Origin of the sequence: Scandinavium sp. NPDC088450, from assembly GCF_044900545.1 — a bacterium.
Classification (GTDB): Bacteria; Pseudomonadota; Gammaproteobacteria; order Enterobacterales; family Enterobacteriaceae; genus Scandinavium.
The window spans coordinates 56,338-114,008 of sequence record NZ_JBJDNI010000013.1 but is presented as its reverse complement, the minus strand read 5'-3'; the positions used below and the strand labels follow the sequence as shown (position 1 = coordinate 114,008).

Annotated in this window: 48 protein-coding genes, 3 tRNA genes and 1 pseudogene (2 of these 52 only partly in view); 30 read left to right on the top strand and 22 right to left on the bottom strand. The window is 53.7% G+C overall.

From position 1 onward, the window contains the following. Both recB and recD read left to right on the top strand, forming a co-directional pair. A protein-coding gene (gene recB / locus ACI2I2_RS13620; protein WP_404658384.1) for an exodeoxyribonuclease V subunit beta crosses the window boundary here: on the top strand, positions 1–2,809 show its 3' portion. The gene continues 734 nt to the left of window position 1, outside the view; the window shows 2,809 of its 3,543 coding nt (coding positions 735–3,543); its start codon lies off the left edge, out of view; the stop codon is at positions 2,807–2,809. Beyond that, complete coding sequence (gene recD / locus ACI2I2_RS13615; RefSeq protein WP_404658383.1) at positions 2,806–4,644, top strand: exodeoxyribonuclease V subunit alpha; 1,839 nt, start codon at positions 2,806–2,808, stop codon at positions 4,642–4,644. The genes recB and recD overlap by 4 nt, the downstream gene beginning before the upstream one ends. Before the next feature lie 85 nt (positions 4,645–4,729). Here recD and argA read toward each other — a convergent pair whose 3' ends face one another. Then, positions 4,730–6,061: an amino-acid N-acetyltransferase gene (gene argA / locus ACI2I2_RS13610; protein ID WP_404658382.1), complete on the bottom strand. Its 1,332-nt coding sequence runs from the start codon at positions 6,059–6,061 to the stop codon at positions 4,730–4,732. Positions 6,062–6,289: 228 nt separating this feature from the next. Here argA and amiC point away from each other — a divergent pair, with 228 nt between their 5' ends. Further along, complete coding sequence (amiC, locus tag ACI2I2_RS13605) at positions 6,290–7,543, top strand: N-acetylmuramoyl-L-alanine amidase AmiC (protein ID WP_404658381.1); 1,254 nt, start codon at positions 6,290–6,292, stop codon at positions 7,541–7,543. A 119-nt stretch (positions 7,544–7,662) separates the two neighbouring features. Here the strand turns inward: amiC and ACI2I2_RS13600 are convergent. The 3 genes from ACI2I2_RS13600 to ACI2I2_RS13590 form a co-directional block, all read right to left on the bottom strand. Beyond that, positions 7,663–7,739, bottom strand: a tRNA-Met gene (locus ACI2I2_RS13600). A 49-nt stretch (positions 7,740–7,788) separates the two neighbouring features. Then, positions 7,789–7,865: transfer RNA gene (locus ACI2I2_RS13595), tRNA-Met, on the bottom strand. Between the two features lie 50 nt (positions 7,866–7,915). Beyond that, positions 7,916–7,992 (bottom strand) — tRNA-Met (locus ACI2I2_RS13590). A 197-nt stretch (positions 7,993–8,189) separates the two neighbouring features. On the opposite strand from ACI2I2_RS13590, the gene mltA reads away from it, so the two are divergent. Together mltA and tcdA are read left to right on the top strand one after the other, a co-directional pair. Continuing rightward, a complete protein-coding gene (gene mltA / locus ACI2I2_RS13585) occupies positions 8,190–9,284 on the top strand; it encodes a murein transglycosylase A (protein WP_404658380.1) in 1,095 nt (364 codons plus the stop codon). Positions 9,285–9,303: 19 nt separating this feature from the next. Further along, a complete protein-coding gene (tcdA, locus tag ACI2I2_RS13580; protein ID WP_404658379.1) occupies positions 9,304–10,110 on the top strand; it encodes a tRNA cyclic N6-threonylcarbamoyladenosine(37) synthase TcdA in 807 nt (268 codons plus the stop codon). On the opposite strand, the gene csdE is transcribed toward tcdA, so the two are convergent. Next, positions 10,107–10,550, bottom strand: coding sequence for a cysteine desulfurase sulfur acceptor subunit CsdE (gene csdE, locus ACI2I2_RS13575; protein ID WP_404658378.1), 444 nt, complete (start codon positions 10,548–10,550; stop codon positions 10,107–10,109). The genes tcdA and csdE overlap by 4 nt on opposite strands. Beyond that, positions 10,551–11,756 (bottom strand): cysteine desulfurase CsdA, encoded by a 1,206-nt coding sequence (gene csdA, locus ACI2I2_RS13570; RefSeq protein ID WP_404658377.1) that lies wholly within the window; start codon positions 11,754–11,756, stop codon positions 10,551–10,553. A gap of 192 nt (positions 11,757–11,948) precedes the next feature. Between csdA and ACI2I2_RS13565 the strand changes: the two genes are divergently transcribed. The 4 genes from ACI2I2_RS13565 to rlmM all read left to right on the top strand — a co-directional run bounded on the left by ACI2I2_RS13565 (position 11,949) and on the right by rlmM (position 14,955). Further along, complete coding sequence (locus tag ACI2I2_RS13565; RefSeq protein ID WP_404658376.1) at positions 11,949–12,176, top strand: YgdI/YgdR family lipoprotein; 228 nt, start codon at positions 11,949–11,951, stop codon at positions 12,174–12,176. Between the two features lie 353 nt (positions 12,177–12,529). Beyond that, positions 12,530–13,447, top strand: a complete 918-nt coding sequence (gene gcvA / locus ACI2I2_RS13560; RefSeq protein ID WP_404658375.1) for a glycine cleavage system transcriptional regulator GcvA — start codon at positions 12,530–12,532, stop codon at positions 13,445–13,447. Positions 13,448–13,466: 19 nt separating this feature from the next. Further along, entirely contained in the window at positions 13,467–13,862 is a 396-nt protein-coding gene (locus tag ACI2I2_RS13555) for a DUF423 domain-containing protein (RefSeq protein WP_330982905.1), read from the top strand. Further along, positions 13,855–14,955 (top strand): 23S rRNA (cytidine(2498)-2'-O)-methyltransferase RlmM, encoded by a 1,101-nt coding sequence (gene rlmM / locus ACI2I2_RS13550; RefSeq protein ID WP_404658374.1) that lies wholly within the window; start codon positions 13,855–13,857, stop codon positions 14,953–14,955. The genes ACI2I2_RS13555 and rlmM overlap by 8 nt, the downstream gene beginning before the upstream one ends. 245 nt (positions 14,956–15,200) lie before the next feature. Here rlmM and xni read toward each other — a convergent pair whose 3' ends face one another. The 5 genes from xni to queF all read right to left on the bottom strand — a co-directional run bounded on the left by xni (position 15,201) and on the right by queF (position 21,571). Then, positions 15,201–15,956 carry a flap endonuclease Xni gene (gene xni / locus ACI2I2_RS13545; RefSeq protein WP_404658373.1) on the bottom strand — a complete coding sequence of 252 codons (756 nt, stop codon included), beginning with the start codon at positions 15,954–15,956 and terminating at the stop codon, positions 15,201–15,203. A 110-nt stretch (positions 15,957–16,066) separates the two neighbouring features. After that, entirely contained in the window at positions 16,067–17,434 is a 1,368-nt protein-coding gene (locus ACI2I2_RS13540; RefSeq protein ID WP_404658372.1) for an L-serine ammonia-lyase, read from the bottom strand. A gap of 51 nt (positions 17,435–17,485) precedes the next feature. Next, positions 17,486–18,775, bottom strand: coding sequence for an HAAAP family serine/threonine permease (locus ACI2I2_RS13535; RefSeq protein ID WP_404658371.1), 1,290 nt, complete (start codon positions 18,773–18,775; stop codon positions 17,486–17,488). A 469-nt stretch (positions 18,776–19,244) separates the two neighbouring features. After that, positions 19,245–20,609, bottom strand: coding sequence for a nucleotide 5'-monophosphate nucleosidase PpnN (gene ppnN / locus ACI2I2_RS13530; protein WP_404658370.1), 1,365 nt, complete (start codon positions 20,607–20,609; stop codon positions 19,245–19,247). 116 nt (positions 20,610–20,725) lie between these two features. Beyond that, positions 20,726–21,571, bottom strand: coding sequence for an NADPH-dependent 7-cyano-7-deazaguanine reductase QueF (gene queF, locus ACI2I2_RS13525; protein ID WP_404658369.1), 846 nt, complete (start codon positions 21,569–21,571; stop codon positions 20,726–20,728). A 69-nt stretch (positions 21,572–21,640) separates the two neighbouring features. On the opposite strand from queF, the gene syd reads away from it, so the two are divergent. From syd to ACI2I2_RS13505, 4 genes are all read left to right on the top strand, one after another. Beyond that, positions 21,641–22,186, top strand: coding sequence for a SecY-interacting protein (gene syd / locus ACI2I2_RS13520; RefSeq protein ID WP_404658404.1), 546 nt, complete (start codon positions 21,641–21,643; stop codon positions 22,184–22,186). A gap of 641 nt (positions 22,187–22,827) precedes the next feature. Beyond that, complete coding sequence (locus ACI2I2_RS13515) at positions 22,828–23,157, top strand: YqcC family protein (protein ID WP_404658368.1); 330 nt, start codon at positions 22,828–22,830, stop codon at positions 23,155–23,157. Continuing rightward, positions 23,157–23,939 (top strand): tRNA pseudouridine(65) synthase TruC, encoded by a 783-nt coding sequence (gene truC / locus ACI2I2_RS13510; protein ID WP_404658367.1) that lies wholly within the window; start codon positions 23,157–23,159, stop codon positions 23,937–23,939. The genes ACI2I2_RS13515 and truC overlap by 1 nt, the downstream gene beginning before the upstream one ends. Positions 23,940–23,955: 16 nt before the next feature. Further along, positions 23,956–24,399: a flavodoxin gene (locus ACI2I2_RS13505; RefSeq protein WP_404658366.1), complete on the top strand. Its 444-nt coding sequence runs from the start codon at positions 23,956–23,958 to the stop codon at positions 24,397–24,399. A gap of 32 nt (positions 24,400–24,431) precedes the next feature. On the opposite strand, the gene barA is transcribed toward ACI2I2_RS13505, so the two are convergent. Beyond that, positions 24,432–27,179, bottom strand: coding sequence for a two-component sensor histidine kinase BarA (gene barA, locus ACI2I2_RS13500; RefSeq protein ID WP_404658365.1), 2,748 nt, complete (start codon positions 27,177–27,179; stop codon positions 24,432–24,434). Positions 27,180–27,237: 58 nt separating this feature from the next. On the opposite strand from barA, the gene rlmD reads away from it, so the two are divergent. The 5 genes from rlmD to eno all read left to right on the top strand — a co-directional run bounded on the left by rlmD (position 27,238) and on the right by eno (position 34,954). Further along, on the top strand, positions 27,238–28,536 hold the full coding sequence (gene rlmD, locus ACI2I2_RS13495; RefSeq protein WP_404658364.1) for a 23S rRNA (uracil(1939)-C(5))-methyltransferase RlmD: 1,299 nt from the start codon (positions 27,238–27,240) through the stop codon (positions 28,534–28,536). 51 nt (positions 28,537–28,587) lie between these two features. Beyond that, positions 28,588–30,822, top strand: coding sequence for a GTP diphosphokinase (gene relA, locus ACI2I2_RS13490; RefSeq protein ID WP_404658363.1), 2,235 nt, complete (start codon positions 28,588–28,590; stop codon positions 30,820–30,822). 103 nt (positions 30,823–30,925) lie between these two features. Next, positions 30,926–31,717: a nucleoside triphosphate pyrophosphohydrolase gene (gene mazG / locus ACI2I2_RS13485; protein ID WP_404658362.1), complete on the top strand. Its 792-nt coding sequence runs from the start codon at positions 30,926–30,928 to the stop codon at positions 31,715–31,717. A gap of 224 nt (positions 31,718–31,941) precedes the next feature. Continuing rightward, complete coding sequence (pyrG, locus tag ACI2I2_RS13480; protein WP_404658361.1) at positions 31,942–33,579, top strand: glutamine hydrolyzing CTP synthase; 1,638 nt, start codon at positions 31,942–31,944, stop codon at positions 33,577–33,579. A gap of 79 nt (positions 33,580–33,658) precedes the next feature. Further along, positions 33,659–34,954, top strand: a complete 1,296-nt coding sequence (gene eno / locus ACI2I2_RS13475; RefSeq protein WP_312628731.1) for a phosphopyruvate hydratase — start codon at positions 33,659–33,661, stop codon at positions 34,952–34,954. Positions 34,955–35,122: 168 nt separating this feature from the next. Here the strand turns inward: eno and ACI2I2_RS13470 are convergent, their stop codons facing one another. Continuing rightward, positions 35,123–35,947: a MurR/RpiR family transcriptional regulator gene (locus ACI2I2_RS13470; RefSeq protein WP_404658360.1), complete on the bottom strand. Its 825-nt coding sequence runs from the start codon at positions 35,945–35,947 to the stop codon at positions 35,123–35,125. A 166-nt stretch (positions 35,948–36,113) separates the two neighbouring features. Here ACI2I2_RS13470 and ACI2I2_RS13465 point away from each other — a divergent pair, with 166 nt between their 5' ends. The 3 genes from ACI2I2_RS13465 to queE all read left to right on the top strand — a co-directional run bounded on the left by ACI2I2_RS13465 (position 36,114) and on the right by queE (position 39,103). After that, a complete protein-coding gene (locus ACI2I2_RS13465; protein ID WP_404658359.1) occupies positions 36,114–37,670 on the top strand; it encodes a maltose/glucose-specific PTS transporter subunit IIC in 1,557 nt (518 codons plus the stop codon). After that, the gene (locus ACI2I2_RS13460) at positions 37,670–38,359 is read left to right on the top strand and encodes an N-acetylmannosamine-6-phosphate 2-epimerase (protein ID WP_404658358.1); all 690 of its coding nucleotides are present in this window, start codon (positions 37,670–37,672) and stop codon (positions 38,357–38,359) included. The genes ACI2I2_RS13465 and ACI2I2_RS13460 overlap by 1 nt, the downstream gene beginning before the upstream one ends. Before the next feature lie 72 nt (positions 38,360–38,431). After that, on the top strand, positions 38,432–39,103 hold the full coding sequence (queE, locus tag ACI2I2_RS13455; protein WP_404658357.1) for a 7-carboxy-7-deazaguanine synthase QueE: 672 nt from the start codon (positions 38,432–38,434) through the stop codon (positions 39,101–39,103). A 106-nt stretch (positions 39,104–39,209) separates the two neighbouring features. Here queE and ACI2I2_RS13450 read toward each other — a convergent pair whose 3' ends face one another. Together ACI2I2_RS13450 and ACI2I2_RS13445 are read right to left on the bottom strand one after the other, a co-directional pair. Beyond that, a complete protein-coding gene (locus ACI2I2_RS13450; protein ID WP_404658356.1) occupies positions 39,210–40,688 on the bottom strand; it encodes an FGGY-family carbohydrate kinase in 1,479 nt (492 codons plus the stop codon). A 26-nt stretch (positions 40,689–40,714) separates the two neighbouring features. Then, complete coding sequence (locus ACI2I2_RS13445; RefSeq protein WP_404658355.1) at positions 40,715–42,013, bottom strand: nitrate/nitrite transporter; 1,299 nt, start codon at positions 42,011–42,013, stop codon at positions 40,715–40,717. Positions 42,014–42,349: 336 nt separating this feature from the next. Here ACI2I2_RS13445 and ACI2I2_RS13440 point away from each other — a divergent pair, with 336 nt between their 5' ends. The 5 genes and pseudogenes from ACI2I2_RS13440 to ACI2I2_RS13420 all read left to right on the top strand — a co-directional run bounded on the left by ACI2I2_RS13440 (position 42,350) and on the right by ACI2I2_RS13420 (position 47,682). Beyond that, positions 42,350–43,135, top strand: a complete 786-nt coding sequence (locus tag ACI2I2_RS13440) for an SDR family oxidoreductase (protein WP_330982858.1) — start codon at positions 42,350–42,352, stop codon at positions 43,133–43,135. Positions 43,136–43,215: 80 nt separating this feature from the next. Next, a complete protein-coding gene (locus ACI2I2_RS13435; RefSeq protein ID WP_404658354.1) occupies positions 43,216–44,670 on the top strand; it encodes an FAD-binding oxidoreductase in 1,455 nt (484 codons plus the stop codon). Between the two features lie 45 nt (positions 44,671–44,715). Next, positions 44,716–46,080, top strand: a pseudogene (locus ACI2I2_RS13430) (MFS transporter); the annotation flags it as partial. Continuing rightward, a complete protein-coding gene (locus tag ACI2I2_RS13425; protein WP_404658353.1) occupies positions 46,058–46,840 on the top strand; it encodes an electron transfer flavoprotein subunit beta/FixA family protein in 783 nt (260 codons plus the stop codon). The pseudogene ACI2I2_RS13430 and the gene ACI2I2_RS13425, both read left to right, overlap by 23 nt. Next, positions 46,837–47,682 (top strand): electron transfer flavoprotein subunit alpha/FixB family protein, encoded by an 846-nt coding sequence (locus tag ACI2I2_RS13420; RefSeq protein ID WP_404658352.1) that lies wholly within the window; start codon positions 46,837–46,839, stop codon positions 47,680–47,682. Before ACI2I2_RS13425 ends, ACI2I2_RS13420 begins: the two co-directional genes overlap by 4 nt. On the opposite strand, the gene ACI2I2_RS13415 is transcribed toward ACI2I2_RS13420, so the two are convergent. The 4 genes from ACI2I2_RS13415 to queD all read right to left on the bottom strand — a co-directional run bounded on the left by ACI2I2_RS13415 (position 47,679) and on the right by queD (position 50,251). After that, positions 47,679–48,254: a glycerol-3-phosphate responsive antiterminator gene (locus ACI2I2_RS13415; protein ID WP_330982863.1), complete on the bottom strand. Its 576-nt coding sequence runs from the start codon at positions 48,252–48,254 to the stop codon at positions 47,679–47,681. The two genes, ACI2I2_RS13420 and ACI2I2_RS13415, sit on opposite strands and share 4 nt — an antisense overlap. A gap of 19 nt (positions 48,255–48,273) precedes the next feature. Next, positions 48,274–48,546 (bottom strand): ferredoxin family protein, encoded by a 273-nt coding sequence (locus tag ACI2I2_RS13410; RefSeq protein WP_404658351.1) that lies wholly within the window; start codon positions 48,544–48,546, stop codon positions 48,274–48,276. Beyond that, positions 48,537–49,805, bottom strand: coding sequence for an FAD-dependent oxidoreductase (locus ACI2I2_RS13405; protein WP_404658350.1), 1,269 nt, complete (start codon positions 49,803–49,805; stop codon positions 48,537–48,539). The genes ACI2I2_RS13410 and ACI2I2_RS13405 overlap by 10 nt, the downstream gene beginning before the upstream one ends. An 80-nt stretch (positions 49,806–49,885) precedes the next feature. Continuing rightward, on the bottom strand, positions 49,886–50,251 hold the full coding sequence (queD, locus tag ACI2I2_RS13400; protein ID WP_404658349.1) for a 6-carboxytetrahydropterin synthase QueD: 366 nt from the start codon (positions 50,249–50,251) through the stop codon (positions 49,886–49,888). Between the two features lie 304 nt (positions 50,252–50,555). On the opposite strand from queD, the gene cysJ reads away from it, so the two are divergent. From cysJ to ACI2I2_RS13380, 4 genes are all read left to right on the top strand, one after another. Further along, complete coding sequence (cysJ, locus tag ACI2I2_RS13395) at positions 50,556–52,361, top strand: NADPH-dependent assimilatory sulfite reductase flavoprotein subunit (protein WP_404658348.1); 1,806 nt, start codon at positions 50,556–50,558, stop codon at positions 52,359–52,361. Beyond that, the gene (gene cysI, locus ACI2I2_RS13390) at positions 52,361–54,073 is read left to right on the top strand and encodes an assimilatory sulfite reductase (NADPH) hemoprotein subunit (protein ID WP_404658347.1); all 1,713 of its coding nucleotides are present in this window, start codon (positions 52,361–52,363) and stop codon (positions 54,071–54,073) included. Before cysJ ends, cysI begins: the two co-directional genes overlap by 1 nt. 100 nt (positions 54,074–54,173) lie before the next feature. Further along, positions 54,174–54,908: a phosphoadenosine phosphosulfate reductase gene (gene cysH, locus ACI2I2_RS13385; protein WP_404658346.1), complete on the top strand. Its 735-nt coding sequence runs from the start codon at positions 54,174–54,176 to the stop codon at positions 54,906–54,908. Positions 54,909–55,177: 269 nt separating this feature from the next. Beyond that, a complete protein-coding gene (locus ACI2I2_RS13380) occupies positions 55,178–55,330 on the top strand; it encodes a Hok/Gef family protein (RefSeq protein ID WP_404658345.1) in 153 nt (50 codons plus the stop codon). Positions 55,331–55,411: 81 nt separating this feature from the next. On the opposite strand, the gene ACI2I2_RS13375 is transcribed toward ACI2I2_RS13380, so the two are convergent. The 3 genes from ACI2I2_RS13375 to ACI2I2_RS13365 all read right to left on the bottom strand — a co-directional run. Further along, on the bottom strand, positions 55,412–56,245 hold the full coding sequence (locus ACI2I2_RS13375; RefSeq protein WP_404658344.1) for a helix-turn-helix domain-containing protein: 834 nt from the start codon (positions 56,243–56,245) through the stop codon (positions 55,412–55,414). A gap of 123 nt (positions 56,246–56,368) precedes the next feature. After that, positions 56,369–56,635, bottom strand: coding sequence for an HPr family phosphocarrier protein (locus tag ACI2I2_RS13370; protein WP_404658343.1), 267 nt, complete (start codon positions 56,633–56,635; stop codon positions 56,369–56,371). Positions 56,636–56,680: 45 nt separating this feature from the next. Then, positions 56,681–57,671, bottom strand: the 3' portion of a protein-coding gene (locus ACI2I2_RS13365) for a 2-hydroxyacid dehydrogenase (protein ID WP_404658342.1). It continues 65 nt past the right edge of the window; the window shows 991 of its 1,056 coding nt (coding positions 66–1,056); its start codon lies off the right edge, out of view; the stop codon is at positions 56,681–56,683.

Genomic DNA, 57,671 nt, shown 5'->3' with positions numbered 1-57,671 from the left:
GCTGGAGAATTCCGATCTCGATCGTCGCAAGTTCAATCGCGGCAATCAGGGAAAATGGATCGACAAAATTAGCGCGTGGGCCAGTGAAGAACAGACCGGCTACCAGCTGCCGGATTCGCTGGAGAAATTTGCGCAATCGTTCCTGTATTCGCGCACTAAAGAAGGCGGAACGCCGCCGGTACATCCGCTCTTTTCAACTATTGAAGATCTTCTGGCTGCACCTCCCTCGCTCAATGACTTGGTTATCTCCCGCGCGATGGTTGAAATTCGTGAGGCTGTGGCGAGAGAGAAACGCCGACGCGGCGAACTCGGTTTTGACGACATGCTGAGCCGACTGGATGAAGCGCTGCAAAGCGAGAGCGGAGAAGCATTAGCTGCCGCTATTCGGCAACGTTTTCCGGTGGCGATGATCGACGAATTTCAGGACACCGACCCACAGCAGTATCGCATTTTCCGCCGTATCTGGCGGCAACAGGCAGATACGGCATTACTGTTGATTGGCGACCCGAAACAGGCCATCTACGCCTTTCGTGGCGCGGATATTTTTACCTACATGCGTGCCCGTGGTGATGTTTCCGCGCACTACACGCTGGATACCAACTGGCGCTCAGCGCCGGGCGTTGTCGAGAGCGTTAACCAATTATTCAGCACGACTGACAATCCTTTCATGTTCCGGGATATCCCCTTTTTGCCGGTAAAATCCGCCCCGAAAAATCAGGGACTGCGGTTCGAGCTAAAAGACGAAAACCAACCGGCCATGAGCTTCTGGCTGATGCCTGGCGCCAATGTTGGCGCGGGGGAGTATCAAAGTTTTATGGCGCAACTTTGCGCCGGGCAAATTCGGGACTGGCTCAGCGCCGGGCAGCGTGGTGAAGCCTTGCTGTGGCGGGGGGATAAGTCGCGTCCGGTTCAGGCATCAGACATTACCGTGCTGGTGCGTAACCGCCAGGAAGCGGCTCAGGTGCGTGATGCACTGAACGTACTTGGCATTCCTTCCGTGTATTTATCCAACCGCGACAGCGTGTTCGAAACGCCAGAAGCACAGGAATTACTGTGGCTGCTGCAGGCCGTGCTAACTCCAGAGCGTGAGACCAGTTTGCGCTGTGCGCTGGCCAGTTCGCTGTTTGGTCTGAATGCCCAGGACATTGAAAAACTCAATCTGGATGAAGTGGCGTGGGATGAACTGGTGGAAGAGTTCAGCCGTTATCGTCAGCTCTGGCAACAGCGCGGCGTCATGGCGATGCTGCGTGCGTTGATGGCCGCCAGGCATATCGCCGAAAACCTGCTGGCGACGCAGGGGGGTGAACGTCGTCTGACCGACATTTTGCACCTCAGCGAACTCTTACAGGAAGCGGCGGGCCAGCTGGAAAGCGAACATGCGCTTATGCGCTGGCTGGCACAGCAAATCGGTGACCCTGACAGTGGGTCTTCCAGCCAGCAGATGCGTCTGGAAAGCGACAAGCATCTGGTGCAAATCGTCACCGTGCATAAATCGAAAGGGCTGGAATATTCGCTGGTCTGGCTGCCGTTTATTGCCCGTTATCGCAAACAGGATCAGGCGTTTTATCACGACAGGCAGTCCTTCGCCGCGGTGCTGGATTTGCATAACGCCGAAGAGAGCCTGGAACTGGCTGAGGCCGAACGCCTGGCGGAAGATTTACGCCTGCTGTACGTCGCCCTGACGCGCGCTATCTGGCATTGCAGTCTTGGCATTGCCCCGCTTAGCCCTCGACGCAGTGACAAAGCAACAGACACTGAACTGCATCACAGCGCGATTGGGCGTCTGGTGCAAAAAGGGGAAGCGAAAGATGCCGCCGGGCTTGAAGCCTGCCTGCGTGAGCTTTGCAATGAACATGTTTCGCTGGAGATCCCGGCGTTGCCTGTTGCTGAGCGCTGGCAGCCCATAGCGCCAGAGATGCCGGAATTGCAGGCCAAAGAGATGCAAAGGCGCATCGTGGATGACTGGCGCGTCACCAGTTATTCCGGCTTGCAGCAGCGCGGACACAGTGCCGCGCAGGATTTGCTCCCGCGTCTTGATATTGATGCCGCTGGTGTGACCGATGTGCCTGAAGAGCCTGAACTGACGCCGCATACCTTCCCGCGCGGAGCCTCGCCGGGAACGTTTTTGCACAGCCTGTTTGAAGAGATTGATTTTACGCAGCCGGTATCAGAAGCCTGGATGCAGGAGCAACTGGAGCGCAATGGTTTTGATGCTCACTGGACTCCTGTGCTAACGCAATGGCTGGCGACCGTGTTGCAGACACCGCTAGCGGGGCCGGGAATATCGCTCAGCCAGTTAACGGCACGCGACATGCAGGTCGAAATGGAATTCTATTTACCGATTGAACAATTGTTGGTGCCGCAGGCGCTGGACGCGCTGATTCGCCAGCATGACCCGCTTTCTGCACCCTGTCCGCCGCTAGAATTCCGCCAGGTGAGCGGCATGCTGAAGGGCTTCATCGACTTAGTCTTCCGCCATGACGGGCGCTATTACCTGCTCGATTACAAATCAAACTGGTTGGGTGAAAACAGCGAAGCCTACACCCAGGTCGCGATGGCTCAGGCAATGCAGTCTCACCGTTACGATCTGCAATACCAGCTTTATAGCCTCGCACTGCACCGTTATCTGCGCCATCGCCTTGGGGATTACGATTACGACAGCCATTTTGGCGGCGTTATCTATCTGTTTTTGCGTGGCGTTGACGGAGGGGATAGCGGGCAAGGCGTATTCTCGACTCGTCCAACACGAGAACTGATCGACGGTCTGGATTCGCTCTTTTCCGGCGTGTCACAGGAGGTGATGTCATGACGATGGAGACGTTGCTGCTGGAGGCCGCCCAGCAAAAACTACTGCGTCCGTTAGACGTGCAGTTTGCGCTGATGGTGGCGCAGAATGACCATCCTGCCGTTTTGCTGGCTGCCGCGCTGTTGAGTCGTGATGCCGGGGAAGGGCACGTCTGTTTGCCGCTTTCACGCTATCATGAAGATGAACAAGCGAGTGGACGTGCTCAGGCGTTATGGCGGCAGCTCTTTGCTCTGGCTGAACCTGTGAGCGAAATCGAATCGCGATTGCAGGCCTCGCCTGCGGTGAGTGATGGTTCTGATGCCACGCCGTTGGTGTTGAGTGAAGGGCGACTGTACCTCAATCGCATGTGGAACAATGAATTAACGATTGCCCGCTTCTTCACGCAGTCTGAATCCGGTTCTGCTGGCGATCACGTTCAGCTAAAGAATGCGCTGGCCGCGCTTTTCCCTGCTTCCGCAGAGACAGACTGGCAGAAAGTGGCTGCCGCAGTGGCGTTAACGCGAAGGATCTCGGTCATTTCTGGTGGCCCAGGCACCGGGAAAACCACCACGGTGGCAAAACTGTTGGGCGCATTGATTCAGACGAACAGCTTGCCAAAATGCCGTATTCGCCTTGCCGCACCAACAGGTAAGGCTGCAGCTCGGTTAACCGAGTCACTGGGCGCAGCGCTGCGTCAGTTGCCGCTCACCGATGAACAGAAAGCGCTTCTGCCGACCGAAGCAGGCACGTTGCATCGCTTGCTTGGAGCCCAACCCGGTAGCCAGCGCCTGCGTCATCACGCAGGCAATCCCTTGCATCTGGATGTATTGGTTGTGGATGAAGCCTCAATGATTGACTTGCCCATGATGGCGAGACTTATTGCGGCGTTGCCTGCTCATGCAAGAGTCATTTTCCTCGGTGACCGCGATCAGCTAGCTTCCGTAGAAGCTGGCGCGGTGCTGGGCGATATCTGCGCCTGGGTGAATGAAGGCTATACGCCAGAGCGCGCGCAAGAATTGAGCGAGCTGACAGGTTATTCGGTGCCTGCGGGGAGCGGAACACAAGCGGGAGCACTGCGAGACAGCCTGTGCCTGCTGCAAAAGAGTTACCGTTTTGGCAGCCATTCCGGCATCGGTCAGTTAGCCAGAGCCGTGAATCAAGGCGATGCGCAGGCGATGAAAAATGTGTTCGCCCAGGGGTTTTCTGACATCGCCCTAAAAGCGCTGCGCACGACGGCAGACTACGAAATCATGCTTGAAGAAGCCTTTCAGGGCTACACCGATTATCTGGAACGATTAAAAGCCAGAGCGGAATCGGCGGAAATTCTGGAAGCATTTAGTCATTATCAGTTGCTCTGCGCATTGCGCGAGGGGCCGTACGGTGTCGCAGGGTTGAATGAGCAGCTCGAACAATTATTGGCGCGTAAGCGTCGTATTCAGCCCTCACGCCACTCTCGCTGGTATGAAGGGCGTCCGGTGATGATTGCCCGTAACGACAGCGCGCTGGGGTTGTTTAACGGGGATATTGGCATCGCGCTCGACAGAGGAAACGGCCTGCGTGTCTGGTTCCCGATGCCGGATGGCAGCATCAAATCAGTACAGCCCAGTCGCCTGCCAGAGCATGACACCGCCTGGGTGATGACGGTGCACAAATCACAGGGCTCTGAATTCAAACATGCAGCGTTGATTTTGCCCTCTCAGCCTGTCCCGATAGTGACCCGAGAGCTGGTGTATACCGCGATCACCCGTGCCAAAGAGCAGTTGTCGATGTACGCCGATGAAACGCTTCTGGCGAAAGCCATTACGCTGAAAACAGAACGCCGAAGTGGGTTGGCGGCGCTATTTGCGAAGATGGGGTAGATGGCTCGCCCGGTGGCACTGCGTTTGCCGGGCCTACAAAATCGTAGGCCGGTGCAAGCGTAGCGCCGCCCGGCAAATTTCATGCTCAGCCCAAATCCGCCATCAGCACTTTTGAACGGCGCTGATAGTTGTACATCTCTTTCTTACTTTCAGGCAGTAAATCCACCTCGACTGGGGTGAAGCCGCGTTCCTGGAACCAGTGAATGCTGCGTGTGGTGAGCACGAACAGTTTGCTGAGTCCCATCTGTTTCGCCTGAGCGGCAATTCTTTCCAGTAAAACTTCGCCGCGCGATGAGCTGCGATAATCCGGGTGAACCGCTACGCAGGCCATTTCGCCGATGCGCTCTTCCGGGAACGGATAAAGTGCAGCACAGGCAATGGTGGTGTTGTCTCGCTGGATAACAGTGAATTTGTCGATTTCCATTTCCAGCTGTTCGCGTGAACGGCGCACCAGAATGCCTTGCTGCTCCAGCGGTTCAATCAGCTCCAGAATGCCGCCAATATCATTGATGGTCGCGCGGCGGATTTGCTCGGCGCTTTCCATAACGATTTGCGTCCCAATACCGTCGCGGGAGAACAGTTCCTGCAACAGGGCACCGTTTTCCTGATAGCTGATGAGATGGCAGCGACGCACGCCGCTGCGGCACGCTTTGACGGCTCCGCGTAAGAAACGCGCTGTACCGGAGTTATAGTCACCTTCTTCTTCAAGCGTTTCGACACGAGCCTGGGCTTCATTTGGGAATAATTCTGAGATGATATCGCCGTGCTGATCGTAGACACCCTGCGAGGAGCAGAAGCCAATCATTTTTTCTGCTTTCAGTTTAATGGCGAGCTGGGTAGCGATTTCTTCTGACGTCAGATTGAAGCTTTCACCGGTGACAGAAACGGCAACGGGGCCCATCAGCACTATGGCACCGCTGTCGAGCTGGCGATGAATCGCTTCTTCATCGATACGACGAATACGTCCACTGTGGCAATAATCGATGCCGTCATCCACGCCCAGCGGCTGCGCGATAATGAAATTACCGCTGACGACATTGATGTGCGCGCCCTGCAGTGGGGTGTTATTCAGGCTCATCGAAAGACGTGCAGTGATATCAAGTTGCAGCATACCGGCGGCCTGTTTCACCAGGTCGAGGGTTTTTGCATCCGTCACGCGAGTGTGCTTGTGGTAAATCGGCTCGTGGTGATGTTCCGCCAGATTGGCATCAATTTGCGGACGTGCGCCGTACACCAGCACCAGGCGAATACCCAGACTGTGAAGTAAGCCTATGTCGTTGACAATGCTTGAGAAATTCTCATGCTCTATCGCTTCGCCACCCAGCATGATGACAAAAGTCTTCCCGCGGTGGGCATTAATGTAGGGAACAGAATGACGAAATCCTTCGACCAACTCGGTTTTACGTTCCTTCACCACAGTACAACCCTCATTGCATGATTATTCGTAATAAGTGTATTTTTATTCTTTTTTAGCGGTGGGTGCAAGCAGCAATTTCAGTGAATGTGGCGGAGAAGTCAGCCGAAAAACGTCACAAATCAGGAATGTTTACCCTTTTATTGATGACAGTTTATGCGCCTTTGGTTAAAGTTTTCGGTCAAACTCAATGTTTAAAAAGTAAAGTTGAAATTTTTGCCTGGGAGCAGCATGTCTGGAAGTCAGTCAGGATTAAGTCGCCGTCGCTTATTAAAAGGGGCCGGGGCGATGTGGTTACTCAGCGTAAGCCAGGTGGGACTGGCCGCCGCGAGTCAGGTGGTTGCGGTCCGCGTGTGGCCGTCGTCGACCTACACCCGTGTGACGGTAGAATCCAGCCAGGTCTTGAAATACAAGCAGTTTGCGTTGAGCAATCCTGAAAGGCTGGTGGTCGACCTCGAAGGCGTCAACCTGAACTCGGTGCTGAAAGGCATGGGTGCGCAGATTCGTGGCGACGATCCCTACATTAAATCCGCGCGCGTTGGGCAGTTTGATCCGCAAACCGTCAGGATGGTGTTCGAGCTGAAGCAAAACGTGAAACCACAGCTGTTTGCGCTTGCGCCGGTGGCCGGTTTTAAAGAACGCCTGGTGATGGATCTTTACCCTTCAACAGCAACCGAAGTGCAGGATCCGCTGCTGGCACTGCTTGAAGATTACAACAAAGGCGATCTGGAAAAGCAGGTTCCGCCTGCGCAAAGTGGCCCACAGCCGGGGAAAGCCGGTCGCGACAGGCCGATTGTTATCATGCTTGATCCTGGGCACGGCGGTGAAGACTCCGGCGCAGTCGGTAAATACAGGACTCGCGAGAAAGACGTCGTGCTGCAAATTGGTCGCCGCCTGAAAGCGCTGATCGACAAAGAAGGCAATATGAAGGCGTACATGACGCGCAACGAGGATGTTTTCATTCCTTTGAAAGTGCGTGTCGCCAAAGCGCAGAAACAGCGCGCAGACTTGTTTGTCTCGATTCATGCAGATGCCTTTACCAGCCGCCAGCCGAGCGGATCTTCTGTCTTTGCGCTTTCCACCAAGGGTGCGACAAGTACCGCTGCGAAATACCTGGCCGATACTCAAAACGCCTCTGACTTGATCGGTGGCGTGAGCAAGAGTGGCGATCGCTACGTCGACCACACCATGTTTGATATGGTGCAGTCGCTGACCATCAATGACAGCCTGAAATTTGGTAAAGCGGTGCTGGGTAAGCTCGGGAAGGTGAACAATCTGCATAAAAACCGGGTGGAACAGGCGGGGTTTGCGGTACTGAAGGCGCCTGATATTCCTTCCATTCTGGTCGAGACGGCGTTTATCAGTAACGTTGAGGAAGAACGGAAACTGAAAACCGCGGCCTTTCAGCAGGAAGTTGCTGAGTCGATTTTAGCCGGGATCAAAGCTTACTTTGCCGACGGAGCAACGCTCGCACGGCGTGGATAGGTTTCCGGAAGAGGGAGAATGAATGACGCTGAAAGGCGTCATTTTTTTGTTTATTTTTTGGATAGGACGAAATTCAGATACAAAAAAACACCCGTTAAGGTGCTTATTGTTTAATGAAGTGGTTGCGGGAGCCAGATTTGAACTGACGACCTTCGGGTTATGAGCCCGACGAGCTACCAGGCTGCTCCATCCCGCGTCCGTGTGTTTACCGTCAATCAGGTAAACCTTCTTACTTCATTATGTGTTGGTTGCGGGAGCCAGATTTGAACTGACGACCTTCGGGTTATGAGCCCGACGAGCTACCAGGCTGCTCCATCCCGCGTCCGAGTGTTTATCCTTCCATCAGATAAACCTTACACATCACATTTTAATTGGTTGCGGGAGCCAGATTTGAACTGACGACCTTCGGGTTATGAGCCCGACGAGCTACCAGGCTGCTCCATCCCGCGTCCGTGGAAGCGCACTATACGCTGGTCGTGATTTGATGCAACCCTTTTTTGCATAAATGCTTAAGAGTGAGTAAAAACAAAACATGTCGACTATTTTTTGCCCAAAATGGGCTGCGCGGCACGTTATCACATTTCAATACCCCTGACGGTTTGTTATCTTCATCCCGCATTCCGCTTAAGAAAGAAGACGAGATACCATGAAAGGACGTTGGGCCAAAATTCTGGTGACGGGCACAGTTATGACGCTGCTTGCCGCCTGCTCCTCCAAACCGACCGATCGCGGTCAGCAGTATAATGACGGAAAGCTCACCAATCAGTTTTCCCTGGTTAATCAACCTGATGCCGTAGGGGCTCCTATTAATGGTGGCGACTTCGCGCAGCAAGTCAATGAAATTCGTAACGCATCGCCGCGCCTGTATGGCAATCAAAGCGCTGTGTTCAGTGCCGTTCAGCAATGGCTGCAGGCCGGGGGCGACACGCGCACCTTAAAGCAGTACGGGCTTGATGCCTGGCAGATGCAGGGCGCAGATAACTACGGCAACGTCCAGTTTACCGGTTATTACACGCCGGTGATTGAAGCGCGACACACGCGTCAGGGCGAGTTCCAGTACCCTATTTACCGCATGCCGCCAAAACGAGGACGCCTGCCGTCTCGCGCAGAAATTTACGCAGGCGCGCTGAGCGACAATTACATTCTGGCCTACAGCAATTCCCTGATGGATAACTTCATCATGGACGTGCAGGGCAGTGGCTACATTGATTTCGGTGATGGCTCGCCGCTGAACTTCTTCAGCTACGCGGGTAAAAACGGCTGGCCGTACCGCAGTATCGGCAAGGTGCTGGTCGATCGCGGCGAGTATAAGAAAGAAGACATGTCGATGCAGGTCATCCGTCACTGGGGCGAAACCCACAGCGAAGCGGAAGTGCGTGCTCTGCTCGAAGAAAATCAGTCATTTGTGTTCTTTAAACCGCAGTCTTTCGCGCCGGTGAAAGGCGCGAGCGCGGTGCCGCTGATTGGCCGTGCGTCTGTCGCTTCCGACCGCAGTATTATTCCGGCTGGCACCACGCTGCTGGCTGAAGTCCCGCTGCTGGATAACAACGGTAAATTCAACGGTCATTACGAGCTGCGACTGATGGTGGCGCTGGATGTCGGCGGTGCAATCAAAGGCCAGCACTTCGACATCTATCAGGGGATTGGCCCGGATGCCGGACACCGTGCGGGTTGGTATAATCACTACGGTCGCGTCTGGGTATTGCGTGGGGCGGGCAACGGTTACGTCTTTAGCGGTTAATAACGTCGTTTGAGGTTTTATGTCAGTAGTACTTAGCGATGCCTGGCGTCAGCGTTTTGGCGGTACGGCACGTTTATATGGTGAAAAAGCGCTGCAGCTGTTTGCTGATGCACACGTTTGTGTCGTCGGCATTGGCGGTGTGGGCTCATGGGCCGCAGAGGCGCTGGCGCGCACCGGTATTGGTGCCATTACGCTGATTGATATGGATGACGTGTGCGTCACCAATACCAATCGCCAGATCCACGCGTTAGGCGGTAATGTCGGGCTTGCAAAAGCGGAAGTGATGGCAGAGCGCATTCGTCAGATCAACCCAGAGTGCCAGGTGACGGTGGTGGACGATTTCGTCACGCCAGAGAATGTCGCTGAGTATCTTGGGGTCGGCTTTAGCTACGTCATTGATGCTATCGACAGCGTGCGGCCAAAAGCTGCGTTGATCTCTTACTGTCGTCGTTACAAAGTGCCGTTGGTGACTACCGGTGGCGCTGGCGGGCAAATCGATCCTACCCAGATCCAGGTCACCGATCTGGCGAAAACCATTCAGGATCCGCTGGCGGCAAAACTGCGCGAACGCCTGAAGAGTGATTTCGGCGTAGTGAAAAACAGTAAGGGTAAGCTTGGTGTCGATTGCGTATTTTCCACCGAAGCGCTGGTTTATCCGCAATCTGATGGTTCGGTCTGTGCGATGAAAAGCACGGCGGAAGGGCCAAAACGGATGGACTGTGCTTCAGGGTTTGGTGCCGCGACGATGGTGACCGCGACGTTCGGATTTGTCGCGGTGTCCCATGCTCTCAAGAAAATGATGGCGAAAGCCGATCGTCAGGCTTAAGCCTTCTGCGCGGCGGCGATAACGGCGTCGCGCAGGGCGTTCAGCCCCTGATTGCGGGAGGCGCTAAGCTGCACGCGAAGCCCGAGTTCATCAAAAAGGCTCAGCGGATCTGCCGACAAAAGCTGTTCCGCGCTTTTCCCTTCAATGGCGGTCAGCAGTACAGCCAGCATGCCTCTCACGATCCGCCCTTCACTGTCCCCAAAGAAATGCAGCTTCCCGTTGGATGACAGCGTGTGCCCAAGCCAGACCCGGTTTTCACAGCCAGCAATTTCCTGGGCCTGCGCTTTCAGGTCTTCCGCCAGAGCAGGCAGCTTTTTGCCGAGCAGGATCAGCTGTCGATATTTGTCTTCCCACTGCGTGAGCGGACCGAAAATCTGTCGTAAATCGTCTTCAGTCAGGGTTGTGCCGAACGGATGTCCGGCTAAGGCTGGGCTCGTCATTTAATCCACCAGAAGTTCAAGGGCACGGTCCACGGCGTTGATCAGGGCGTGAACGTCTTCATGGGTATTATAAGGGGCAAATGAGGCTCTCAGGGTACCCTTCACACCCAGCGCGGCTAACAACGGCTGTGCGCAGTGCTGCCCGGCGCGTAGCGAGATGCCATATTCCGCCAGCAGTGTCACCATATCGCTGTGGTGTACGCCCGCGAAATCAAAGGCCAGCAGGCTTGAATCCTGGCAGCGGAAGGAACGAAAACCGGGTCGGCGGGAAAGCTCTTCTTCTGCAAGCGTAGCCAGGCCGCGGCTCCAGGTTTCCGCCTGCGCAATGTCGGTTTCATTCAACCATTCAAGCGCTGCACTCAGCCCGATGACACCCGCTACGTTTGGCGTTCCCGCTTCCAGACGATAAGGAACGGGCTGCGTTTTAAACCCGTCAAAGGTCACTTCGGTGATCATCTTGCCGCCACCCAGCCACGGCGTCATGTCTGCCAGTAATTCGGCTTTGCCATACAGTGCGCCAATCCCTGTTGGACCATAGAGCTTGTGACCGGAAAAGGCGTAAAAATCGATATCCAGTGCCTGCACATCGGCAGGAAAGTGAACGACGCCCTGGGCTCCATCCACCATCACCACCACGCCTGCAGCATGAGCAAGCTGAATGGCGCGCGCTAAATCAGGGCAACCGCCCGTGACGTTGGACATCTGGCCCAGCGCCAGAATACGGCTTTTCGCAGTGAGCAGAGAGGAAAGGCGTTCAACATCCGGCAGGCGATCGGCACCCAGCGGCAGTTTGACGATACGCGCGCCCGTTTGCTCAGCGACCATCAACCATGGCACAAGGTTGGCATGATGTTCTGCCTCACTGACGATTATCTCATCGCCAGGCTGCAGACGAGGGCGTGCATAACACTGCGCCACCATATTGATGGCTTCGGTCGTGCCGCGAGTCCAGACGATGTTTTTGCCATCCGGAGCATTAATCAACGCCGCGACCTGATCGCGTGCGGCTTCATAGCGAGCGGTGAGTTTTTGCGCGGCAGCAAACTGACTGCGGTGTACGTTGCCCGCGCTCAGGCTGTAGAACTGATGGCTGGCATCGATAACTGCCTGCGGCTTCAGCGCGGTGGCGGCGCTGTCCAGATAGACGCCGGCATCGCTCAGCGCCGGGAACTGGGCGCGAAACTGCGCCGGGTTGAATGCGTTCATGGTTTTCCTCATTCCAGTCTGACGATCGTCGCGCAAAATGTGCAGCAGGGCAAGGGCAGGCGTAACCCTCGGAATTTTCTGGGTTGAGTGGCGGAAAGCGGGTAGTGCGTTATGCTGAATTATGTTAGGCGACTGTTTTAGCCTGTTAATTGAAGCTCGAAATCCAGCATGAATTGCTGAAAGGAGAAAAACATGAAAAAGACTGCCGCAATCATTTCTGCCTGTATGTTGACCTTTGCGCTGAGTGCTTGCTCGGGTCCTAACTACGTAATGCATACCAACGACGGTCGTACCATTGTCGCGGACGGTAAACCGCAAACCGATGATGATACCGGGATGATTTCGTACAAAGATGCCAACGGCAACAAGCAGCAAATCAACCGTAGCGACGTGAAAGAAATGGTCGAAATGGACAACTAACGGCTGATTTCAAAGCAAAAAAAAGCACCGCATTCGGCGGTGCTACATTGAATCACTATGGACAGACAGGGTAAATGTACAGGAAGTGAAAAGGGGGTAGTCTTGCTACCGAGGTCTGAACTCCAGACCAATTGCAAACACAACAACACAACATCACAACCGTAAGCCAAAAGCCCATCAGAACACGCATTCCGAAAAAAGCTTTTCGTTCCGGCTCAGGAAGTGCCGCCACTATAGGTATTTGCTGGTAGAAGCTCAACGGACAATTTATAATGGCTCAGATAAAAAAAACTAATAGGTTACATGATGTAATCTAATTGTTAAATCGAGTTAACATCTAAGCCAAAACAATCATGTCGAAGCGTTTACCTCCTCTGAATGCATTACGTGTATTTGATGCCGCCGCCCGTCATCTTAGCTTCACTCGCGCCGCCGACGAGCTCTTCGTCACCCAGGCCGCGGTGAGCCATCAGATCAAGTCTCTTGAGGATTTCCTGGGCCTGAAGCTCTTTCGCCGTCGCAACCGTTCGCTGTTGCTGACCGAAGAAGGGCAAAGCTATTTTCAGGACATCAAAGAGATCTTTTCGCAATTAACCGAAGCAACGCGTAAACTTCAGGCCCGAAGCGCAAAAGGGGCGCTGACGGTCAGTATGTTGCCCAGTTTTGCCATTCAATGGCTGGTGCCACGGCTTGCAAGCTTTAACTCAACTTATCCGGGAATTGACGTCAGAATCCAGGCGGTCGACCGTCAGGAAGACAAACTGGCAGACGATGTCGACGTGGCTATTTTCTATGGCCGCGGGAATTGGCCGGGCCTGCGGGTTGAGAAGCTCTACGCCGAATATTTGTTGCCTGTTTGTTCGCCATTGCTGTTAACCGGCGATAAAGCGTTGAAAACACCCGCTGACCTGGCGCAACATACTTTATTGCACGATGCTTCACGCCGCGACTGGCAGACCTACACACGCCAGTTGGGCTTAAACCATATCAATGTTCAACAAGGACCGATCTTCAGCCACAGCGCTATGGTGCTGCAGGCGGCAATCCACGGACAAGGGATCGCACTGGCCAACAACGTGATGGCGCAGTCCGAAATTGAGGCAGGCCGTTTGGTTTGCCCGTTTAATGATGTTCTGGTCAGCAAAAATGCGTTTTACCTCGTTTGCCATGACAGCCAGGCAGAACTGGGTAAAATAGCCGCCTTCCGGCAGTGGATACTGGCGAAAGCGGCAAGCGAGCAAGAGAAATTTCGCTTCCGTTACGAACAATAAATGACTTCAGGATACTGACATGACCAGTCGCTTCATGCTGATTTTTGCGGCCATCAGTGGCTTTGTTTTTGTTGCTCTGGGCGCCTTCGGGGCACATGTGTTGAGTAAGACCCTCGGCGTCGTCGAGATGGGCTGGATCCAGACCGGTCTTGAGTACCAGGCGTTTCATACGCTGGCAATTTTTGGGCTGGCGGTTGCGATGCAGCGCCGTATCAGCATCTGGTTCTACTGGAGCAGCGTGTTTATGGCTCTGGGAACCGTATTATTCAGCGGCAGCCTTTATTGTCTGGCGCTGTCGCATTTACGCCTGTGGGCATTTGTCACTCCGGTCGGCGGCGTTAGCTTCCTCGCCGGTTGGGTGCTGATGCTGATTGGCGCTATTCGTTTAAAGCGTAAAGGTATCGCGCATGAATAAGGTTGTCCTCTACAGCCGTCAGGGTTTCGAGAAAGAGTGCGCAGCAGAGATTTCTGACAAGGCCTCGCGCCTTGGCGTCTATGGTTTTGCCCGGGTAAAAGATAACTCGGGGTATGTGATTTTTGAGTGTTATCAGGAAGGCGAAGCAGAGAAGCTCATCAAAGAGCTGCCGTTTGCCTCACTGATTTTCGCCCGTCAGATGTTTGTGGCCTGCGAGTTGCTGACAGACTTGCCACCGGAAGACCGCATTACGCCAGTGGTGGGAATGTTAACTGGTGTGGTGGAGAAGGGCGGCGATCTGCGTGTCGAAGTCGCTGACACCAACGAAAGCAAAGAACTGATGAAGTTCTGCCGCAAATTCACCGTGCCGCTGCGTGCTGCGCTTCGTGAAGCGAATGTGCTGGCAGGCTACGAAACGCCAAAACGTCCTGTGGTGCACGTGTTCTTTATTGCGCCGGGCTGTTGCTACGTGGGTTATTCACTGACCACCAACAACTCTCCGTTCTATATGGGCATTCCACGCCTGAAGTTCCCGTCTGATGCGCCAAGCCGCTCGACCCTGAAACTGGAAGAGGCGTTCCACGTCTTTATTCCGGCCGATGAGTGGGATGAGCGTCTGGCAAACGGCATGTATGCGGTCGATTTGGGCGCGTGTCCGGGCGGCTGGACCTATCAGCTGGTGAAACGCAACATGTGGGTTTCATCCGTCGATAACGGCCCAATGGCGCAAAGCCTGATGGATACCGGGCAGGTGACCTGGCTGCGTGAGGATGGTTTCCGCTATCGTCCAACCCGCAACAATATCTCCTGGATGGTGTGCGACATGGTGGAGAAGCCTGCAAAAGTTGCCGCGCTGATGGCGCAGTGGCTGGTGAATGGCTGGTGTCGAGAGACCATCTTTAACCTCAAGCTGCCGATGAAAAAGCGCTACGAAGAGGTGTCGCAGAACCTGGCGTATATTCAGGCACAGCTGGATGAGCACGGGATTAACGCGCATATCCAGGCGCGTCAGTTGTACCACGATCGCGAAGAAGTGACCGTACACGTCCGCCGTCTGTGGGCCGCTGTGGGTGGTCGTCGCGACGAGCGCTGATTTTATTAGTCAGAGTGGTGATTGCCCCTCTCCCTAACCCTCTCCCGCGGGGAGAGGGGACTGACCGTGCAGTTTGTTCTTCTCCCTCTCCGTTTGGGGTGTGTACGGTCCGGGGAGAGGGGACTGACCGTGCAGTTTGTTCTTCTCCCTCTCCGTTTGGGGTGTGTACGGTCCGGGGAGAGGGGACTCGAGCAGTGCACGCTGTACTTCTCCCTCTCCCTTTGGGAGAGGGCAGGGGAGAGGGGTTATCTCTGTAGTCGAAGCTGCTGCAAATTCCCGTCCAGCTGTAAATCCGTCTGCAATCTCGCCACTTCCCGGCAGATGAATGCCATCTCTTGATGCTCAACCAGCTTTTTGCGCCACTTTTCCGGCACGTCATCCAGATGCTCGTACAGCGCTTCGAGCGTTGCGAACTGTGATAACAGCTCCGTGGCACTTTTCGGCCCAATGCCTGCTACGCCGGGCACTTTCGAGCTGCTGATCCCCGCCAGCCCCCAGTAATCCGGCAGCTGTTCGGGTTTTACGCCAAACTCCTGGGCGATAAACGGCGCGTCCAGCCAGCGCTTCTGGAAGTAGTCACGGATGCGAATGGTTGGCGAGAGTAGCTGGCAGTAGCCTTTGTCGGTGGAAACGATGGTGGCCTGATGGCCTGCGCTGGCGACTTTCACCGCGAGGGTGGCAGCGAGATCGTCTGCTTCACTGCCTGCTGAGCCCCAGCAAGGCACTCCGCGCTTTTCGAAGACGTTACGGATGGCATCCATCTCAGCGTGCAGATCGTCGGGCATCGGGGAACGTCCAGCTTTGTAATCCGGCAGGCGCTGATGCCGCCAGCCCTGGTTGCGGGCTTCATCATCAAATACCGCTACAGCGTGCGTCGGTTGGCTGTGCACGATGAGCTGTTCGAGCGCGTGCAGACAGGTGTCAGCGCAGGGGGAACCCTGAACCGCGTGAATACGGCGAATCAGATTGAGTGCATCGACGATAAGCAGATGTACGGCCATGAGTACCCTCCTTGATAGCAAGGCGCTTAGGGTAACATCCGGGGAAAGATGAGGCTATGTGAGCCGCAAAAACGGGAAGATGCCTCGCAGAACGAGGCATCTCAAGGGGCTTAATCGCAGGTGACAATCTTCATTGCCAGGCCGCCGCGAGAGGTTTCGCGGTACTTGGCGTTCATGTCCTTGCCGGTTTCGTACATGGTTTCGATAACCTTATCGAGGCACACGCGAGGCTCGCTGGTGCGGCGAATAGCCATCCGTGCGGCGTTCACTGCTTTCACCGAAGCAATCGCGTTACGTTCGATACAAGGCACCTGAACCTGGCCCGCCACTGGATCGCAAGTCAGCCCAAGGTTGTGCTCCATGCCGATTTCGGCGGCAATACAAACCTGCACTGGGCTTCCACCCAGCAGCTCCGCCAGACCTGCTGCTGCCATCGAGCAAGCAACGCCGACTTCACCCTGACAGCCCACTTCCGCGCCGGAAATGGAGGCGTTCATTTTGTACAGTGAGCCAATCGCACTGGCGACCAGCATGTAGCGAGCCAGTGAGTTGGCGTTCACTTCACGAATGAACTTGTCGTAGTAGGCCAGCACAGCCGGAACAATGCCACAGGCGCCGTTGGTTGGCGCAGTCACTACGCGACCACCCGCCGCATTCTCTTCATTTACCGCCAGCGCGAACATGTTAATCCAGTCGACAACAGCCATCGGATCACTGGTGGTTTTGTCCTGGCTGACCAGCATGCGACGCAGCGCTGCTGCACGGCGAGGAACACGAAGTTTACCCGGCAGCACGCCTTCCGTGGTGATCCCGCGCTCAATGCCCGACTTCATCACTTCCCAGACTGCGGCGAAGTGCTGTTCCAGCTCTTCTTTGCTGTGCAGTGCCAGTTCGTTCTGCATCATCAGGCCGGAAAGGGAAAGCCCTGATTCCTGGCAGTGACGCTGTAAATCGGCTGCGGTTTTGTACGGATACGGAACGGCGACCGGTGCATCGTTACTCTGCGCAAAATGATCTTCATCGACGATAAAGCCCCCGCCGATGGAGTAGTACGTCTGGCTGTAGACCGCTTTCTCACCGCTCAGTGCAGTAATGCGCATGCCGTTTTCATGCAGGGAAAGATTGTCGGCATGGAAATTCATGCACCGATCGACAGGAAACTCGACTTCGTGCTGACCGTTCGCTAACAGCAGGCGGCCGTGAGTGTTCACGTCCTGGATAAAAGCGGGGATAGCATCGATATCGACGGTATCCGGCAGATTACCCGCCAGACCCATGATAATGGCGATGTCGGTGTGGTGGCCTTTCCCGGTCAGAGAAAGTGAGCCGTAGACATCGACAACCACGCGGGTGATGTCGTTTAAGATCCCGCGTGCAATCAGGTCGTCCGTGAATTGTTTTCCCGCTTTCATTGGCCCCACAGTGTGTGAGCTGGAAGGACCAATGCCGATTTTGAAAATATCGAATACGCTGATCATGATGCGTCCATTGCTATAAAGAAAAGGGCCGCCCGGAGGCGGCCAGGGGAATTAACCGAACAGGGAGTAGAAAATCGCGGAGATGGCGATGAGGCCCATGATGACCACAAACACGTTGCTGATGTGGCCGCTGTATTTGCGCATCGCAGGGACTTTCTGAATCGCATACATCGGCATCAGGAACAGGATCATCGCGATGATTGGGCCGCCGAGCGTTTCAATCATGCCGAGGATGCTTGGGTTCAGGGTGGCCACAATCCAGGTGGTCACCAGCATGAACACAGCCGTCATCTTGTTCAGACGGTTAACTTCAATGGTTTTACCGCGGCTACGCAGAGATTTAATCACCATCCCGTTGAAGCCTTCACGCGCGCCCAGGTAGTGGCCGAGGAAAGATTTGGTGATAGCAATAATCGCGATGATTGGGGCCATCCACGCAATCAGCGGGGCGTTAAAGTGGTTCGCCAGGTAAGACAGAATAGAGATGTTCTGCTCTTTAGCGGACGCCAGGTCTGCCGGAGAGAGGCTCAGCACGCAACTGAACACGAAGAACATCACGGTCAGCACCATCATGATGTGAGCGAAGGCCAGAATTTTGGAGCATTTCTTCTCGGCATCCTGACCGTACTCTTCACGTTTCGCCACGGCGAAAGAGGAGATGATCGGGGAATGGTTGAAGGAGAAGACCATGACCGGAATCGCCAGCCACAGGGTCATCCACAGACCGTTGCCGGTTGCATTAGCGCTGTTCAGAGACAGGGTTTCCAGCACCGCACCGTTCCACTGTGGGATCAGATAGCAGGCCAGCAACATCAGAGCAACCACAAACGGGAACACCAGGATGCTCATCGCTTTAACAATCATCTGCTCGCCAAAACGCACGATAGTCATCATGCCGACAATCAGGATCAGCGACAGAATCGCGCGCGGTGGAGGGGTCATCGCCAACTGGTGAGTCATAAAGCTCTCAACGGTGTTGGTGATTGCCACGCTGTAAACCAACAGAATCGGGTAAATCGCGAAGAAGTAGAGCAGGGTAATCAGTTTGCCTGCGCCAATACCGAAGTGCTCTTCCACCACTTCAGTGATGTCTTCACCTGGATTTTTACCGGACAGCACAAAGCGAGTCAGGCCGCGGTGAGCAAAATAGGTCATTGGGAAAGCAAGGATTGCCATGATGATAAGCGGGATCATTCCGCCAACCCCGGCGTTGATTGGCAGGAACAGCACGCCTGCGCCAATCGCGGTGCCATAAAGGCCCAGCATCCACATAGTATCCGTCTTACGCCATCCGCTACGGCTTTCTGCCGAAACGAGGGTGCTGGTTTGAGTGGTTTCCATCTGTATCTCCTGGAGGAAGCAATTTGTCAGTTTTTTAGTCAAAACCAATGAATAAATGGCTGACGGTAAAATAAATTCGTGTAAAACGGGCGTTTCTTATGATTTTTACCCGTATCTCTATGGGGCCGGAAAGATACATTTAACTCATCAATGTATCAGTGATCATGATCGCAAATGCGATAAAACACTTTCATAGCGTGACTTTCCAGACCATCAGGCTGGTTTTTTGTACTAAACGGGAATTTAAGGTCGCGAAGGCTACCATTATCAGTGCAGGAAGAGGAAGTTGGTGGCGGCTAAAGCCGATATCATTCGGGGGAAAGTGACGGAAATAGCGGTTTTGTGCGACGTAACATAATTTTCGTGAATATTTATCGTCTTTATTAAGCGATAAATCGAGGTTTGAGAGACAAAAGATAAGGGCGGCTTATAGGCCGCCCTGGGTGTTACGCAGATAACTGCTTACCAATCAGGAACAAATTTCGTAGCAAGGGATGTAGGCCGAGCCAGGCAGCTTCATACGGTGCTGTGCCACGAAGCTTTGCAGCAGGTTGTCCATTCTGCGCATCATGTCGCTGTCACCGTGGATTTTATACGGTCCATGCTCTTCGATAGCGCGAATACCCACTTCTTTGACGTTACCGGCCACGATGCCTGAAAACGCACGGCGCAGGTCGGCGGCTAACACTTCCACTGGCTGATCCGGATACAGCTTCAGGTTCGCCATGTTTTCGTGCGTCGGTTCAAACGGCTGTTGCAGATCCGGTGCGATACGCATCGACCAGTTGAAGCTATACGCATCACCGGTATCACGGCGATTCTCTTTCACCAGCGGCATCGCTTTCTTCATCTGACGCGCCACTTCTGCCGGGTCATCAACAATAATGCGATAGTGACGGCGAGCGGCTTCACCCAACGTATGGACGATAAAATCATCCAGCACGCGGAAGTAATCGGCGCTCTCTTTCGGGCCGGTGAGAATAAGCGGCAGTACCTGATTTTTATTTGCCGGGTTCATCAGAATGCCCAGCAGATAAAGCAGTTCTTCAGCGGTACCGACGCCGCCCGGGAAGATGATTATCCCGTGGGCGATACGGACGAAAGCTTCCAGACGCTTTTCGATATCTGGCATGATGATCAGTTCGTTCACCAGCGGGTTCGGCGGCTCAGCGGCAATGATTGACGGTTCAGTCATGCCGATAAAACGCCCTTCTTTATAACGCTGCTGAGCGTGACCCACCGCCGCACCTTTCATTGGGGCTTCCATCGCGCCCGGGCCACAGCCGGTGCAGATGTTCAGTTCACGCAGGCCAAGCTGAGTACCCACGCGACGAGCATACAGATATTCATTTTCATTGATTGAGTGACCGCCCCAGCAGACAACCATGCTCGGCGCTTCCCCAACGTGTAACGCTCGGGCGTTACGCAGGATGGAAAACACCAGGTTGGTGATGTGGGTTGAACTCTCAAGGTCGAGATTAGGGAAACGGACGGTGTTATGGATTTGCCCGTAAACGAACAGAATATCGCGCAGGACGGCAAACAGGTTGGCCTGCAGAGAGCGAATAATACGCCCATCAACAAAGGCGTCTTCCGGCGGGTTGATCAGTTCCAGCTTTACGCCGCGCTCGCGACGCAGCACGTTAATCTCAAAATTCTCAAAACGGGAAAGCAGCTCTTTACTGTTGTCGGTGAGACTCCCTGAGTTAAGCACTGCCAGTGAACAGTTGCGGAACAACTGATAAAGGTCGCTGCTGGCATTGCTTTTCAGCATATCAACTTCCAACTGCGACAACATATCCATTGAGCCAAGTGGGCTAATATGTGTAATCAAGTGAACTCCTTACGGGACGAGTATCGTCTTCCCTATTGATTACAATAGCCTTGCATCCTTCATTTCCACAAGAAAAAGCACGGTCGAAACCGTGCTTTATTTTGCAATGATTTATGTTACTGGCGAACCAGTCGCCCGATGGCGGGAACGAAATCAGCATTACTACGCCAGGGGTTGATATCCAGCCCACCACGGCGGGTGTAGCGTGCGTAAACGCTCAGGCTTTCCGGCTGGCAGAAGCGCTGGAGGTCGCTGAAAATGCGCTCCACGCACTGCTCATGGAACTCGTTGTGGTGACGGAACGAGACCAGATAGCGCAACAGTTTTTCTCTGTCGATTTTCGGCCCGCGATACTGGATCTGCACAGAGCCCCAATCCGGCTGATGGGTTATCAGGCAGTTTGATTTCAGCAGATGGCTAACCAGCGTTTCTTCTACAACCTTGCCACTGGCCGCATCCTGCAAATAATCGGCGCTAAATTCATAGCTTTCAATTTCGATATCCTGCTCGTCGATGCAGGTGCCATGGAAGTGCGCAATTGGCTGACCTTCAATTTCATCTAACCGATATAAGGCAACGGTCACTTTACCTTGCGCGCAGGCGCTGAGATCGCGTTCCAGCGTGGAGCGGACGGCTTCCCAATCGGCAAAGCGCGTCTGATTGAAACTGTTGAGATAGAGCTTAAAACTTTTCGACTCCACCAGATTCACGCTGGTATCGCTCAGTTCCACATGGCCGACGGCCACTTGTGGCAAGCCTTTGGCGTTGAGCCAGGAAAGTTCGTACAGCGTCCAGATATCGCCGCCGTGAAACGGCAGGGCATCAGCACGCAGACCCAGCGGATCGCGATTCAGGCTACGTGGAACAGCTTGTAGCAGCGTTGCATCGTACACATCACGGTAATCCGTTGATTTACCGAGCGTCAGGCCGGAAAGCGCCTGGTGATTTTCATAAGAGGACATGTTTCACCGTCATAAAGCAGGTAGACTATCAGGATGAGTTTATCCTGGCTGACCTGGAGAGAGAAAGCAGTGGAACCACAAACCGCAGAAGCCTTAGCAGCTTTTACCCAACGTTTTTGCGCGGCATGGCAGCAGCGTGATGGAACCCCCGCTCGCAGTGAAGACCTTTACGGCGTGCCATCACCTTGTGTGGTGTCGACCAGTCAGGAGGCTGTTTTTTGGCAACCGCAGCCGTTCAGCCCAGCGTCAACGCTTGAAGCGGTTGAAAGGGCGTTGGACATTGTGGTACAACCCCCGCTTCAAACTTATTATACCACCCAGTTTGCGGGTGATATGCCAGCCAGGTTTGGTGAGCGTCAGTTGACGTTACTGCAAGTCTGGAGCCCGGAAGATTTCCAGCGTGTGCAGGAAAATCTGATTGGTCATTTGGTCACACAGAAACGCCTTAAATTATCGCCAACGTTGTTCATCGCTACATTGGACAGCGATCTGGACGTTATCTCCGTGTGCAACCTGACGGGCGAAGTGGTGCTTGAAACACTCGGCACCCGTAATCGCACCGTACTTTCTGCCTCCATTGCGAGTTTCCTTTCTCATCTCGAGCCTGTGCTGTAATCCATATGCCTGGGGTTCTTGTGAGAGATCTCTCACACGCACTGTGAGAGATCGCCCCCATGTAAGACTGATATTGCCGCTGCGCTTGTGCATCAATCATGATAAATCAACGAGTTATCTCGAAAATTCGAAAGTTTCGTATGAAGATTATCTTAACGTGTTCGCTGTAAGAGTCTTGTAAGACGAGGCGGAATAGAGGATTCTATACACGTCGACAGGGAACGCGACAACGAAACGAACATCAGGATGATGACGTTTCAGGCGGATACACCAGGATGGTGCTACAAGGAAGGCTTTCAGGATGAAAGCAAAAGGATAGCGTAGGACGCGCAAAGGACACCTCCAGGATGGAGAACGAGAGCCGGTCAGGATGCCCGGTGGATCAGGAAGATCAGGACACACTTACGGATAAGTCTAATCGCATCGGGGTGGTGCGAGCAGGATGCAACGGTTTACGGATGAACAGGTCAGGAGACCACAGGAAAAGTTGTCACGGATGAGCAGGGAGCACTAAAAGTAGCTGGATTGCTGCGAAACGAACCGGGAGCACTGTGAAAACAGTGCTCCCTTTTTTTATTTCTCGCCGCACTGGTGGTATTCTCCGCCGCAGATTTTCATTCGATGTTTCTTTCGAGGTTTCCATGACTCATCACGACAGTGTCCGCCAGCGTTTGCAGGCCATTGAAGCGCAATTACGCGAGCATCAGCACTGGCAGGATCTTCCGCCCGACGCCAGCGTATTTGAAAGCACGCAACCTTTTTGTATGGATACTCTGGAACCGCTGGAGTGGCTGCAATGGGTGTTAGTCCCTCGCATGCACCAGCTTCTCGACAGTGGACAGCCGCTTCCGCAAAGCTTCGCCGTGATGCCGTATTACGAGATTGCCCTTGAGGCCAGCCATCCGTTTCGCGCGATCATTCTGCCGGAGCTTGAACAACTGGATGCGCTGTTTGCAGGCGTTGACGACTGATGCTTGAAATCCTCTATCAGGATCAATGGTTGGTCGCCGTTAACAAACCTTCTGGCTGGCTCGTTCATCGTAGTTGGCTGGATCGCGATGAGAAAGTCGTGGTGATGCAGACCGTGCGCGACCAGATTGGTCAGCATGTTTTTACTGTTCATCGCCTTGATCGCCCGACGTCCGGCGTATTACTGATGGGGCTTTCCAGCGAAGCAGGCCGTTTACTGTCGCAGCAGTTTGAACAGCACCAGATCCAGAAGCGTTATCACGCTATTGTGCGTGGCTGGCTGATGGAAGAAGCCGTGCTTGATTACCCGCTGGTGGAAGAGCTCGACAAGATCGCCGATAAATTTGCCCGTGAGGATAAAGATCCGCAGCCAGCGGTGACGCATTATCGCGGGCTTGCCACGGTTGAAATGCCGGTGGCAACCGGGCGTTATCCTACAACGCGCTATGGCCTGGTCGAACTGGAGCCGAAAACCGGCCGCAAGCACCAGCTACGCCGCCATCTTAGCCATCTTCGTCATCCGATCATTGGCGACAGTAAGCATGGCGATCTGCGTCAGAACCGAAGTGCGGCAGAGCATTTTGGCTGCGATCGTTTAATGCTGCATGCAAGCGAACTGCACCTTACGCACCCGTTCACGGGCGAGCCGCTGGTTATCCGCGCCGGGCTGGATGACGTCTGGATGCAGGCATTGTCACATTTCGGCTGGCGTGGGCTTCTCCCTGCCGTTGAAAGGGTTGAGTTTCCTTCTGACAACCGTCAGGATGAGATCATAACCGAATGATTCAGGGAGAAAAGTAATGGCAGACGTAGGCATTTTTGTCGGCACCATGTACGGAAACGCACTGCTGGTGGCGGAAGAGGCGCAAACCATTCTTAGCGCTCACGGTCACAAGGCGCAGGTGTTTGAAGATCCCGAAGTGGGCGACTGGGAAAAATATCAGGGCAGCTATGCGCTGGTTGTCACGTCAACCACGGGCCAGGGCGATTTGCCGGACAGCATTGTGCCGCTGTATCAGGGCATTCAGGATATGTACCAGCCACATCTGCGCTACGGGATTATCGCGCTTGGCGACAGTACCTATTCCCATTTTTGCGGCGGCGGTAAACGTTTTGACGCGCTGCTGCAGGAACAAGGCGCGCAGCGCATTGGCGAAATGCTGATGATTGATGCCAGCGAAGATCCTGAACCCGAAACGGTTTCCAACCCTTGGGTTGAACACTGGGCGACGCTGCTCAGCTAAAAAATGTTGCCCTTGCAAGAGGGCAACTCTGTTTATCCCAGCATCTTCCGCGCTTCGCGGGTCACATTGTCCATCTCATCCAGCAATTCCAGAAATTCCGGTTCCATCTCCTCCGGAGAAATGCCGTCCCGCAGTTGTCCTTCGATCAAATGACACAGATTTTTCAGCCTTGGCACCCCGCTGTAACCGCAACTCCCGTGAAGCTTATGAATGGCATCGACCAGTTTTTCAGGGTGCTCGCCGACAAGTTGCTCTTCCACTTTGTTACGCACTTCCGGCAGGAAGGCAATCAGCATCTGCAACATATCGCGGGCAAGGTCCGGCTTATTGGCGGCCTGACGTAACGCCAGTGACCAATCCAGTGTGGTATTGATATTGACCGGCGGTTGCGGCTCTGAAGTGTCAATCAGCGGGACGGTCATACCGGGTTGATAGCGATGCAACAGATTGCGCAGCTTGCTCTCTTCAATCGGTTTCGCCAGATAGTCATTCATCCCGGCGCTCAGCAATTTCTCTTTTTGCCCTGCCATGGCGTGGGCTGTCACGGCAATCACTGGCGTCTGCTGCTGGTGAGGTAATTGACGAATCAGCTCGCAGGCGCGAATACCGTCCATGTCCGGCATCTGAATATCCATCAGGATCAGATCGAACTGTTGCTGTTTAGCCTGTTCGATGGCGGCCTGGCCGCTGTCACACAGTTCAACGTTTTGCACCTGATCTTCCAGCAAAGCGCCGATCAGTTTCAGGTTGGCAGGATTGTCATCAACGGCCATGACCGTCATGCCCAGACGACGATCGCTGCTTTCCCGAGAGACCGGCAGGTGGTTGCTGCGGCAATATTCGGTTAACGCCGGGAGCAGACGCGTAGACGTCAGCGGCTTGAGCAAGCAGCCAGCAGCGCCGTTTTGCTTCAGTTCTTCAGCATTCACCTGCGCGTGGCAAGGCAGCGCCAGCAGCAGGAAATCTGTCATCGTGTGGGCACGTACCAGTTTGTCTGAATGCATGTTCAAATCGCGCATTGAGACAGGAACGGCGATTAACAGAATGTCATAGTGATCGTCGGGTAAGGCCGAAAACGTCGGGCTGTAGACCACTTCCAGCGGTGTGGTTGCCAGTAAATCCATGGTGCATTGCGCAGCCGTGGAGTTGGCCTCCACATAGGCAAGGCGCTTACCGGCCAGACACGCCGTCATTGGGCCTTCAGAGACCACATTCGGATTCAAATCCAGATTGATGTAGAACCAGAAGGTCGAGCCGCGATTGGGCTGGCTGTGGAAGGAGATATCCCCGCCCATCTCTTTGACCAGCTTCTGGGTGATGACGAGCCCCAACCCGGTGCCGCCATGACGGCGTGAAATGCTGGCATCCGCCTGACGGAAAGCCTGGAACAGTCGCGACTGATCCTGTTCCGGAATGCCAATTCCGGTATCGCGGATTTGCACTTCAATCTGCACTTTGTTGTTGCTCAAAGAGCGTTTTTCGACCAGCACGTCAATGTTGCCGTGCTCGGTAAACTTGATGGCATTGCCGACCAGGTTGGTGATCACTTGTTGCAGACGCAGAGGATCGCCAATCACATTGTCCGGCACATCATTTTTTATGTTCAGCGTCAGCTCAAGCCCTTTGTCGTGGGCAGAATGCGCCAGCAGCGTGACGACTTCATCGAGCGAATTGCGCAGTGGGAAAGGAATACTTTCCAGAATCAACTTGCCCGCTTCCAGTTTCGAGAAGTCCAGCACGTCGTTAATGATGGTCAGCAGGTTATTTGCTGAACGCTCGATGGTGTTGAGGTGATCGCGTTGGGTGGAATTGAGGTCGGTTTTCAGCGTCAGCCGCGTAAAGCCAATCACGCCATTGAGCGGCGTGCGCAGCTCGTGTGACATATTGGCAAGGAACTCTGACTTAATACGTGCGGCTTCCTGCGCGCGTTTCTTGGCGAGATCCAACTCGACGTTCTGGATTTCCATCTGTTCAAGCGTTTCACGCAGATCAGACGTGGCCTGATCGACGTTGTGCTGCATCTCTTCGTGATAGGCCGCGAGCGACATCGCCATCGAGTTAATGCCGTTTTTAAGCATATCGAGTTCGCCCAGCATGAAGCCTTCCACGCGGCTATCAAGCTGCCCGCGCCGAATTCTGTCGACCGTATTCACCATGTTGCGAATCGGGCCGGTGACATCCCGCATCAGGCGCCAGCCGAAGATGAGTGCGATGCCGATGCAGAACAGCATCATCACGCTGGAGATAAAAATCTCTTTGTATTGCTGCAGCCGAACGGATTTGAGATCCAGCTCCAGCGCCACGTAGCCCAACATATTGACCGGCGTTTTGGCTTCCGACGTGGGTGATTCATCCGGCGAATAGCTTTCAGAGATAATGGGCGTGCGCAGGATCATCAGATCACCGCTGCGAATGACGCTCAATCGCCGTGGCAGCGGAGCGCCCTTCGGCAGCTGGAGCTCGCTCGGGTCGAGATGATAGTTGGACGTCACGAACAGCCGGTTATGCTCGTCATACACCGAAATGGCCCGCACGATGTCAGAATGGCGGCGGTGAAGGACGCTTATTAGCTGACCTATTGACTCACGGTTTTGTAAGTTCATGCCATATTCACTGGAGACCGCAAGCGGCTCAATGATGCTGGCACCGGCGTCTTCCAGTTGGCGCTGCAGGTCGTGATAGCGGTGAACGACAAAGAAGATGCTGAGCAGCAAACCGATGAGGACGGTTGGGGCCAGGATCAGGATCATCATGCGCGCACGCAGGCTGTAGTTGGTCATGGAGGTCCGTTATGGGAGAATCAGGGTTAACACTCTACGTTTGAGAAAACTCTCTACAATGGCGCAATTCTACTCTGCAAAACGCCGCGTGACGACGCGCGAGATCATAACCGTGACGGTAAGCGACCTTGACCCTTTTGGTCAGGGCGTGGCTCGTCATAACGGTAAAACGCTTTTTATCAACGGCTTGCTGCCGGATGAGCGCGCTGAAATTAAGATTACTGAAGATAAAAAACAGTATGCTCGCGGGCAGGTAAAACGGCGTCTGAACGACAGTTCTGAACGTGAAACGCCGCGTTGCCCTCATTTTGGTGTGTGTGGAGGCTGCCAGCAGCAGCATGCGAGCGTTGCCCTTCAGCAGCACAGCAAGCAGGCGGCACTGGCCCGTTTGATGAAACACGATGTGGATGACGTGCTCTCGGCATCGCCGTGGGGCTACCGTCGTCGCGCTCGCCTTAGCTTGAATTATCAGCCAAAGACCCAACACTTGCAGATGGGTTTTCGTAAGGCTGGCTCCAACGACATCGTTGAGGTCACGCAATGCCCCGTTTTGGTGCCCACTCTTGAGGCATTCCTTCCGGCCGTGCGCGATTGCCTGGCTTCGCTGAAGGGGGCTCGCCATTTAGGGCATGTAGAACTGGTGCAAGCGGATAATGGCCCGTTGATGGTATTGCGCCACACCGCGCCGCTTTCTGCCGCCGACAGAGAAAAACTGGAACAGTTTTCGCATACTCACCAGCTTGCGCTGTGGCTGGCACCGCAAAGTGAAACGATTGAACAGGTTAGCGGCGAAGCGCCCTGCTATCACTCAGACGGGCTACGCTTAACATTCAGTCCGCGAGATTTTATTCAGGTCAATGATGGCGTGAATCAGCTGATGGTCGACACCGCGCTGGCGTGGCTTGACGTGCAGCCAGGCGATCGCGTGTTGGATTTGTTTTGCGGCATGGGCAATTTCACGCTGCCACTGGCAAAGCGGGCGGCAAGCGTAATTGGCGTGGAAGGCGTGCCAGCGCTGGTCGAGAAGGGCCAACAGAATGCGGCACTTAATGATTTACCCAATGTGACATTCTTTCATGAAAATCTGGAAGAAGATGTCACGTTGCAGGCCTGGGCAAAAAACGGGTTTGACAAAATTTTACTCGATCCTGCCAGAGCGGGCGCACCGGGTGTGATGCAACATGTCGTAAAATTGGCCCCGCAGCGGGTGGTGTATGTATCCTGTAACCCGGCAACGTTAGCGCGCGACAGCGAGGTGTTGTTGGCCGCAGGCTATCAAATTCAGCGTCTGGCAATGCTGGACATGTTCCCGCACACTGGGCACCTGGAGTCGATGGTGCTGTTTGAGCACAAATAATGAATCAAGGCTTGTCGACTTCGACAGGCCCGGTCCCTAAAGGAGAGGACAATGGTTGCGGTACGCAGTGCACATCTTAATAAAGCTGGAGAGTTTGATCCGGTCAAATGGATAGCAAGCCTGGGCATTTCCAGCCAGCCGTCGTGTGAGCGCTTAACCGAGACATGGACATATTGTCGCGAACAAACTCTCAACCATCCTGAGGCGGATATCGTGCTGTGGCGCGGTGTCGAGATGGTTGAAATTCTCTCCATGCTGAATATGGATATTGATTCACTCCGTGCCGCGCTGCTGTACCCGCTGGTGGTCAGCGAAGTGGTGACCGAAGAAAAGCTGGAAGAGACCTTTGGTAAATCGGTAGTGACGCTGATCCACGGCGTACGGGATATGGCGGCGATCCGCCAGCTGAAAGCGACCCACACGGATTCGGTGTCATCAGAGCAGGTGGATAACGTTCGCCGGATGCTGCTGGCGATGGTCGATGATTTCCGCTGCGTGGTTATCAAGCTCGCTGAACGCATCGCCCATCTGCGCGAAGTGAAGGACGCGCCAGAGGATGAACGCGTCCTGGCGGCGAAAGAATGTACCAATATCTACGCGCCGCTGGCGAACCGTCTGGGCATCGGCCAGCTCAAATGGGAGCTGGAAGATTACTGCTTCCGCTATCTCCACCCGGCGGAATACAAGCGCATCGCTAAATTGCTTCACGAGCGCCGCATCGACCGTGAACACTACATCGACGAATTCGTCGGTACGCTGCGTGCCTCGATCAAAGAAGAGGGCGTTAAAGCCGAGGTTTACGGACGTCCGAAGCACATCTACAGCATCTGGCGCAAAATGCAGAAAAAGCATCTGGCGTTTGATGAGCTGTTCGACGTGCGCGCCGTGCGTATTGTTGCAGAGCGCTTGCAGGACTGCTACGCCGCGCTCGGTATCGTTCACACCCATTTCCGCCATCTGCCGGACGAATTTGACGATTACGTCGCTAACCCGAAACCGAACGGCTATCAGTCGATTCACACCGTGGTGTTAGGCCCGGGCGGCAAAACGGTTGAGATCCAGATTCGTACGCGCCAGATGCACGAAGAGTCTGAACTGGGCGTCGCTGCTCACTGGAAATACAAAGAAGGTTCTGCATCCGGCGGCAGCCGTGGCCATGAAGACCGCATTGCGTGGCTGCGTAAGCTGATTGCCTGGCAGGAAGAGATGGCGGATTCGGGCGAAATGCTCGACGAAGTTCGCAGCCAGGTGTTTGACGATCGCGTCTACGTGTTTACGCCAAAAGGCGATGTGGTGGATTTACCCGCGGGATCCACGCCGCTCGACTTTGCCTATCACATCCACAGTGACGTGGGGCACCGTTGCATCGGGGCGAAAATTGGCGGTCGCATCGTGCCGTTCACCTACCAGCTGCAAATGGGCGATCAGATTGAAATCATCACTCAGAAACAGCCAAACCCAAGCCGTGACTGGCTGAACCCAAACCTGGGTTACGTGACGACCAGCCGTGGACGCTCGAAGATCCACGCCTGGTTCCGTAAACAGGATCGTGACAAAAATATTCTCGCCGGGCGTCAGATCCTCGACGACGAGTTGGCTCATCTCGGGATCAGCCTGAAGGAAGCCGAAAAGCATCTGCTGCCGCGCTACAACTTCAACGAAATGGAAGAGCTGCTGGCGGCGATTGGCGGGGGCGATATCCGTCTCAACCAGATGGTTAACTTCCTGCAAGCGCAGTTCAACAAGCCGAGCGCGGCGGAGCAGGATGCCGCAGCGCTGAAACAGTTGCAGCAGAAATCCTACAACCCCCAGCAAAACCGTAAGAAAGACGACGGTCGCGTGGTGGTGGAAGGCGTGGGCAATCTGATGCATCACATCGCGCGCTGCTGCCAGCCAATTCCTGGTGATGAGATTGTTGGGTTCATCACTCAGGGCCGCGGCATTTCGGTGCACCGCGCGGACTGTGATCAACTGGTGGAACTGCAATCTCATGCGCCTGAACGTATTGTTGATGCGGTATGGGGCGAAAGCTATTCCGCAGGCTATTCGCTGGTGGTACGTGTTCAGGCCAATGACCGCAGCGGCTTGCTGCGCGATATCACCACCATTCTCGCCAACGAGAAAGTGAACGTGCTGGGCGTGGCAAGCCGCAGCGACACCAAACAGCAGCTTGCTACCATCGACATGACCATCGAAATCTATAACCTGCAGGTGCTGGGCCGCGTACTTGGCAAACTGAACCAGGTGCCCGATGTGATTGACGCTCGTCGTTTGCACGGCGGTTAACTTTTTTCCCCTCACCCTAACCCTCTCCCCAAAGGGGCGAGGGGATTTCTTTTCTCCCTCTCCCTTGAGGGAGAGGGCACACAAACATTAGCAAGGATCCCCCATGACCCAAATTGACCGCCTGCTAGGCATTATGAAACGCCTGCGAGACCCGGAAAACGGCTGTCCGTGGGATAAAGAGCAGACGTTTGCCACCATCGCGCCTTACACCCTCGAAGAGACATACGAAGTGCTGGACGCTATCGCGCGCGAAGATTTCGACGATCTGCGCGGCGAGTTGGGGGATTTGCTGTTCCAGGTCGTTTTCTACGCGCAAATGGCGCAGGAAGAAGGGCGCTTTAACTTCGATGATATTTGCGCGGCCATCAGCGACAAGCTGGAACGCCGTCACCCGCATATTTTCGGTGATGCGACCGCTGAGAACAGCACGGAAGTGCTGGCGCGTTGGGAAGCCATCAAAAGTGCTGAACGAGCTGAAAAATCACAACATTCCGCTCTGGATGACATTCCGCACAGCCTGCCTGCACTGATGCGCTCGCATAAAATCCAGAAGCGTGTTTCTGCTGTTGGTTTTGACTGGACGTCTTTGGGCCCGGTGCTCGACAAGGTGTATGAAGAAATCGACGAAGTGATGCACGAAGCCAAACAGGCTGTCATCGACGAAGCGAAGCTTGAGGAAGAGATGGGCGACCTGCTGTTTGCCACTGTCAATTTGTCTCGTCATTTGGGTGTGAAAGCCGAAACCGCACTGCAAAAAGCCAACCTTAAGTTCGAGCGCCGCTTCCGCGAAGTGGAGCGTATTGTGAGCGAGCGAGGCCTGGAAATGACCGGGATCGACCTCGAAGCAATGGAAAGCGTGTGGCAGGAAGTAAAACGACAGGAAACTGATCTCTAACGCTTTTTTGCGATCAAGCGCGATTTGTGTGATTTTTAAAATGACAAGCGCTTGATTTACGTCAAAAACATTTACCCAAAAGGGGCTATTTTCTCACTCCTTATCTTTGCCTGAGCCTGGGATTGGAGAGCGAGAATGAATGTTTGTGGCGTTCGCCGTGTTCGGGTATACTACTTTCCCGTCCTGGTTATTCCATCGTTTCACCCTAACTTCTCAGGTTCAGCATGACAACGAACTATATTTTTGTGACCGGCGGGGTCGTATCCTCTCTGGGTAAAGGCATTGCCGCAGCCTCCCTGGCAGCCATTCTTGAAGCCCGTGGCCTCAATGTGACCATCATGAAACTCGATCCGTACATCAACGTCGATCCGGGTACCATGAGCCCTACCCAGCACGGTGAAGTGTTCGTTACTGAAGACGGCGCAGAAACCGACCTGGACCTGGGTCACTATGAGCGCTTTATCCGTACCAAAATGACGCGTCGCAACAACTTCACTACGGGTCGTATCTACTCGGAAGTTCTGCGTAAAGAGCGTCGTGGCGACTATCTGGGCGCCACCATTCAGGTGATTCCACACATCACTAACGCTATCAAAGAGCGCGTTATCGCCGGTGGCGAAGGTCACGACGTGGTGCTGGTCGAAATCGGTGGCACCGTCGGTGATATCGAATCCCTGCCGTTCCTCGAAGCGATTCGCCAGATGGCGGTTGAAGTCGGTCGTGAGCACACCCTGTTCATGCACCTGACGCTGGTACCTTACATGGCAGCCGCAGGCGAAGTGAAAACCAAACCGACTCAGCACTCTGTCAAAGAACTGCTCTCTATCGGTATTCAGCCGGATATTCTGATTTGTCGCTCTGACCGCGCGGTCCCGGCGAACGAACGTGCTAAAATCGCATTGTTCTGTAACGTTCCTGAAAAGGCCGTTATTTCCCTGAAAGACGTCGATTCCATTTATAAAATCCCGGGCCTGTTGAAATCTCAGGGTCTGGACGATTATATTTGTAAACGATTCAGCTTGAACTGTCCGGAAGCAAATCTGTCAGAATGGGAACAGGTTATCTACGAAGAAGCTAACCCGGCAGGTGAAGTGACTATCGGTATGGTCGGCAAGTACATTGAACTGCCGGATGCCTATAAGTCCGTGATTGAAGCGCTGAAACACGGTGGCCTGAAAAACCGCGTGACCGTCAACATCAAGCTGATTGATTCGCAGGATGTTGAAACTCGCGGCGTCGAAATCCTGAAAGGGCTTGATGCTATTCTGATCCCGGGCGGCTTCGGCTACCGCGGTGTAGAAGGCAAAATCGCCACCGCACGCTTTGCGCGTGAAAACAATATCCCTTACTTAGGCATTTGCCTGGGTATGCAGGTTGCGTTGATCGAGTTCGCTCGTAACGTAGTCGGTATGGAAAACGCCAACTCGACGGAATTTGTGCCAGACTGTAAGTACCCGGTTGTGGCCCTTATCACCGAATGGCGTGATGAGAACGGGAATGTCGAAGTGCGTACTGAAAAGAGCGATCTTGGCGGTACGATGCGTCTGGGGGCTCAGGCCTGCCAGCTCAGCGATGACAGCCTGGTCCGCAAGATGTACGGCGAAGAAGTGATCACCGAGCGTCACCGTCACCGCTACGAAGTCAACAACATGCTGTTGAAACAAATTGAAGCTGCGGGTCTGCGTATTGCAGGCCGTTCCGGGGATGATCAGTTGGTCGAGATCATCGAGGTGCCGAATCATCCGTGGTTCGTTGCCTGTCAGTTCCATCCGGAGTTTACTTCCACGCCGCGTGATGGGCATCCGCTGTTTGCAGGCTTCGTAAAAGCCGCCAGCGAATACCAGAAAGGTCAGGCGAAGTAAAAAAGTTAGAACGGCAGCGCCCCAGGTTGGGGCGTTGTTTGTCTGGAGTTTTAGTTTAACTTGTACTGAGGAAAACCTAATGTCCAAAATCGTTAAAGTCATCGGTCGTGAAATCATCGACTCCCGTGGTAACCCGACTGTTGAAGCCGAAGTACACCTGGAAGGTGGTTTCGTCGGTATGGCAGCTGCTCCATCAGGTGCTTCTACTGGTTCCCGCGAAGCGCTGGAACTGCGCGATGGCGACAAATCCCGTTTCATGGGTAAAGGCGTACTGAAAGCCGTTGGCGCAGTAAACGGCCCGATCGCTCAGGCTATCCTTGGCAAAGATGCCAAAGACCAGGCTGGCATCGATAAGATCATGATCGATCTGGACGGTACTGAGAACAAATCCAACTTCGGCGCGAACGCTATCCTGGCTGTGTCTCTGGCTAACGCCAAAGCGGCTGCAGCTTCTAAAGGTCAGCCATTGTTCGAACACATCGCTGAACTGAACGGTACTCCAGGCAAATACTCCATGCCGGTTCCGATGATGAACATCATCAACGGTGGTGAGCACGCAGACAACAACGTTGATATTCAGGAATTCATGATTCAGCCAGTTGGCGCGAAATCCCTGAAAGAAGCCGTACGTATGGGTTCTGAAGTGTTCCACAACCTGGCTAAAGTCCTGAAAGCTAAAGGTATGAACACCGCTGTGGGTGACGAAGGTGGCTACGCGCCAAACCTGGGTTCCAACGCAGAAGCTCTGGCTGTTATCGCTGAAGCGGTTAAAGCAGCAGGCTACGAGCTGGGCAAAGACATCACTCTGGCGATGGACTGTGCAGCTTCTGAGTTCTACAAAGACGGTAAATACGTTCTGGCTGGCGAAGGCAACAAAGCGTTCACCTCTGAAGAGTTCACTCACTTCCTGGAAGATCTGACCAAACAGTATCCGATCGTTTCCATCGAAGATGGTCTGGACGAATCTGACTGGGATGGTTTCGCCTACCAGACTAAAGTCCTGGGCGATAAAATCCAGCTGGTTGGTGACGATCTGTTCGTAACCAACACCAAGATCCTGAAAGAAGGTATCGAGAAAGGCATCGTTAACTCCATCCTGATCAAATTCAACCAGATCGGTTCTCTGACCGAAACTCTGGCTGCAATCAAGATGGCGAAAGACGCTGGCTACACCGCTGTCATCTCTCACCGTTCTGGCGAAACTGAAGACGCGACCATTGCCGACCTGGCTGTGGGTACCGCTGCAGGCCAGATCAAAACTGGTTCTATGAGCCGTTCTGACCGTGTTGCTAAATACAACCAGCTGATTCGTATCGAAGAAGCTCTGGGCGAAAAAGCACCTTACAACGGCCGTAAAGAGATCAAAGGTCAGTAATTCATTACTGTCGCTTTAGATACTAACAAACCCGCTTAGGCGGGTTTTTTTATGCCTGTCGACTGCCCGGCGGCGCTACGCTTGCCAGGCCTACAAAACAGGATAATCGGTAGGCTGGCGTAAGGCGAAGCCGCCAGCCGGCAAGAGTGTTCACGAAAGTGAGCAACATCAGAGCAGCAACGGCAACGTCGCGCTGGCCGTTTGCTGGTTTACCTCACTGTAATGCTCATCAAGGTTAATCAACGAGGTTGTCAGCAGTTCAACCAACAGCATCACGCCGACTTTGGCATTCAAAGCCCCCGCACTCAGCGGCCCTTCGGGTTTGGCGGCGACCAGTTGAATATCGCTCAGTGAAGCCAATGGACTGCGTGGAGTGTTGCTTAACGACAGCACTTGCACGCCGCGTTTACGGGCCAGTTTCACCACATGCAGTAAGTCGCGAGTGGAGCCGGAACTGGAAATCGCGACCACCAGGGTGTTCTTAGACAGCGTTGTCGCATTCATCGCTGCACGGTGCATATCGCTAAAAAGCTGTGCTGGTTTACCAAGCCGCAGCAGCTTGTAATGCAAATACTCGCCAAGGATGGCACTGGCCGCAACGCCGTAGATTTGAACCGCATCTGCTTGATGCAGAGCCTGCGCGGCTTTCTCCAGTAACGCTCTGTCCAGCAACTTTGCTGTGTCCTGCAACGCCTGAACGGATTCATTGACCACGTTATCAATGTCATCCCCGCTCTGCTGCGCAGGTTGCCCCTGTTGAATATCCAGCGCCAGCGCCATCTTAAATTCGTTATAGCCTTTGCAGCCCAGCGTGCGACACAGACGGGTGACGCTGGCCTCGCTGGTGTCGCTTTCACGCGCCAGTTCAGTGATGGTCAGATACAGCACCTTTGCCGGATCACCCAGCACAAACTCCCCCAGCTTTTGCTGAGTCGGGCTGTAACCGGACACTCCCTGGCGCAGCCTTAACAGCAGATTTTCATTTTCTGACATGCAGGATCCTTAATGCGTTTCTCTGTGGCTAGTGTGGCGGAAAGCAGGGGATCGATGCCAGTCATTTTAAAAAAGTATGATCGGCTTCCTGATTTATGGTGATAATTTTCACTTTACATAATTTATGTGGTAAAAATTTTCATCAAAATGACAGGGGAATGAAAAAATGACTCAACTCTTCAGTGGCGCCTCCTCAGGGGCATGGTTTGAAAAAGCGCAGCGGTTCGGCAAATCGTTCATGCTGCCGATTGCGGTATTACCTGCGGCAGGGTTGTTGCTGGGGATTGGCGGCGCGTTGTCCAATCCGAATACCTTAACGGCTTACCCCTTCCTGGATGTCGGCTGGTTACAGGCGATATTCACCATCATGAGCAGCGCAGGCTCAATTGTTTTCGCCAACCTCTCTGTGCTGTTTGCGGTGGGTGTCGCGGTTGGATTGGCAAAAACCGACAAAGGGACTGCCGGGCTGGCGGCACTGCTGGCATTTCTGGTGATGAACGCCACGATCAACGCCTTGTTGATCCTCAATGGTACGTTAGCGCATGAGGATCCAGGCGCTGTCGGGCAGGGCATGACACTGGGCATTCAGACGCTGGAAACGGGCGTTTTTGGCGGAGTCGTGATTGGCCTTGTGACCTGCGCGCTGCATCATCGCTTTAATAAAATTGCGCTGCCGCAGTTCCTCGGCTTCTTTGGCGGCTCGCGCTTTGTGCCGATTATCAGCTCGCTGGCAGCGATCCTGGTCGGGGCCATCATGACGGTGGTGTGGCCGCATTTTCAGAAACTGATTTTTGGTCTGGGCGGGCTGGTTGATGCTACTGGCTATCTCGGCACGTTCTTGTACGGTTTTATCCTGCGTATGCTTGGCCCCTTCGGCCTGCACCACATCTTCTATCTGCCGTTCTGGACGACCGCCCTGGGCGGAAGTGAAATCGTCAACGGTCAGCTGGTGGAAGGGACGCAGCGCATCTTCTTCGCTCAGTTAGCTGACCCGAATACTCAGCAGTTCTACATCGGCACGTCTCGTTTTATGTCCGGGCGTTTCATCACCATGATGTTTGGCCTGATTGGGGCGTGTCTGGCGATGTATCACACAGCGAAGCCAGAAAACAAAAAGCGCGTGGCTGGCTTGTTGTTATCCGCAGCGCTAACTTCTTTCCTGACCGGCATCACTGAGCCGATTGAGTTCTCCTTCCTGTTTGTCGCGCCGGTTCTGTACGTCATTCACGCCTTCTTTGATGGGCTGGCGTTTATGCTTGCCCACATTCTGCATATCACCATCGGCCAGACCTTCTCTGGCGGATTTATCGATTTCATCCTCTTCGGCGTGCTGCAGGGCGAAGCAAAAACCCATTGGTTGTACGTGCCGCTGGTCGGTGTGCCGTGGTTCTTCCTGTACTACTTCACGTTCCGTTTCCTGATTAATCGCTTTGATTTTCTGACCCCTGGCCGTGAGAAAGAAACGATTGTCGAAAGCGCACTTCCGCAGAGTGAACGTGCGGCGGCAGTGATTGCCGGGCTGGGCGGGCGTGACAATCTGGAAGAAGTGGACTGCTGTGCGACTCGCTTGCGAGTGACAGTTAAAGACGGCGGAAAGGTCAATCAGGAAGCATTGAAAGCCACTGGCGCACGGGGCGTTATCCTGCGCGGCAACGGAGTGCAGGTCATTTATGGCCCACACGTCACGATCATTAAAAACGAAGTAGAAGAGATCTTATCGTAATGAAAACTGTACTGGATTCCCTCAAAGGCAAACTGATCGTTTCTTGTCAGGCGCTGGAACATGAACCGCTGCACAGCCCGTTTATCATGTCACGGATGGCTGTCGCGGCAGAAGAAGGTGGGGCAGAGGCCATTCGCGCGAACAGCGTGGTTGACATCGCCGCCATCAAACAACAGGTGTCACTGCCGGTGATTGGCATCATCAAACGCGATTATCCTGACAGCAAAGTGTTCATCACCGCTACGATGAAAGAAGTGGATGAACTGATGAGCGTCGGGCCGGAAATCATCGCGCTGGATGCCACGGCTCGCCCACGTCCTGGCGGACAAACACTGGCAGATTTAGTGGTGCAAATTCGAGCTCGTTATCCGTCATTGCTGTTGATGGCGGATATCTCAACAGTTGAAGAAGCCGTCACGGCACAAGCGCTGGGGTTTGATTGCGTCGGCACCACGCTTTATGGCTACACGGAAGAGACAGCAGGCCACGCGTTACCGGAAAATGACTGCGGCTTCCTGCGTGAGGTGCTGGCCGCAGTGACAGTGCCTGTCATTGCAGAAGGAAATGTTGAAACGCCAGAACTGGCGGCCCGTTGCCTGGCATTAGGCGCGCATACTGTGGTTGTTGGTGGGGCGATTACCCGTCCTCAGCAAATTACGGCGCGGTTTGTTGTCGCCATCAGCCGCTAAAGCACCGATCGGGCATGATACTTAGACGGGGATCTGCGATAATTATCGTTTATCCCCTATTCAGAGATGACTATGCAGTACCCGATTAACGAAATGTTCCAGACCCTGCAAGGCGAGGGTTACTTCACTGGCGTGCCTGCCATCTTTATTCGACTGCAGGGATGCCCGGTAGGGTGCGCGTGGTGCGATACCAAACACACCTGGGATATGCTTGAGGATCGGGAAGTGTCTCTGTTCAGTATTCTGGCGAAGACCAAAGAAAGCGACAAATGGGGCGGCGCGACAGCGGAAGACTTGCTGACTGCCATTACCCGTCAGGGCTGGACGGCGCGCCACGTGGTGATCACCGGCGGCGAACCGTGCATCCACGATTTAACACCTCTCACCACGCTGCTTGAGCAGAACGGTTACAGCTGCCAGATTGAAACCAGTGGCACGCACGAAGTCCGTTGTTCGCACAGCACCTGGGTTACCGTGTCGCCGAAGGTGAACATGCGTGGCGGCTATGAAGTGTTGTCTCAGGCACTGCATCGCGCCGATGAGATCAAACACCCTGTTGGCCGTGTGCGTGACATCGAAGCGCTGGACGAATTGCTGGAGACGTTGAGCGATGACAAACAGCGAGTTATCGCCCTTCAGCCAATCAGCCAGAAAGAAGACGCCACGCGTCTGTGCATTGAAACTTGTATCGCCCGTAACTGGCGTTTGTCGATGCAGACGCATAAGTATCTGAATATTGCCTGATGCAAAAAAACCGGTGGCAGCTTCGCCTTACCCGGCCTACACGTCATGATTTTGTAGGTCCGGTAAGGCGTAGCCGCCACCGGGCACTCTGCCACCCGGCAAACAATCAGGCGTTCGACCAACTCTGAATCGCGTCCACGTTATCCAATTCCCCATGGAACACTTCGTACGATTTTTTCAGGATCGGATCGGTGTGTGTCGTCAGCTCTTTGAAGATCCCTTTGTTCATTGCCTCATAGCGCGCCGCATGTGCCGCTACCGGGACAAACTCATCTTTCACCCGGACCATTTTCTCAACGGCTTGCTGATAAGAAGAATAGAGACCAAGCCCGACCGCGGTGTTAATTGCCGCACCCAGACTGGCGCAGCCGTTAATCGCATTTCGTCTTGCGGGCAGGTTAAAGACATCGGCAAAAATCTGCATAAACAGGTCGCTGTTAGAGCCGCCGCCGGTGATGATGATTTGCTTCGCTGCGTGCTGCATCTCTTCGGTCATGTTGTCGAAATTGTTCTTCAGCGTCAGGGCGATGCTCTCGAGAATCGAGCGGTAAATCCACGCATAATCCATCGTGGCATTAAAGCCAATCATGATCCCGCGCTTGTACGGTTCCCAGGGGTTGGTGAGCCAGTCCAGCACGGTCATCAAACCATCACAGCCAGGAGGCACCAGAGCGGCCTTTTTGTTCAGCAAATCTTCTGGTGAAAGTCCCTGCGCCTTCGCATCCTGAATGAGTGATTCGCCGAGCATGTCGCGCAGCCAACTGACAGTCCACATCCCTTTGCGAATGCCATAGCCTTCATAAAGCAGCGTTTCAGGTACTGAAGACATGATTGGCCAGTAATATTGCGGATCTTTCGGCAGCGCTTTGCCGTTCATCATCAGCGCAATGTAGGTGCCCAGTGAAATGACCGCTGTGTCATCATCAAGCAAGCCCGCCCCGAGCGCTTCAACCGCTTTATCGCTGGTGCTGCAAACCACCGGAAGGCCCTGAGGGAAACCGGTGAGTTGCGACGCCTGTGCGGTGATGTGGCCCAGCACTGTGCCTGGCATCTGCACATCAAACAGCATCTCACGCGGGATCTTAAATTTCTGGAAGACATCCGGATCTTCGCTCCAGTTCCAGGTCTTGTAATCCACCGGCCATTGCCCGAAATAGTTGGCAACGTTGTCTTTGCGCTCGCCGGTCAGCCGATGGGCCAGATAGCCCGAGAAGGATGTCACGTACGCTACATCCGGGTTTGTATGTTCGTAAGGGCGAGTCACACGCGAATCCTGCCAGCTGATCAACTGTGCGGCTGGCGTACCGTCTGCTTTTAACAACGCACGGCAGCAGCGAATCGAGCCCAGACCAATACCCACGATATCTGCTTTGTTGCCGGTGAACTGGCGCATCAAATCCTTGCCTGCCGAGCAGAGCGAGCTCCAGAGATCGTCATCCGGATGTTCAACCGTGTCGGCATCCGGGGTGTACATCGGCTGCAGCAAGCCTTTGCCTTCGCACACCACATTGCCTTCCAGGTCATACATCACCACTTTGGTACTCTGACTTCCGCCATCAATGCCAATGATGTACTTCTTAGCCATGCTCATTCTCCTTTAAATTAACAGCGTCACTCGCTAACCGCTTCGGTAGCCAGTGGCGCCTCGTTTTCGGTGCGCTGCGTGGCGCGAATTTTTCGGGCCAGCAGGAAGGTGAATACGATCACCATGCAGACTGCGCTCAGGCCCATCAGCCACATATTGCGATAAGCTTCCTCTGCCGGAAGGGTATCCTGCCAGTGGCCGACCACAGGGTAGACAAACACGTCAGGCAGAAAGCCGATGACGGAGCAGATCCCGACGGTGGTACCCATAATGAAGGTTGGCGTTTTCGCTTCACCCGGGCAGGCAAAATAGAGCCCGCGCGAGGCATAGCACGTAAAGCCCAGCAGCAGGATCAGGCCGATGCCGATGACAACCGATTGTGGATTGCTGTTGGTCATGAGCAAGGCAACCAACGTCAGGGCGCTGATAACAGAGAGAATTTGGATAACCCGGGTTGGCGATTTAATCCGGCTGTACGTCGTGATAAGTCCACCCAAGGGGCCGCACATGGCGCGGAAAATTTTGTTGATAACAATCCCCATGTAACTCGCCGCAACCAGCGACATACCGTACATTTCAGTCAGATAGTTGGTGGAGTAACTCAGGATGGCATAGATGGTGTACACGCCAAAGATTATCAGGCTGCAGTACCAGGTCGTGCTGATGCGTAACACGGAAAGGATATCTGAAAGCTGGAAGCCTTTCTTCTTCTCTGCGCCTGTTACCGCATCCTGACTTATGCCATCGCTGACGAAGAACCAGCACAGAATCCCCAGCAGAATATAGACCACGCTGTAAATCAGAATAACCGTCTTCAGGCTGTTAGGATCTTCCGGCGCAAAACGGGAGAACGCCCACATGGTGAACACCGCCAGCGACATCACGCCCACCCCGCGCAACCCTTCCATCCAGCCCATGATCTTGCCCTGCTCGCGGTGATCACCTAGCAGCGAGGCTGCTTTAATCGAGACCGACCACAGCATCAGGATCGTGGTAATAGCAAAAGCCACCTGAATGGTTAGCATCACCCAAAGTGGCGGATAAGTTGCCATCACAAAACCCAGTAAGCCGGTGATAATCATCGCGGAGGTGATCATCTTACGGTGGGAGAATTTATCTGCAATAACGCCGCTTGGCGCATAAAGAATAATAGCGGTGATACCGAATGTGCTCATAATTAACCCAATCTCGGTATTGCTGAATCCCATAAACTTTGCCATCGGGATTTGGTAAATATAGCGTAAATAGGCCAGATCAAAACTGACGCCACCGCTAAAGCTTATAATGGCAAGAGTAATCCAACGTCGCCAGGGTGAATGTTGCATCTCGTTATCTCGCGTTATTTAGTCTGTATGACAGACAAAAAAAAGAGAAAAGTAAACCACCCTTTGGAAGGCGGATTACTTTTCTCCTGGTCTCTAGTAATTGCCACTAGAAATAACATGGCGATGCTTTTTTAGGTGTGAGAATTATCACGCTTCTGAGGATTGCTCTTTTCTGCTTAAGGTAAATCGTTGTCTGTGAGTTTCATCACATTATCCGGGTGTGAGCCTGTGCTAAAAAATATCCCCAGTTACCAGAGAATATGAGAAAGGTGACTTCCCTCAAGCCGGGGGAAGTTGCCTTTCTTTTTTTTTGCCTAAAGGATTTTGGAGCCCATTATGTCTGTTGAATCTTTAAACGCATTTTCCATGGATTTCTTCTCGCTCAAAGGTAAAACCGCCATTGTCACCGGAGGCAACAGCGGGCTGGGCCAGGCTTTTGCCATGGCGCTGGCGAAAGCAGGGGCTAACCTGTTTATCCCAAGCTTCATCAAGGACAACGGCGAAACCCGCGAGCTGATTGAGCAGCAGGGCGTTCAGGTCGAGTTCATGCAGGTGGATATCACCGCCAAAGGTGCACCGCGAGACATCATTGCCACTTGTTGCGAACGTTTTGGCGGCGTCGACATTCTGGTCAACAACGCCGGGATTTGTAAGCTGAACAAGGTGCTGGATTTTGGTCGTGCCGACTGGGATCCGATGATTGACGTCAACCTGACTGCCGCTTTTGAATTAAGTCATGAAGCCGCAAAAATTATGATCCCGCAAAAGCACGGGAAAATTATCAACATCTGCTCGTTATTTTCTTATTTAGGTGGGCAGTGGTCACCGGCTTATTCTGCGACAAAACACGCATTGGCAGGTTTTACGAAAGCCTATTGCGATGAGTTGGGGCAATACAATATTCAGGTCAATGGGATTGCGCCTGGTTATTATGCAACCGATATTACTTTAGCGACTCGCAGTAATCCAGAAACAAACCAGCGCGTGTTAGATCATATTCCAGCTAACCGCTGGGGTGATACTCAAGATTTAATGGGCGCAATGGTATTTCTTTCCAGTCGCGCCTCTGATTATGTGAATGGTCATTTATTAGTCGTTGACGGCGGATATTTGGTTCGTTAATAGCGAAAAGTCTTATTGATATTGTTAGTTGAATGGGTGGTTCCTGCAATTTTCTACACTTACATCAGAAAGGAAACGTTATGTCTTTATCCCGCGAAGCCATTGTTGAACAGGTCAAAGAGATCGTTGGTCCCGCCCGTGTGGTCACCGACGAAACTGTCTTGAAGAAAAACAGCTATGACCGTTTCAGGAAGTACGCTGACATTCACGGTGTTTATACATTACCGCTACCGGCGGCGGTGGTGAAACTCGGTTCAACCGAGCAAGTTGCGCAAGTGCTGGCATTTATGAACCAGCATCAAATTGCGGCCGTTCCCAGAACGGGGGCATCTGCCACAGAAGGTGGGCTGGAAACCGTCGTCAAAGACACGCTGGTGCTCGATGGTTCCGGGATGAACAAGATAATCGACATCGACATCGAGAACATGCAGGCGACTGCTCAGTGCGGCGTGCCACTGGAGATCCTGGAAAATGCGCTGCGTGCCAAAGGCTACACCACCGGGCATTCGCCGCAGTCAAAGCCGCTGGCACAGATGGGCGGTTTAGTCGCTACTCGCAGCATCGGTCAGTTCTCCACGCTTTATGGCGCGATTGAAGATATGGTGGTTGGCCTGGAGGCCGTGCTGCCAGACGGCACTGTCACTCGTATCAAGAACGTACCGCGTCGTGCGGCCGGGCCGGACATTCGTCACATCATCATCGGTAACGAAGGTGCTTTGTGCTACATCACTGAAGTCACGGTGAAAATCTTCAAATACACCCCAGAAAACAACCTCTTCTACGGCTACATTCTTGATGAGATGAAGACCGGGTTTGAGATCCTGCGCGAAGTGATGGTTGAGGGTTATCGCCCGTCGATTGCTCGTCTGTATGACGCGGAAGATGGCACTCAGCACTTTACCCATTTTGCGGAGGGCAAATGCGTGCTGATTTTCATGGCTGAAGGGAATCCGCGTATGGCGCGCGCGACCGGCGAAGGCATTGCTGAGATCGTGGCTCGCTACCCGCAGTGCACGCGTGTTGACAGCAAGCTGATTGAAAACTGGTTCAATCATCTTAATTGGGGCCCGGACAAAGTGGCGGCTGAACGCGTGCAAATCCTCAAAACCGGCAACATGGGCTTCACCACCGAAGTGTCCGGCGACTGGAGCAGCATCAACGAAATCTACGAGCGCGTGATCCACCGTATTCGTACTGAGTTCCCGCACGCAGATGATATCACCATGCTCGGCGGACACTCTTCCCACAGCTACATCAACGGCACCAACATGTATTTCGTCTATGACTACAACGTGGTGGACTGCAAGCCAGAAGAAGAAATCGACAAGTACCACAACCCGCTGAACAAAATCATCTGCGAAGAAACGATTCGCCTTGGCGGCTCGATGGTGCACCACCACGGTATCGGCAAGCACCGCGTTCACTGGGCGAAGGCCGAGCATGGTAGCGCCTGGGCATTGCTGGAAGGGCTGAAAAAGCAGTTCGATCCGAATGGCATCATGAATCCAGGAACCATCTATCCGATTGAAAAATAATCCTCACCACGGCTTCCCTTCGCGGGAAGCCGTTCTCTTTTTTAAGGGGGAGCCATGAGCGCGTCACCTGTTCGAATGGACGATCTGCCGCTAACCCGATTTCACTGGCGTATTGCCGGGCTGACCTTTGGCGCGCACCTGACTGATGGCTACGTGCTTGGCGTCATCGGCTACGCGATTATCCCGCTTCAGTCACAAATGCAACTGACTCCTTTGCTTGAGGGGCTGATTGGCGGATCGGCCCTGTTTGGTTTGTTTCTCGGCAGCCTGATCCTGGGCTGGATCTCAGACCATATTGGTCGTCAGCGTATCTTCACGTTCAGCTTCCTGCTGATCACGCTGGCCTCTTTTTTACAGTTCTTTGTGACTTCACCAGAGCAACTTATCTTCCTGCGCGTCCTGATAGGTTTCGGTCTTGGCGGTGACTATTCCGTTGGTCATACTCTGCTGGCCGAGTTCTCCCCAAAACGTTTTCGCGGCATGCTGCTCGGAGCGTTCAGCGTGGTATGGACGTTTGGCTATGTGCTGGCAAGCGTGGCAGGGCATCACTGGATTAACACTGACCCTGAAGCCTGGCGCTGGCTGCTGGCTTCTGCGGCATTGCCTGCGTTGGCCATCACGTTGCTGCGAATGGGCACGCCTGAATCGCCACGCTGGCTGATGCGTCAGGGGCGAATTACCGAAGCTCATGCAGTGGTGAGACGCTTTCTTGGGGCGAATGTCTTGCCTGGGGATGAAATATCCGGGGTGACAACACGCCGTTTCAGCACGCTCTTTTCTGCCCGTTACTGGCGCAGGACTGCATTCAACAGCCTGTTCTTTATCTGCCTGGTGGTACCGTGGTTTGTGATTTACACCTGGTTGCCGACTATCGCCCTGACTATCGGTCTTGAAGACGCGCTGACCGCGAGCCTTATTCTTAACAGCCTGCTAATTGTCGGCGCGCTGCTTGGCCTGGTGCTGACCTGGTGGCTGTCTCGCCGCCAGTTTTTGATTGGCAGCTTTCTGCTGTTGGCCATCGTGCTGACGGCGCTGGCGTTTACCCCTGCCAGCAACAGCGCGCTTATTCTGCTGTTGTTTGTGTTGTTCAGCATGACTATCTCAGCGGCAAGCAATCTGGTGGGCATTTTGCCTGCCGAAAGTTTCCCGACAGATATTCGCTCGCTCGGCGTTGGATTTGCGACTGCCATGAGTCGCCTTGGCGCAGCCATCGGTACGGGGCTTCTGCCCGTTGCGCTTACCGCCTGGGGAATGAGAAGCACTCTTTTGATGCTGGTGGCAGTGCTGATTATCGGGCTGATTGTTTCGCTACTCTGGGCGCCGGAAACCAAAAACTTGTCGCTGGTGGAGGCGGCGGATTTACCGCTTAAGCCGCAGGGAAAGATCAATGAACATTCTGTTGGCGTTTAAAGCCGAACCCGATCTGGCGATGCTGGCGGAAGCCGACTGGAATGCGGCAGCGCAAGGTATTGCGGGGCCAGACCCGGCGTTAATGCGAGTGGCGATGGGCAATGACGAACAGGGCGCTGCAGAACTGATGCTTCTGGCGCGTGAATCTGACCCGTCCTTAACGCTGAAAGCCGTCACACTGGGCGATACACGTACACTTCCAGCGTTACGGCAACTTGCAGCGCTAGGATTTGACGATCTCACGTTGCTACAGGCTGAACAGGATCTTCGCTTTTCTCCGGCTTTCGTCGCGGAGCAGCTGGCAAATCACGCCCGGAAAACAGAGGCGGGGTTAGTGCTGCTCGGCACACAGAGCAGTGAAGGGCAAAACGGACAGACTGGCTGGCTGCTGGCAGAAATGCTGGGCTGGCCGTGTCTGTCGCAAGTGAGTGGGCTCAGCTCAGCAGATCAAGGATTTGTGGTCGAGTGTGAAGATACAGAGCAGCGCAGCCTTTGGCAGGTGAGGAAACCGGCGGTACTGATCGTGCAAAATCGTGGGCAACTGGCGTTGAGAGTACCGGGCATGAGAGCCAAAATGGCTGCTGCAAAAGCAGACATCAGGCAACAGACCTGCCAACCCTTACAGCCTGATCTACTCTCATGCAAGGCCTTAACTCGCAGCCTTCAGCGCCGTGAAGGCGTGCTTATCAAAGAGCAAACACCTCAGGATTCGGCCCGGCGTTTATGGCGTGATTATCTCGCTGCAAGGAGGTTGTCATGAAAATCGCTCTGGTGCTGCTCAACGCAGAGGAACAGCCAAAGTTTGCCAATTATATGGCCGATAATTCGCTGACAGAATTCTCCATGACCTGCTGGCGAATACCGAATAACAAGGCATCGAGTGAAGCCATGTTGGCGGCATTGGAGGCGAAATATCGGGCCTCTCCCGTGGATATCCTTTTGTTCCCTTCGACGATGAAAGGTGACGAGCTTGCCACGCGGCTGGCCTGGCGTCTTAAAGGAAGCGCGGTTTGTCAGGCGCTCACTTGCGATGTGACACAGAAGACGGTGACCAAAGCCGTGTACGGAAATGGGCTGTTAGCCACGCTTGAGGTGCAGCGTTTCCCCCTTTGCTTGTCGCTGTCCAGGCATCTTCCACTGCAGGATGTCGCTCTTTCGTTGCAACCAGAAGAGTGTGATCTTGAAACTGTTCCTCAGCCCGGGGAATTGCCTTCACCGCAAATCCTCAGTCAAGCACAGCATCCGCTGCAAACGGCCAAATGGGTGATGGCGAGCGGGCTGGGCGCTAGCGGCGACGCTTTCCAACCGCTGGCTGCGGCACTTGGTGCGGAACAGGGCTTCACGCGGCAACGGGTGATGGCGGGAGGCTGTGATGAACAGCGAATGATCGGCATTTCTGGGCAGAGTGTTGCGCCTGACGTTTGTCTGGTCGTGGGCGCTTCCGGTGCATCGGCTTTTATGGCTGGCGTGCAGCAAAGCCGTCTGATTGTTGCCATCAACAACGATCCCGCCGCGCCCGTTTTTGCCGCGGCGGATGTGGGCATTGTCGGGGATGCCGAGGAAGTGCTTACAGCGCTTGTGCAGTGCACCGGGCAGGGTTAATTCAGCTTTTTGGCCAACTTCCAGACGTCGATATTGGTTGTCGACAACGCTGCTACTCCGGCGGCAATCGCGTTACGGGCATCTTCTTCATCGCAGACTAACCCGCCTGCAATCAGCGGCTGGCGTACTTTCTCCGTTACCCAGTTCAGCACTTTCGGCATGCAGCCCGGTAAGATTTCAATGCAGTCGGCGTTCGACTGTGCGACCTGCTTATCGATATTGTGGAAGGAAATGGAATCGACGATAAACAAGCGATGGATACAGAAATACCCCTCAGCCCTGGCGGCTTTCAGCATGTTCGGCTTGGTGCTGATTATGCCGTCTGCCTGGGTCACCAGTTTCAAAAACTGAATCACCACCTCTTTATTGGACGCGCCTTCCAGTAAATCGACGTGGATGAAGCAGAATTTCCCCGCCTGTTTGATTTTCTGCACGATCCCGGTGATGGTGCAGATGTTGCCGTACAGCACCGAAATAAACTGGCAATCGGACTCAATCGCCAGCTGCAGGCTGGCATTATCTTTGACCGCGGCGATCACCGGGTTTTGTCTTAGCAGGTGAAGTAAAGGCACACAGACATCCTTACAGTGGTTAACCAAAACGCAGGGAAATCCCCGCGCCAGAAGAGGGATACTGCCAGTCGCTCAGCAAGTCTTGCCCGGCAATCAGTCGACAGCAGCCACATTCCAGACAGCCCTGAAAATGCACATTTACCCTGCCATTGGCATCTCGCTTAAACAACCCGGCGGGGCAGATTTTTTCCAGCAACGCGCACTGTTCGTCGCTCAGCGATTCTTGAACCGCGATATGCGGGGTCTTCGCTGGGTGATAACAATTTCTGGTAAGGCTTTCGTTTACAGACATTTCAGGCTCCTCACCATATCGGCCCCTAAGCGCAGCGGGCCGAAGCGACGGCTTTGACGCAGCAGCGTTCGCCACAACGCCGGGTTCGCTTCGGCTTCTGCCTTCGTCATTTCTTGCAACACTACCTGAGTGAACGTGGGCCACTGGCGGTACCAGCTTTCCCGCTGGAGAAGAGCCGGAACGTGTCGATAACGCTGAAGTTGCTGCCAAAGCGCACTGCGAGTGAGATGCTGATCGTAGAGTTGATGCAGAGGTTTTCCCGGCGACTGAAAGTATGTGATAAGCGTTTCGGCAGCGGCTTTGGCATTCAGCATCGCCATGTCCATTCCGCGGATCGTTACGCCAGTATTGATACAAGTGCGAAGCGTATCCCCCACCAGAAGCCAGCCTTCCCCGGCACGTTGCAGTGGCATACTGTTCAGGCCACCTTCGGGCACCAGATGCGCACCGTACTCCAGCGTTTCTGCTTCGCGTACCAAAGGTCGAATGGAAGGGTGATTTTTCAGTTTCGCCAGTAAGCCAGAGGCTTCACCCGGGCTATTGCGCAGCGAAGTGAGCGACGCGACCACGCCCAGCGACAGCGTCTGTTTGTTGGTATACAGAAAAGCGCCAGCCGGTTTGGTGCCGCAGACTTGCCCGCTGAACAGCCAGGCCGCGCCCTGATTGGCTTCGAGGTGAAAACGATCATTGATTCGACCGGCTTCCAGCGACAGCGTTTCTTTAATGCCCAGCGCCATGCTGTGCAGTTCAGGCCGCGAAACAAACCCTTGTTGCTCGGCAAGCAGGCTGTTAGCGCCTTCAGCCAGAACCACAACCCTGGCTCTGATCATTTCGCCTTCGCACACGACGCCTGCAACACGCGCATTTTCACGATACAGTGATTCAACCGTCACGCCGCATAAAAGCTGCACACCTGAGGATTCAGCCTGAGCCGCAAGCCACGGATCGAAACGGGCGCGAAGGAGGCTCCAGGAAGGGCTTACCGGATTTTGCCCGCCAAGCGTGGTTCCGCCATCGGCGGTCAGCAGCGTGAAGTTTTCGCGAGTGATAGTGCGCTCAAGCGGGGCGTGTCGCTGAAAATCAGGAAGGATGTCGGCGAGGGCGTAACCATACAGTCTGCCGCCAGAGAGGTTTTTACTGCCCGGTTGTTCGCCGCGTTCCAGCAGCAGAACCGACAACCCGGCACGGGCACAAAGCAAGGCGCAGGTGGAACCTGCTATCCCTGCGCCGATAATAATAACGTCGAAATCGTCCGCCACCTTGCGCTCCTTTTCCTCAGAGCGCACACCCTACCATGGCGGATTTAAAGGGTGTTTGACCGCTGCCGCAAAGGCAACAATCACTCGCCGCGATAAATGCAGCCAGCAGTGCAGGTTTCTTTGATCATCACCGCGCTCAGCAGCGGAACCTGCGGTTTGATTTCATTCCAGATCCACTTTGCCAGCACTTCACTGGTTGGGTTTTCAAGACCCGGAATATCGTTCAGATAGAAGTGATCCAGACGATCATAAGTGGGTTTGAAGGCGGCCTTCAGCTCAGCAAAGTCCATGATCCAGCCTGTATGCGGGTCGACCTCGCCGGTAATTTCCAGACGCACCATAAAGGAGTGTCCGTGCAGGCGACCGCACTTGTGGCCTTCCGGCACGTGCGGCAGGTGGTGAGCAGCTTCAAACATAAAATCTTTAAACAGGGTGGTGGACATCATGAACTCTCGAAAAATGCGGAAAAAACCGGCGAATCTTACCGCAAAGGGCGTTTTTTCGCATTAACTAAAACCGCCATTAAAACGAGCACCGCGATGGGAGGCAAGTATTTCCTAAAAAACAGAGAAATATCATGGAGATAATTAACCAGTTTTGCCGATAAACCTGATAGCTAAAACAGGTTAGTCCATTTGGTTATTTATTATTTCCAACCCTTCTTTAATTGGTACCATCAGCAAAGTTAACCTTACTGTTACTTGAGTTATTACGCTAAAAATTGGCTCTGCTACTGGAACATAACAACGCATGACGACACAGGCCCCACCTTCCGCTTTGCTACCGTTAAACCCGGAGCAACTGGCTCGCCTGCAGGCGGCCACGACCGATCTTTCACCGACGCAGCTTGCGTGGGTCTCCGGCTATTTCTGGGGCATGCTGAATCAGCAGCCCGGCGCAACCGTGGCGGCAACGCCTGCGGCGGTTGAAGCGCCGGCTATCACGCTGATTTCCGCTTCACAAACCGGCAATGCTCGCCGCGTGGCAGAACAGCTTCGCGATGATTTGCTGGCGGCCAAACTTAACGTCAAGCTGGTGAATGCGGGCGACTACAAATTCAAACAAATCGCTCAGGAAAAATTGCTGGTGGTGGTGACGTCGACTCAGGGCGAAGGTGAGCCGCCGGAAGAAGCCGTTGCGTTGCATAAGTTCCTGTTCTCGAAAAAAGCACCGAAACTGAACGGCACTGCATTTGCGGTCTTTGGTCTCGGCGATACGTCCTATGAATTCTTCTGCCAGTCCGGAAAAGACTTCGACAGCAAACTGGCTGAACTGGGCGCAGAACGCCTGTTGGATCGCGTAGATACCGACGTTGAATATCAGATGGCGGCGGCAGAATGGCGCGAACGCATTGTTGATGTGCTGAAAGCGCGTGCGCCAAAAGAGACGTCTGCTCAGGCAGCACTGACGGCAACCGGAGTGGTGAATGAAGTTCACTCCAGCCCGTACACCAAAGAAGCACCGCTGACCGCGACGCTTTCGGTGAATCAAAAAATCACCGGCCGTGATTCCGAAAAAGACGTGCGTCACATCGAAATCGATCTGGCCGACTCAGGTTTGCGCTATCAGCCTGGCGATGCGCTGGGCGTCTGGTATCAGAATGATGCGGCGTTGGTGAAAGAGCTGGCAGAACTGCTGTGGCTGAAAGGCACTGAAACCGTCACCGTTCACGGTAAAGCAATGCCGCTGAGCGAAGCGCTGGAATGGCATCTCGAATTGACGGTCAACACCGGTAACATCGTGGAAAATTACGCCACACTGACCCGCAGCGAATCATTGTTGCCACTGGTGGGCGATAAGGCGAAATTGCAGCACTACGCCGCGACGACGCCAATTGTGGATATGGTGCGTTTCTCTCCGGCACAACTGGATGCACAAGCGCTGGTGGATTTACTGCGTCCACTCACGCCACGCCTTTATTCCATCGCCTCTTCTCAGGCTGAAGTGGAAACCGAAGTTCACGTGACTGTTGGCGTTGTGCGCTATGACATCGAAGGCCGTGCACGTGCGGGCGGTGCTTCCAGCTTCCTCGCCGATCGCGTGGAAGAAGACGGCGAAGTGCGCGTGTTCATCGAGCATAACGATAACTTCCGTTTGCCAGCGAACCCGCAAACGCCAGTCATCATGATTGGCCCAGGCACCGGGATTGCACCGTTCCGTGCGTTCATGCAGCAGCGTGCCGCAGACGGCGCGGAAGGCAAAAACTGGCTGTTCTTCGGCAACCCGCATTTCACCGACGACTTCCTCTATCAGGTGGAATGGCAGCGTCTGGTTAAAGAGGGCGTGCTGAGCAATATCTCTCTGGCCTGGTCCAGAGATCAAAAAGAAAAAATCTACGTACAAGACAAACTGCGCGAACAGGGCGCAGAGCTGTGGCGCTGGATCAATGACGGTGCCCACATTTATGTCTGCGGCGACGCTAATCGCATGGCGAAAGATGTCGAGCAGGCGTTACTGGAAGTGATTGCTGAATTTGGTGCGATGGACGCCGAAGCGGCAGACGATTATTTAAGTGAGCTGCGCGTAGAGCGCCGTTATCAGCGAGATGTCTACTAATGAGCGAAAAACATCCAGGCCCTTTAGTGGTCGAAGGCAAGCTGTCAGACGCTGAACGTCTGAAAAAAGAGAGCAATTATCTGCGCGGGACCATCGCGGAAGATTTGCATGACGGCCTGACCGGCGGCTTCAATGGCGATAACTTCCTGCTGATCCGTTTCCACGGCATGTACCAGCAGGATGACCGTGATATTCGCGCTGAGCGTGCAGAGCAAAAACTCGAACCACGTCATGCCATGATGCTGCGCTGCCGTTTGCCGGGCGGGATTATCACCACCAAACAGTGGCAGGCGATCGACAAATTTGCTGAGAACAACACGATCTACGGCAGCATTCGCCTGACCAACCGTCAGACGTTCCAGTTCCACGGCATTCTGAAAAAGAACGTTAAACCCGCGCACCAGATGCTGCACGAAGTCGGTCTGGATGCGCTGGCTACCGCCAACGACGTGAACCGTAATGTGCTTTGCACCTCGAATCCGGTGGAGTCTGAACTGCACGCCGAAGCGTACGAGTGGGCGAAAAAACTCTCTGAGCATCTGCTGCCGCGCACCCGCGCTTATGCAGAGATCTGGCACGATCAGGAAAAAGTGGCGACAACCGACGAAGAGCCGATCCTGGGCGAAACCTATCTGCCGCGTAAGTTTAAAACGACGGTTGTGATCCCGCCGCAGAACGACGTGGACCTGCACGCCAACGACATGAACTTTGTCGCGGTCGCCGAGAACGGCAAACTGGTGGGCTTCAACCTGCTGGTGGGCGGCGGGTTATCTATCGATCACGGTAATAAGAAAACGTATGCCCGCACCGCGAGCGAATTTGGTTTCCTGCCGCTGGAGCACACGCTTGCCGTGGCGGAAGCTGTGGTCACCACGCAACGTGACTGGGGCAACCGTACCGACCGTAAAAATGCCAAAACCAAATACACCCTTGAGCGCGTCGGCGTAGATGTGTTCAAAGCGGAAGTAGAACGTCGCGCAGGAATGACCTTCGCCCCGATTCGTCCGTATGAATTCACCGGACGCGGCGATCGCATCGGCTGGGTGAAAGGCATCGACAGCAAATGGCACCTGACGTTGTTCATCGAGAACGGCCGTATTCTGGATTATCCGGACCGTCCGCTGAAAACCGGTCTGCTGGAGATCGCGAAGATCCACAAAGGTGATTTCCGCCTGACCGCGAACCAGAACCTGATTATTGCTGGCGTGCCGGAAAGCCAGAAAGCGAAGATTGAGAAACTCGCGCAGGAACATGAGTTAATGAACGCCGTGAAGCCGCAGCGTGAAAACTCAATGGCCTGCGTGGCCTTCCCAACTTGCCCTCTGGCCATGGCTGAAGCCGAGCGTTTCCTGCCATCGTTTATCGACAAAGTGGAAGCGGTCATGGAACGTCACGGCGTGGGCGAAGAGCACATTGTTCTGCGTGTGACTGGCTGCCCGAATGGCTGTGGCCGTGCGCTGCTGGCAGAATTGGGTCTGGTAGGTAAAGCGCCGGGTCGCTACAACCTGCACCTGGGTGGCAACCGCATGGGAACGCGCATTCCGCGTATGTACCGGGAGAACATCACCGAATCTGAGATTCTGGATTCCGTGGACGAGCTGGTAGGCCGCTGGGCGAAAGAGCGCGAAGCCAATGAAGGCTTCGGTGATTTCACCGTGCGCGCAGGAATTGTGCGTCCTGTGCTCGATCCGGCTCGCGATTTCTGGGAATAACGTGATAACGCCGGATGGCGCTAACGCTTATCCGGCCTACAAAGCACGTAGGCCGGGCAAACGCAGTGCCGCCCGGCATCATCAGGCTTGAGAGGTAACCATGTCATTACTCAATCTGAACGCCTTAAACGAACTGCCGAAGGTTGACCGCGTGCTGCAACTGGCGGAAACCAACGCTCAACTGGAAAAGCTTAGCGCCGAAGAACGTGTTGCCTGGGCATTGGAAAATCTGCCTGGCGAGTATGTGCTCTCTTCAAGCTTTGGGATTCAGGCGGCGGTGAGTCTGCATCTGGTTAATCAGGTCAGCCCGGGTATTCCGGTGATCCTCACTGACACTGGCTATCTGTTCCCGGAGACCTATCAGTTTATCGATGAGTTGACCGACAAGCTGAAGCTGAACGTGAAGATTTATCGTGCCGAGCAGAGCCCGGCGTGGCAGGAAGCGCGTTACGGTAAGCTGTGGGAGCAGGGCGTTGAAGGCATTGAGAAATACAATGACATCAACAAAGTCGAACCGATGAACCGGGCGCTGAAAGAGTTGAATGCGCAAACCTGGTTTGCTGGCCTGCGCCGTGAGCAATCCGGCAGTCGCGCCACGCTTCCGGTACTGGCTGTTCAGCGGGAAGTCTTCAAAGTGCTGCCAATCATCGACTGGGATAACCGCACGGTGTATCAGTATCTGCAAAAGCATGGCCTGAAATACCATCCGCTGTGGGATCAGGGCTATTTGTCTGTGGGCGATACGCACACCACTAAAAAATGGGAACCTGGCATGGCCGAAGAAGAAACTCGTTTCTTTGGCTTAAAACGCGAATGCGGGCTGCACGAAGGGTAAGAATTTTTTAAGAAATAGCGAACGCCTCATGCTGAAAAGTGTGGGGCGTTTTTTTCTTGCGAGCCGCTTTCCATTATCCGTATTTAGGTACAGCCATAGCAGGGAATTAAGCGTTAGTATGACGGCGGGTGCTTGAGGCTAGCTGGCTTTGAGCATTTGCAAGGTTCCAGATAGATGAAAGCCCCAGGAGATATTCCTATCAACCTGAGGCCTACATACCGAACCTAAGCAATTCGGATGTTAGTCTCTTCTTTGCAGGGAGGCAAGGCATGCTGACAAAATACGCCCTTGTGGCGATCATCGTACTGTGTCTCACAGTGCTGGGGTTCACGTTAATGGCCCGAAGCTCGCTATGCGAGTTAAGTATCAGGGAGCGTGGTATGGAGTTTAAAGCTGTTCTCGCTTACGAATCGAAGAAGTAGCTAAAAACGCGGGGGCAACCCCGCGTACCGGAGCGTGAACGTCGGTTCTCCTGCACCCATTCCTTTATCTTTTTCAGGTATTCATTTCCTGAGCTGGCCGTACGGTGATCCCTGCACTTTGACGTTCCTTGGCGTAACGCCAAATTCTTTGCGAAAACAGGTCGTGAACCAGGAGTGATCGTCAAAACCACAATCCTGGGCGACAGAGGTGATGGCTTTATTGCTGTAAAGCAGTTGATAAAGTGCATTAAACAATCGGACTTTATTTAAATATCGCTGGGGTGACAGGCCGACATCTTTATCAAGATAGCGGTGCATGGTTCGCACTGTAATGGAAAACTGTGAAGCCAGTTGTCCCCAGTCAATATGCTCCGGATAATTAGCATGCAGCCAGCGAATTAATCTCAGGGTTCTTCTCTCGTTAGTGTTGTTCTTGTCGTAAAAATAGCTGCAATGCCGCAGATCGACCAGCAGGCGTAAAAACAGACTCTCTTGTTCAATGTATCCTTTGTGCTGACTGGCAATTAGTTTATCCAGTGCGTCGTTTATCATGCCTGCACTTTGTCTGTCTAAAAAACGGTGAATATGGAATGAGGCAAATTGTTTTGGGATTAAGGCTTCAAATCCTTTAATCAAATGGAAGTGGGCCGAGGGCTGGTAATAGATATTAATCACGCTCAGGTTTTGAGTATGTTCATAGATTTGCTGGTCGTTGGCCTGGGTAAAAAAGAGCATTCGTGGATAAATAGTGTAAGGTTTTCCATTAATAATATGCAGGCCGATACCCTCAACGATAAAAGTTATCTTGCTGAAATTAAAATTTGGTTTTGGTGAATAGTGCTGCGGGATACGTGAGGTAATAATGATGTTTTGATGCTCTGAGATAAAGTGATCTTGAGATGCCAGTTTATTCATAATCAAGATATATTCTTCAGGTTTTCTCTCTTTAAAGGTGTACACGCTATCACACAAAGGCTAAAGAGCTAACCCCTTTAGCCTTTATTATTAGTGCGAAGTGATGATTAAAAACGCTAACGGCTATTTTTCGCCAAACCCGGTGTCGAACAGGGCTTTGATTTCTGAATAAACGGCTTGTTCATCCTCACCATCACAAAAAACATCAACGCTTGCTCCACCCGTTATTCCGGCAGTCATGAGTCCTATGACGCTTTTTCCTTTTATGACCTTTTCTTTAAACAGAAACTCTACTTTTGCATGATGTCTGGAAACAACTTTAACGATGGCACTGGCTGGCCGGGCATGCAAACCCGTCGTGTTATTGACACGTAATGTTTCTCTAATCATTCAACTTATCCTGAAGAGAATAGGAATACTGATGTCAGTTGTCAGTTATAGCCTGATTAACATATCGCTATGCCCGGTATTGAAATATTCGTTCAACACAGTTTTCAACAAATAAGGTGCTTTCGGAATAGCATCAATGGTGTCACCCGCAATATGGGGAGTGAGCGTCACGTTATCCAGTTCCAACAAGGGATCGTTTTTTTCAATGGGTTCACACCAGCTGACATCCAGCGCAGCACCGGCGATGCGCTTATTCTGCAATGCGTCGATCAAATCTTCTTTGCATACTACGCCCGCCCTTGCGGTGTTGATGATATAGCTGCCGGGTTTCATTTTATTAAAGATATCTTTGTTGATCATCCCTTCGGTTTCGGGGGTTAAGCGCATATGCAAAGACAAGATATCCGCTTGTGATACCACGTTTTCCAGAGGCAGAAGTTCCACCTGAATACCTTCTTTGCTTAGCGTGGCGGCTTCAATGAAGGGATCGTGAGCGAGCACTTTGATGCCCAAAGCATTGAGTCTTTTAGCCACTAATTTCCCAATGTATCCCAGCCCAATCAGGCCTACCGTATGGTTAGCCAGCACGGTTTTAAAGGCATCGTTAGCAAAGCTTTTACACCACTGACCGGTTTTGATCGCATGGTGAGCACGCGCGATATTTCTGGTTTCGGCATACATCAGGCTGAGCGTGAAGTCTGCCACCGGCTCGGCGTTGCGGATAACATGAATGAGCATAATGTCTTTCTGCTTCACGCTGTCCAGCGCAATATGCTCAAGGCCACCGCGACAGGTGCCAATCAGTTTCAGCTTATTGGCGGCTTGCAGCATGGCACGTGAAACGGGGGCAATGTGCACCAAAAGGTAATCCGCTTCACGCATCGCCTCGATAATGCCGTCTGGCACAGGAACCGCTTCAGGACCATGCTTTTCTATTTGCAGTATTTTTGCCTGAAAAGCTTCTTTATCCAGTTGTGAAAACCATTCGAACGTGACGATGTCGAGCTCTTCGCCATTTCGGCCAGCAAAATCAATG

Bases quoted from the DNA above. Each gene is read 5' to 3' on its own strand.
- recD (WP_404658383.1), top strand. From the start codon at position 2,806: ATGACGATGGAGACGTTGCTGCTGGAGGCCGCCCAGCAAAAACTACTG.
- amiC (WP_404658381.1), top strand. From the start codon at position 6,290: ATGTCTGGAAGTCAGTCAGGATTAAGTCGCCGTCGCTTATTAAAAGGG.
- mltA (WP_404658380.1), top strand. From the start codon at position 8,190: ATGAAAGGACGTTGGGCCAAAATTCTGGTGACGGGCACAGTTATGACG.
- tcdA (WP_404658379.1), top strand. From the start codon at position 9,304: ATGTCAGTAGTACTTAGCGATGCCTGGCGTCAGCGTTTTGGCGGTACG.
- csdE (WP_404658378.1), bottom strand. From the start codon at position 10,550: ATGACGAGCCCAGCCTTAGCCGGACATCCGTTCGGCACAACCCTGACT.
- csdA (WP_404658377.1), bottom strand. From the start codon at position 11,756: ATGAACGCATTCAACCCGGCGCAGTTTCGCGCCCAGTTCCCGGCGCTG.
- ACI2I2_RS13565 (WP_404658376.1), top strand. From the start codon at position 11,949: ATGAAAAAGACTGCCGCAATCATTTCTGCCTGTATGTTGACCTTTGCG.
- gcvA (WP_404658375.1), top strand. From the start codon at position 12,530: ATGTCGAAGCGTTTACCTCCTCTGAATGCATTACGTGTATTTGATGCC.
- ACI2I2_RS13555 (WP_330982905.1), top strand. From the start codon at position 13,467: ATGACCAGTCGCTTCATGCTGATTTTTGCGGCCATCAGTGGCTTTGTT.
- rlmM (WP_404658374.1), top strand. From the start codon at position 13,855: ATGAATAAGGTTGTCCTCTACAGCCGTCAGGGTTTCGAGAAAGAGTGC.
- xni (WP_404658373.1), bottom strand. From the start codon at position 15,956: ATGGCCGTACATCTGCTTATCGTCGATGCACTCAATCTGATTCGCCGT.
- ACI2I2_RS13540 (WP_404658372.1), bottom strand. From the start codon at position 17,434: ATGATCAGCGTATTCGATATTTTCAAAATCGGCATTGGTCCTTCCAGC.
- ACI2I2_RS13535 (WP_404658371.1), bottom strand. From the start codon at position 18,775: ATGGAAACCACTCAAACCAGCACCCTCGTTTCGGCAGAAAGCCGTAGC.
- queF (WP_404658369.1), bottom strand. From the start codon at position 21,571: ATGTCCTCTTATGAAAATCACCAGGCGCTTTCCGGCCTGACGCTCGGT.
- ACI2I2_RS13515 (WP_404658368.1), top strand. From the start codon at position 22,828: ATGACTCATCACGACAGTGTCCGCCAGCGTTTGCAGGCCATTGAAGCG.
- truC (WP_404658367.1), top strand. From the start codon at position 23,157: ATGCTTGAAATCCTCTATCAGGATCAATGGTTGGTCGCCGTTAACAAA.
- ACI2I2_RS13505 (WP_404658366.1), top strand. From the start codon at position 23,956: ATGGCAGACGTAGGCATTTTTGTCGGCACCATGTACGGAAACGCACTG.
- barA (WP_404658365.1), bottom strand. From the start codon at position 27,179: ATGACCAACTACAGCCTGCGTGCGCGCATGATGATCCTGATCCTGGCC.
- rlmD (WP_404658364.1), top strand. From the start codon at position 27,238: ATGGCGCAATTCTACTCTGCAAAACGCCGCGTGACGACGCGCGAGATC.
- relA (WP_404658363.1), top strand. From the start codon at position 28,588: ATGGTTGCGGTACGCAGTGCACATCTTAATAAAGCTGGAGAGTTTGAT.
- mazG (WP_404658362.1), top strand. From the start codon at position 30,926: ATGACCCAAATTGACCGCCTGCTAGGCATTATGAAACGCCTGCGAGAC.
- pyrG (WP_404658361.1), top strand. From the start codon at position 31,942: ATGACAACGAACTATATTTTTGTGACCGGCGGGGTCGTATCCTCTCTG.
- eno (WP_312628731.1), top strand. From the start codon at position 33,659: ATGTCCAAAATCGTTAAAGTCATCGGTCGTGAAATCATCGACTCCCGT.
- ACI2I2_RS13470 (WP_404658360.1), bottom strand. From the start codon at position 35,947: ATGTCAGAAAATGAAAATCTGCTGTTAAGGCTGCGCCAGGGAGTGTCC.
- ACI2I2_RS13465 (WP_404658359.1), top strand. From the start codon at position 36,114: ATGACTCAACTCTTCAGTGGCGCCTCCTCAGGGGCATGGTTTGAAAAA.
- ACI2I2_RS13460 (WP_404658358.1), top strand. From the start codon at position 37,670: ATGAAAACTGTACTGGATTCCCTCAAAGGCAAACTGATCGTTTCTTGT.
- queE (WP_404658357.1), top strand. From the start codon at position 38,432: ATGCAGTACCCGATTAACGAAATGTTCCAGACCCTGCAAGGCGAGGGT.
- ACI2I2_RS13450 (WP_404658356.1), bottom strand. From the start codon at position 40,688: ATGGCTAAGAAGTACATCATTGGCATTGATGGCGGAAGTCAGAGTACC.
- ACI2I2_RS13445 (WP_404658355.1), bottom strand. From the start codon at position 42,013: ATGCAACATTCACCCTGGCGACGTTGGATTACTCTTGCCATTATAAGC.
- ACI2I2_RS13440 (WP_330982858.1), top strand. From the start codon at position 42,350: ATGTCTGTTGAATCTTTAAACGCATTTTCCATGGATTTCTTCTCGCTC.
- ACI2I2_RS13435 (WP_404658354.1), top strand. From the start codon at position 43,216: ATGTCTTTATCCCGCGAAGCCATTGTTGAACAGGTCAAAGAGATCGTT.
- ACI2I2_RS13425 (WP_404658353.1), top strand. From the start codon at position 46,058: ATGAACATTCTGTTGGCGTTTAAAGCCGAACCCGATCTGGCGATGCTG.
- ACI2I2_RS13420 (WP_404658352.1), top strand. From the start codon at position 46,837: ATGAAAATCGCTCTGGTGCTGCTCAACGCAGAGGAACAGCCAAAGTTT.
- ACI2I2_RS13410 (WP_404658351.1), bottom strand. From the start codon at position 48,546: ATGTCTGTAAACGAAAGCCTTACCAGAAATTGTTATCACCCAGCGAAG.
- queD (WP_404658349.1), bottom strand. From the start codon at position 50,251: ATGATGTCCACCACCCTGTTTAAAGATTTTATGTTTGAAGCTGCTCAC.
- cysJ (WP_404658348.1), top strand. From the start codon at position 50,556: ATGACGACACAGGCCCCACCTTCCGCTTTGCTACCGTTAAACCCGGAG.
- cysI (WP_404658347.1), top strand. From the start codon at position 52,361: ATGAGCGAAAAACATCCAGGCCCTTTAGTGGTCGAAGGCAAGCTGTCA.
- cysH (WP_404658346.1), top strand. From the start codon at position 54,174: ATGTCATTACTCAATCTGAACGCCTTAAACGAACTGCCGAAGGTTGAC.
- ACI2I2_RS13380 (WP_404658345.1), top strand. From the start codon at position 55,178: ATGCTGACAAAATACGCCCTTGTGGCGATCATCGTACTGTGTCTCACA.
- ACI2I2_RS13375 (WP_404658344.1), bottom strand. From the start codon at position 56,245: ATGAATAAACTGGCATCTCAAGATCACTTTATCTCAGAGCATCAAAAC.
- ACI2I2_RS13370 (WP_404658343.1), bottom strand. From the start codon at position 56,635: ATGATTAGAGAAACATTACGTGTCAATAACACGACGGGTTTGCATGCC.